Annotated in this window: 54 protein-coding genes (2 of these 54 only partly in view); 32 read left to right on the top strand and 22 right to left on the bottom strand. The window is 45.4% G+C overall.

All coding sequences use genetic code 11. The features are described from left to right. The 7 genes from AC4MRV_RS02870 to AC4MRV_RS02840 all read left to right on the top strand — a co-directional run. On the top strand, positions 1-1368 hold the 3' portion of the coding sequence (locus AC4MRV_RS02870; RefSeq protein ID WP_491185913.1) for a peptide ABC transporter substrate-binding protein. The gene continues 243 nt to the left of window position 1, outside the view; the window shows 1368 of its 1611 coding nt (coding positions 244-1611); the start codon falls outside the window, past its left edge; its stop codon occupies positions 1366-1368. Positions 1369-1445: 77 nt separating this feature from the next. Next, positions 1446-2366, top strand: coding sequence for an oligopeptide ABC transporter permease OppB (oppB, locus tag AC4MRV_RS02865; RefSeq protein ID WP_491185912.1), 921 nt, complete (start codon positions 1446-1448; stop codon positions 2364-2366). Between the two features lie 10 nt (positions 2367-2376). Continuing rightward, positions 2377-3306 carry an ABC transporter permease subunit gene (locus AC4MRV_RS02860; RefSeq protein WP_491185911.1) on the top strand — a complete coding sequence of 310 codons (930 nt, stop codon included), beginning with the start codon at positions 2377-2379 and terminating at the stop codon, positions 3304-3306. Between the two features lie 9 nt (positions 3307-3315). Then, complete coding sequence (locus AC4MRV_RS02855; protein WP_491185910.1) at positions 3316-4305, top strand: ABC transporter ATP-binding protein; 990 nt, start codon at positions 3316-3318, stop codon at positions 4303-4305. Positions 4306-4314: 9 nt separating this feature from the next. Beyond that, positions 4315-5313: an oligopeptide/dipeptide ABC transporter ATP-binding protein gene (locus AC4MRV_RS02850; RefSeq protein WP_491185909.1), complete on the top strand. Its 999-nt coding sequence runs from the start codon at positions 4315-4317 to the stop codon at positions 5311-5313. Continuing rightward, on the top strand, positions 5310-7097 hold the full coding sequence (locus tag AC4MRV_RS02845; protein WP_491185908.1) for an aminopeptidase P family protein: 1788 nt from the start codon (positions 5310-5312) through the stop codon (positions 7095-7097). Before AC4MRV_RS02850 ends, AC4MRV_RS02845 begins: the two co-directional genes overlap by 4 nt. A gap of 230 nt (positions 7098-7327) precedes the next feature. After that, complete coding sequence (locus AC4MRV_RS02840; protein WP_491185907.1) at positions 7328-7858, top strand: hypothetical protein; 531 nt, start codon at positions 7328-7330, stop codon at positions 7856-7858. A 92-nt stretch (positions 7859-7950) separates the two neighbouring features. Here the strand turns inward: AC4MRV_RS02840 and AC4MRV_RS02835 are convergent, their stop codons facing one another. The 5 genes from AC4MRV_RS02835 to AC4MRV_RS02815 all read right to left on the bottom strand — a co-directional run bounded on the left by AC4MRV_RS02835 (position 7951) and on the right by AC4MRV_RS02815 (position 15328). Then, complete coding sequence (locus AC4MRV_RS02835; protein WP_491185906.1) at positions 7951-10044, bottom strand: methyl-accepting chemotaxis protein; 2094 nt, start codon at positions 10042-10044, stop codon at positions 7951-7953. A gap of 976 nt (positions 10045-11020) precedes the next feature. Next, complete coding sequence (locus AC4MRV_RS02830; protein ID WP_491185905.1) at positions 11021-13564, bottom strand: collagenase; 2544 nt, start codon at positions 13562-13564, stop codon at positions 11021-11023. 323 nt (positions 13565-13887) lie between these two features. Further along, positions 13888-14346 (bottom strand): YaiI/YqxD family protein, encoded by a 459-nt coding sequence (locus AC4MRV_RS02825; RefSeq protein ID WP_491185904.1) that lies wholly within the window; start codon positions 14344-14346, stop codon positions 13888-13890. 33 nt (positions 14347-14379) lie between these two features. Beyond that, complete coding sequence (locus AC4MRV_RS02820) at positions 14380-14703, bottom strand: heavy metal-binding domain-containing protein (protein ID WP_008074390.1); 324 nt, start codon at positions 14701-14703, stop codon at positions 14380-14382. A 28-nt stretch (positions 14704-14731) separates the two neighbouring features. Further along, positions 14732-15328 (bottom strand): TetR/AcrR family transcriptional regulator, encoded by a 597-nt coding sequence (locus AC4MRV_RS02815; protein ID WP_491185903.1) that lies wholly within the window; start codon positions 15326-15328, stop codon positions 14732-14734. Between the two features lie 246 nt (positions 15329-15574). Between AC4MRV_RS02815 and AC4MRV_RS02810 the strand changes: the two genes are divergently transcribed. The 5 genes from AC4MRV_RS02810 (at position 15575) to AC4MRV_RS02790 (ending at position 20713) form a co-directional block, all read left to right on the top strand. After that, a complete protein-coding gene (locus AC4MRV_RS02810) occupies positions 15575-16441 on the top strand; it encodes a TonB-dependent receptor (RefSeq protein ID WP_491185902.1) in 867 nt (288 codons plus the stop codon). Between the two features lie 9 nt (positions 16442-16450). After that, positions 16451-17572 (top strand): BamA/TamA family outer membrane protein, encoded by a 1122-nt coding sequence (locus tag AC4MRV_RS02805; protein ID WP_491185901.1) that lies wholly within the window; start codon positions 16451-16453, stop codon positions 17570-17572. A gap of 11 nt (positions 17573-17583) precedes the next feature. After that, a complete protein-coding gene (locus AC4MRV_RS02800) occupies positions 17584-18672 on the top strand; it encodes a DUF4056 domain-containing protein (RefSeq protein WP_491185900.1) in 1089 nt (362 codons plus the stop codon). Between the two features lie 387 nt (positions 18673-19059). Next, entirely contained in the window at positions 19060-20364 is a 1305-nt protein-coding gene (locus AC4MRV_RS02795) for a dicarboxylate/amino acid:cation symporter (protein ID WP_491185899.1), read from the top strand. Between the two features lie 133 nt (positions 20365-20497). Continuing rightward, the gene (locus tag AC4MRV_RS02790; RefSeq protein ID WP_491185898.1) at positions 20498-20713 is read left to right on the top strand and encodes a TIGR02450 family Trp-rich protein; all 216 of its coding nucleotides are present in this window, start codon (positions 20498-20500) and stop codon (positions 20711-20713) included. A 44-nt stretch (positions 20714-20757) separates the two neighbouring features. Here AC4MRV_RS02790 and AC4MRV_RS02785 read toward each other — a convergent pair whose 3' ends face one another. The 4 genes from AC4MRV_RS02785 to AC4MRV_RS02770 all read right to left on the bottom strand — a co-directional run bounded on the left by AC4MRV_RS02785 (position 20758) and on the right by AC4MRV_RS02770 (position 26877). Next, positions 20758-21297, bottom strand: a complete 540-nt coding sequence (locus tag AC4MRV_RS02785; protein WP_491185897.1) for a phosphatase PAP2 family protein — start codon at positions 21295-21297, stop codon at positions 20758-20760. Positions 21298-21437: 140 nt separating this feature from the next. Further along, positions 21438-23603 carry a TonB-dependent siderophore receptor gene (locus AC4MRV_RS02780; protein ID WP_491185896.1) on the bottom strand — a complete coding sequence of 722 codons (2166 nt, stop codon included), beginning with the start codon at positions 23601-23603 and terminating at the stop codon, positions 21438-21440. A gap of 103 nt (positions 23604-23706) precedes the next feature. Beyond that, positions 23707-24627: a GyrI-like domain-containing protein gene (locus tag AC4MRV_RS02775; RefSeq protein WP_491185895.1), complete on the bottom strand. Its 921-nt coding sequence runs from the start codon at positions 24625-24627 to the stop codon at positions 23707-23709. Between the two features lie 231 nt (positions 24628-24858). After that, complete coding sequence (locus AC4MRV_RS02770) at positions 24859-26877, bottom strand: alkyl/aryl-sulfatase (RefSeq protein ID WP_491185894.1); 2019 nt, start codon at positions 26875-26877, stop codon at positions 24859-24861. Positions 26878-26997: 120 nt separating this feature from the next. Here AC4MRV_RS02770 and AC4MRV_RS02765 point away from each other — a divergent pair, with 120 nt between their 5' ends. Beyond that, complete coding sequence (locus tag AC4MRV_RS02765) at positions 26998-27900, top strand: LysR family transcriptional regulator (RefSeq protein WP_491185893.1); 903 nt, start codon at positions 26998-27000, stop codon at positions 27898-27900. 48 nt (positions 27901-27948) lie between these two features. Here AC4MRV_RS02765 and AC4MRV_RS02760 read toward each other — a convergent pair whose 3' ends face one another. Genes AC4MRV_RS02760 through AC4MRV_RS02750 form a run of 3 tightly spaced genes read right to left on the bottom strand, consistent with a single transcriptional unit; the run spans position 27949 to position 30287 of the window. Next, on the bottom strand, positions 27949-29073 hold the full coding sequence (locus tag AC4MRV_RS02760) for a M20 family metallopeptidase (RefSeq protein ID WP_491185892.1): 1125 nt from the start codon (positions 29071-29073) through the stop codon (positions 27949-27951). A 9-nt stretch (positions 29074-29082) separates the two neighbouring features. Further along, the gene (locus AC4MRV_RS02755) at positions 29083-29550 is read right to left on the bottom strand and encodes a YjiG family protein (protein ID WP_005469822.1); all 468 of its coding nucleotides are present in this window, start codon (positions 29548-29550) and stop codon (positions 29083-29085) included. After that, the gene (locus AC4MRV_RS02750; protein WP_491185891.1) at positions 29550-30287 is read right to left on the bottom strand and encodes a nucleoside recognition domain-containing protein; all 738 of its coding nucleotides are present in this window, start codon (positions 30285-30287) and stop codon (positions 29550-29552) included. The genes AC4MRV_RS02755 and AC4MRV_RS02750 overlap by 1 nt, the downstream gene beginning before the upstream one ends. Before the next feature lie 388 nt (positions 30288-30675). Here AC4MRV_RS02750 and nhaD point away from each other — a divergent pair, with 388 nt between their 5' ends. Beyond that, complete coding sequence (nhaD, locus tag AC4MRV_RS02745; protein WP_491185890.1) at positions 30676-32112, top strand: sodium:proton antiporter NhaD; 1437 nt, start codon at positions 30676-30678, stop codon at positions 32110-32112. Here nhaD and AC4MRV_RS02740 read toward each other — a convergent pair. Genes AC4MRV_RS02740 through AC4MRV_RS02730 form a run of 3 tightly spaced genes read right to left on the bottom strand, consistent with a single transcriptional unit; the run spans position 32109 to position 34352 of the window. Continuing rightward, positions 32109-32513 (bottom strand): hypothetical protein, encoded by a 405-nt coding sequence (locus AC4MRV_RS02740; RefSeq protein WP_491185889.1) that lies wholly within the window; start codon positions 32511-32513, stop codon positions 32109-32111. The genes nhaD and AC4MRV_RS02740 overlap by 4 nt on opposite strands. Before the next feature lie 4 nt (positions 32514-32517). Continuing rightward, positions 32518-32994, bottom strand: a complete 477-nt coding sequence (locus AC4MRV_RS02735) for a methylated-DNA--[protein]-cysteine S-methyltransferase (protein ID WP_491185888.1) — start codon at positions 32992-32994, stop codon at positions 32518-32520. Next, on the bottom strand, positions 32991-34352 hold the full coding sequence (locus tag AC4MRV_RS02730) for a DNA-3-methyladenine glycosylase 2 family protein (protein ID WP_491185887.1): 1362 nt from the start codon (positions 34350-34352) through the stop codon (positions 32991-32993). The genes AC4MRV_RS02735 and AC4MRV_RS02730 overlap by 4 nt, the downstream gene beginning before the upstream one ends. Positions 34353-34502: 150 nt before the next feature. Between AC4MRV_RS02730 and AC4MRV_RS02725 the strand changes: the two genes are divergently transcribed. Then, on the top strand, positions 34503-34706 hold the full coding sequence (locus AC4MRV_RS02725; RefSeq protein ID WP_491185886.1) for a hypothetical protein: 204 nt from the start codon (positions 34503-34505) through the stop codon (positions 34704-34706). On the opposite strand, the gene AC4MRV_RS02720 is transcribed toward AC4MRV_RS02725, so the two are convergent. Together AC4MRV_RS02720 and AC4MRV_RS02715 are read right to left on the bottom strand one after the other, a co-directional pair. Next, positions 34701-35963, bottom strand: coding sequence for a sensor histidine kinase (locus AC4MRV_RS02720; RefSeq protein ID WP_491185885.1), 1263 nt, complete (start codon positions 35961-35963; stop codon positions 34701-34703). The genes AC4MRV_RS02725 and AC4MRV_RS02720 overlap by 6 nt on opposite strands. Continuing rightward, positions 35960-36643: a response regulator transcription factor gene (locus tag AC4MRV_RS02715; RefSeq protein WP_491185884.1), complete on the bottom strand. Its 684-nt coding sequence runs from the start codon at positions 36641-36643 to the stop codon at positions 35960-35962. Before AC4MRV_RS02715 ends, AC4MRV_RS02720 begins: the two co-directional genes overlap by 4 nt. 163 nt (positions 36644-36806) lie before the next feature. On the opposite strand from AC4MRV_RS02715, the gene AC4MRV_RS02710 reads away from it, so the two are divergent. Together AC4MRV_RS02710 and AC4MRV_RS02705 are read left to right on the top strand one after the other, a co-directional pair. Beyond that, positions 36807-37577, top strand: a complete 771-nt coding sequence (locus AC4MRV_RS02710) for an efflux RND transporter periplasmic adaptor subunit (protein ID WP_491185883.1) — start codon at positions 36807-36809, stop codon at positions 37575-37577. Positions 37578-37593: 16 nt separating this feature from the next. Continuing rightward, positions 37594-40599, top strand: a complete 3006-nt coding sequence (locus AC4MRV_RS02705) for an efflux RND transporter permease subunit (RefSeq protein ID WP_491185882.1) — start codon at positions 37594-37596, stop codon at positions 40597-40599. Between the two features lie 115 nt (positions 40600-40714). Here AC4MRV_RS02705 and AC4MRV_RS02700 read toward each other — a convergent pair whose 3' ends face one another. Then, complete coding sequence (locus AC4MRV_RS02700; RefSeq protein WP_491185881.1) at positions 40715-41608, bottom strand: LysR family transcriptional regulator; 894 nt, start codon at positions 41606-41608, stop codon at positions 40715-40717. Positions 41609-41815: 207 nt separating this feature from the next. On the opposite strand from AC4MRV_RS02700, the gene AC4MRV_RS02695 reads away from it, so the two are divergent. Then, the gene (locus AC4MRV_RS02695; protein WP_491185880.1) at positions 41816-42172 is read left to right on the top strand and encodes a MaoP family protein; all 357 of its coding nucleotides are present in this window, start codon (positions 41816-41818) and stop codon (positions 42170-42172) included. A 52-nt stretch (positions 42173-42224) separates the two neighbouring features. Here AC4MRV_RS02695 and AC4MRV_RS02690 read toward each other — a convergent pair whose 3' ends face one another. The 4 genes from AC4MRV_RS02690 to AC4MRV_RS02675 all read right to left on the bottom strand — a co-directional run bounded on the left by AC4MRV_RS02690 (position 42225) and on the right by AC4MRV_RS02675 (position 45332). Further along, positions 42225-42476 carry a DUF3081 domain-containing protein gene (locus AC4MRV_RS02690; protein ID WP_491185879.1) on the bottom strand — a complete coding sequence of 84 codons (252 nt, stop codon included), beginning with the start codon at positions 42474-42476 and terminating at the stop codon, positions 42225-42227. 80 nt (positions 42477-42556) lie between these two features. Then, complete coding sequence (locus AC4MRV_RS02685; protein ID WP_491185878.1) at positions 42557-43807, bottom strand: NAD(P)/FAD-dependent oxidoreductase; 1251 nt, start codon at positions 43805-43807, stop codon at positions 42557-42559. Positions 43808-43829: 22 nt separating this feature from the next. Then, on the bottom strand, positions 43830-44897 hold the full coding sequence (locus AC4MRV_RS02680; RefSeq protein ID WP_491185877.1) for a methyltransferase: 1068 nt from the start codon (positions 44895-44897) through the stop codon (positions 43830-43832). 42 nt (positions 44898-44939) lie between these two features. Continuing rightward, a complete protein-coding gene (locus AC4MRV_RS02675; protein WP_491185876.1) occupies positions 44940-45332 on the bottom strand; it encodes a hypothetical protein in 393 nt (130 codons plus the stop codon). Positions 45333-45404: 72 nt separating this feature from the next. Here AC4MRV_RS02675 and AC4MRV_RS02670 point away from each other — a divergent pair, with 72 nt between their 5' ends. The 14 genes in view from AC4MRV_RS02670 to AC4MRV_RS02605 are tightly spaced (at most 18 nt apart) and all read left to right on the top strand, a layout consistent with a single transcriptional unit that may run on beyond the window. Next, positions 45405-46130 carry a beta-ketoacyl synthase chain length factor gene (locus AC4MRV_RS02670; protein WP_491185875.1) on the top strand — a complete coding sequence of 242 codons (726 nt, stop codon included), beginning with the start codon at positions 45405-45407 and terminating at the stop codon, positions 46128-46130. Then, positions 46130-46894 (top strand): lysophospholipid acyltransferase family protein, encoded by a 765-nt coding sequence (locus AC4MRV_RS02665; protein WP_491185874.1) that lies wholly within the window; start codon positions 46130-46132, stop codon positions 46892-46894. The genes AC4MRV_RS02670 and AC4MRV_RS02665 overlap by 1 nt, the downstream gene beginning before the upstream one ends. 16 nt (positions 46895-46910) lie before the next feature. Further along, positions 46911-47171 carry a phosphopantetheine-binding protein gene (locus AC4MRV_RS02660; protein WP_491185873.1) on the top strand — a complete coding sequence of 87 codons (261 nt, stop codon included), beginning with the start codon at positions 46911-46913 and terminating at the stop codon, positions 47169-47171. A gap of 17 nt (positions 47172-47188) precedes the next feature. After that, positions 47189-47446, top strand: a complete 258-nt coding sequence (locus AC4MRV_RS02655; RefSeq protein ID WP_491185872.1) for an acyl carrier protein — start codon at positions 47189-47191, stop codon at positions 47444-47446. Beyond that, entirely contained in the window at positions 47446-48006 is a 561-nt protein-coding gene (locus AC4MRV_RS02650) for a COG4648 family protein (protein ID WP_491185871.1), read from the top strand. Before AC4MRV_RS02655 ends, AC4MRV_RS02650 begins: the two co-directional genes overlap by 1 nt. Positions 48007-48009: 3 nt before the next feature. Continuing rightward, a complete protein-coding gene (locus AC4MRV_RS02645) occupies positions 48010-49377 on the top strand; it encodes an AMP-binding protein (protein ID WP_491185870.1) in 1368 nt (455 codons plus the stop codon). Positions 49378-49395: 18 nt separating this feature from the next. Then, positions 49396-49764, top strand: a complete 369-nt coding sequence (locus AC4MRV_RS02640) for an ApeI family dehydratase (RefSeq protein WP_491185869.1) — start codon at positions 49396-49398, stop codon at positions 49762-49764. Next, positions 49757-51460, top strand: a complete 1704-nt coding sequence (locus AC4MRV_RS02635; protein ID WP_491185868.1) for a glycosyltransferase family 2 protein — start codon at positions 49757-49759, stop codon at positions 51458-51460. The genes AC4MRV_RS02640 and AC4MRV_RS02635 overlap by 8 nt, the downstream gene beginning before the upstream one ends. Next, complete coding sequence (locus tag AC4MRV_RS02630; RefSeq protein WP_491185867.1) at positions 51441-52994, top strand: HAL/PAL/TAL family ammonia-lyase; 1554 nt, start codon at positions 51441-51443, stop codon at positions 52992-52994. The genes AC4MRV_RS02635 and AC4MRV_RS02630 overlap by 20 nt, the downstream gene beginning before the upstream one ends. Beyond that, positions 52994-53443, top strand: coding sequence for an acyl-CoA thioesterase (locus tag AC4MRV_RS02625; RefSeq protein ID WP_491185866.1), 450 nt, complete (start codon positions 52994-52996; stop codon positions 53441-53443). Before AC4MRV_RS02630 ends, AC4MRV_RS02625 begins: the two co-directional genes overlap by 1 nt. Further along, complete coding sequence (locus AC4MRV_RS02620) at positions 53440-54048, top strand: LolA family protein (RefSeq protein WP_491185865.1); 609 nt, start codon at positions 53440-53442, stop codon at positions 54046-54048. The genes AC4MRV_RS02625 and AC4MRV_RS02620 overlap by 4 nt, the downstream gene beginning before the upstream one ends. Beyond that, the gene (locus AC4MRV_RS02615; RefSeq protein ID WP_491185864.1) at positions 54020-56359 is read left to right on the top strand and encodes an MMPL family transporter; all 2340 of its coding nucleotides are present in this window, start codon (positions 54020-54022) and stop codon (positions 56357-56359) included. Before AC4MRV_RS02620 ends, AC4MRV_RS02615 begins: the two co-directional genes overlap by 29 nt. Continuing rightward, positions 56356-56979, top strand: coding sequence for a DUF3261 domain-containing protein (locus AC4MRV_RS02610; RefSeq protein WP_491185863.1), 624 nt, complete (start codon positions 56356-56358; stop codon positions 56977-56979). The genes AC4MRV_RS02615 and AC4MRV_RS02610 overlap by 4 nt, the downstream gene beginning before the upstream one ends. A 9-nt stretch (positions 56980-56988) precedes the next feature. Then, positions 56989-57671: the 5' portion of a beta-ketoacyl-[acyl-carrier-protein] synthase family protein gene (locus AC4MRV_RS02605; protein ID WP_491185862.1), read on the top strand. 505 nt of this gene lie beyond the right edge of the window; 683 of the gene's 1188 nt are visible here — the first part of the coding sequence; its start codon is at positions 56989-56991; the stop codon falls past the right edge of the window.

Below are 57671 nucleotides of genomic sequence, written 5' to 3'. Positions count from 1 at the left end.
GGCATTGCCAAAAGTTGGAGTGCGAACGACAACAATACGGTTTACACCTTTACACTACGTGAATCTCAATGGTCGAATGGCGATCCTCTAACCGCACACGACTTTGTATATAGCTGGCAGCGCCTGATTGATCCAGAAACCGCATCACCATACGCTTGGTTTGCAGCGATTCCTGGTATCAAGAACTCAAACAAAATCATGAAAGGTGAAGCTTCAGCAGATACCCTTGGAGTAAAAGCCATTGATGACTACACTTTTGAAGTCACTCTTGAAAAGCCAGTTCCATTTTTCATCAAACTACTTAGCCACCCAGTACTGGCTCCTGTACACCAAGGAACCATCGAAAAACATGGCAGTGCTTGGACGCAGCCGAAAAACATCGTGACCAACGGCGCATTTACCGTGTCTGACTGGAAGGTCAACGAGAAGATGGTCATGGTTAAAAATGACAAATACTGGGATGCTGACAACGTCGTCCTTAACAAGGTCACCTGGTTACCTATTGGCGATGCAAATGTAGCTCTAAACCGTTACTTGGCAGGCGAAATTGACCAAGCGCTTGCGATTCCTGCCGCTCAAAAATCAAAGCTGTTGAAAAAATTCCCAGAGCAAGTCGCTGATACTAGCGCTTCACTTGGTTCAACGTTCTACTACCTAAATACGGAAAAAGGACCAACTCAAGACCTTCGTGTTCGTCAAGCTCTGTCATACTCTATCGACCGAAATATCATCACTAAAGCGATTGTGAAAAATGGCGGTATTCCAATGTTTACTTTGGTCCCACCGCAAACCGATGGCTTTAAAACGCACACACCTGAATTTGCTAACTGGACGCAAGCGGAACGCAATGCCAAAGCGAAATCGCTGATTAAAGAAGCTGGCTTTAGTGATAGCAACCCACTCAAGCTCACGTTTACCGTACCAACCTTTTCTAACGATGTGAAAATGGCAACGGCGATGGCAGGTATGTGGAAAAGCGTGCTTGGCGTTCAAGTTGAGATCATTCAGCTAGAACCTAAAGTGTTCTATGCGCTAAAAGATCCAGGCAACATCAGTCGCGGAGGCTGGACAGCCGACTACAACGAAGCATCAACCTGGCTAGACATCTTTGTCTCAACAGGTGAGTACAATGATTCGAATTACAACAACGCTGATTATGACCGTTTGATGGCTGAATCTAAGAGCCTGAGCGACCCTTCAGCAGAGTACATCGCTGCAGAAAAACTTCTTATTGAAGATATGGCGATCATTCCAATGTACCGTAGTGGCAACGATAAATACTTGATTAAAGAGTATGTCGGTGGCTATGAGCGTACCAACCCAGAATCCTCTTATTACCGCAAGAATGTTTACGTGAGAGCCCATTAATTGGGACTGTTTGCCCGGACCTACGCGCTTCTGTGTCCCTGTAGGTTTCGGGCTTTTTTCTAAGGAAAGGATACGTCATGTTGTTGTATATTCTTCGCCGCTTGCTGATCGCTATTCCAACGCTTCTCTTCATTGCGTTGGTCTCATTTTGGTTAATGCACATCGCTCCTGGGGGCCCATTTGACATGGAACGCCCAATGCCAGAAGTGGTGAGAGCCAATATCGAAGCCAAGTTTCACCTAAATGAACCCTTCATTATTCAGTTTTTCATCTACATTGGTAACTTTATCCAAGGCGACCTGGGGCCTAGCTTCGTTTACCAAGACTTTACGGTAACTCAGTTGGTTGCTCAGTCGTGGCCTGTTTCAGCCGTTTTAGGTGTGATTTCATTTTCCATATCGGTACCGCTAGGCATGATCCTTGGCACCATCGCAGCGCTTAACCGAAATGGCAGATTAGACTACTTACTTATGTCACTCTCGATGACTGGCGTAGTGATTCCCGCCTTTGTATTGGCACCTGTTCTGGTAACAATCTTCTCTATCCACTTAGGACTACTTCCGGCAGGTGGTTGGGAAGGAGGAGAGCTGTCTTTCCTCGTTCTACCAGTACTCAGTTTGGCTATCGGCTCTGTCGCAAGTATTGCAAGGGTAATGCGCGGCGCAATGATTGAAACGCTGAATCAGCCATACATCCGCACTGCAAAAGCGAAAGGTTTATCCACCAGCTATATCCTATTTCATCATGCGCTGAGACCATCACTGATTCCGATTATCGCTATGTTAGGCCCGAGCTTTGTCGCGGTGATCACCGGGTCAGTCATCATCGATATCTTCTTTGGTACAGGCGGTATGGGCCAACACTTTGTCTCAGGCGCACTCAATCGCGATTACGGGCTAGTGATGGGAATCACTCTAATCGTGGCTGCGTTGACCATCTTCTTTAACTTGGTGGTCGACATTTTATACACCGTCATCGACCCACGCATTCGTATATAGGAGGTAACGAATGTTAACCAAACGCATAGACGCCAAAGAGCTGGCTGATCAAATGAGCTCTAATATCGAAGCCGTTGAGGGGCGCAGTTTATGGCAAGATGCTTGGACGCGCTTTCGCCAAAACCGTGCGGCGATGACCTCGGTATACGTATTAATGTTCATCGTATTGTGTATTACTTTCGGCCCTCACTTGGCAGCCTTTGGCCACGATGAAATCGACTGGAATGTGGTCGTAGACCCTTATGAGTTAGGCAAACCATCCATCAGCTCAGGGCACTACTTTGGTACCGACGATCTAGGACAAGACCTGTTTGCGCGCACTATGCAAGGTGGACGCCTGTCGATCATGGTTGGGTTTATGGGGGCGTTGGTTGCGGTACTTATTGGCACCGCTTGGGGCGCGCTCTCAGGCTACATGGGTGGGTTGGTCGACAGCACCATGATGAGAATTATCGAAGTACTCGACTCGGTCCCTTTTATGTTCCTAGTCATCCTATTTGTCACCCTATTTGGCAACAATATCTATCTGATCTTTGTCGTAATCGGCATGGTCTCTTGGCTGGGCATAGCGCGGGTCGTTCGCGGCGTTACCTTTAGCATAAAAAAACGTGAATTCATTGAAGCTGCCCATTCTATTGGTGTATCCCGCTTCACCATTGTTCGCCGTCACGTACTGCCGAATGTGTTGGGTATTGTTATGGTTTATTCCTCTTTGATGGTGCCGGGTTTTATCATGTTCGAATCATTCCTGAGTTTCCTTGGTTTGGGCGTTCAGCCACCAGACACCAGTTGGGGAATATTGATATCTGAAGGTGCTAAAACCATTGATGTCGCGTTATGGCAACTGATGTTCCCATCTCTGTTTCTGGTGACCACCCTATTCTGCTTTAACTTTATTGGCGACGGCTTGCGCGATGCGCTTGACCCCAAAGATCGCTAAGGAGCCACGATGAGTATCTTATCTATTGAGAACATGAATGTTCGATTTAAAACCCCAGATGGAATGGTTCAAGCAGTCAGTGATTTATCTTACTCCGTCAATAAAGGCGAAACGCTAGGCATTGTTGGCGAATCAGGCTCAGGCAAAAGCCAATCTGTTTTTGCTTTAATGGGCTTAACCGCTGATAACGGCGTGGTGACAGGTAAAGCAAATTTTCACGGTGAAAACTTGCTCACGATGTCCAAAAAGCAGTTAAACCACATTCGAGCTGAAAAAATAGGCATGATCTTCCAAGATCCCATGACGTCACTGAACCCGTTCATGAAAGTAGGTAAACAGCTAGCTGAAGTGTTAATGATTCATAAAGGCATGAGTCGTCAAGATGCAGAAACCGAAGCCATCGCGATGCTTGATGCCGTACGGATCCCTTCCGCCGCTACACGAATGAGTCAATACCCGCATGAAATGTCTGGCGGCATGCGTCAGCGAGTCATGATCGCCATGGCATTGTTGTGTAAACCAGAGCTGCTGATTGCCGACGAGCCCACAACTGCCCTTGATGTTACGGTTCAAGCGCAGATTTTATCTTTGCTGCGAGAGCTCCAGTCTGAGTTCAATACTGCCATTTTGTTGATCACACACGACATGGGCGTAGTGGCTGAAATGTGCGACCGAGTACTGGTGATGTACGGGGGACGAAAAATGGAGGAGTCCGACACTGACTCAATTTTTGATTCTCCTGCCCATCCCTATACGCAAGGTTTGCTCAAAGCAATTCCATCCATCAGTGAAGATATGGATCGTTTACCAACCATTCCTGGTAATCCGCCAAGTGCGTTGATTCACAATAAAGGCTGCCCATTCAAAGAGCGTTGTAGTCAATATCGACCAGAATGCAGCGCGGTTATGCCTCAGTTTAAATCGATTTCAGCATCACAAGGTTTGGCTTGTCATGTCACACCAATCAATACCGTGACACCAATTGTTCGCAGTGCCTAGGAGGAAGCCATGAAAAATAAAGAAATACTGCTTTCAGCGCGCGATTTAAAAGTGCATTTCCAAATCAATAAACACATATTGCCGAGCAAACGTAAAATCGTTAAAGCCGTCGATGGTATTGATCTCAATGTCTACCGGGGTGAAACCCTTGGCGTTGTTGGCGAGTCTGGCTGTGGAAAATCGACCTTAGCACGAGCACTTTTGCGCCTTATCGAACCCACTGACGGAGAACTGTATTGGAAAGGCGAGAACATGCGTGGCTTTGGTAAGTACGAGCTTGCCGCCCGTCGCCGAGAGTTTCAGATGGTTTTTCAAGATCCTTCAGCCTGCTTAAACCCTCGCTTAACCATCTCAGAGTGTATTGCAGAGCCATTACTCACTCACGAGCCACATCTTAGCCGAAAAGAAGTAGAGTCTCGCGTCATCGCAATGATGGATAAAGTCGGGCTCCTCGCAAGTCAGCGTAACCGTTATCCCCATGAGTTTTCAGGTGGACAGTGCCAACGTGTAGGCATAGCACGAGCGCTAATCTTAAAACCCGACTTAGTGGTGTGTGATGAACCCGTCAGTGCACTGGATGTTTCAATTCAAGCGCAAGTCATTAACCTGCTGGATGACTTAAAGCAAGAGATGGGATTAACACTGGTCATGATTGCGCATGATCTCAGTGTCGTCAGACACATCAGTGATCGTGTGATGGTGATGTACCTAGGAAAACCAATGGAAGTGGGTCGCTACGATAAAGTCTTTGATGACGCACAGCATCCATATACCAAAGCCCTGTTATCCGCAGTACCTATCGCTCACCCAACGCTGGCTAGAAATCGTGATATCCAGCTGCTACCAGGCGACTTACCATCACCAATCAATCCTCCAAGCGGCTGTGTTTTCCGCACTCGTTGCCCAAGCGCTACCGAGTTATGCGGTCAGCAAAAGCCAACACGTAGTGGTCAACCAGACCACCATATTTTCTGTACACATACTCTGCTAGGAAACCCGTCACTATGACTTTAACCACTGTTTCAGAGCGCTTAAGCGCCCTTAGAGAAGGCATGAAAGCACAAAAGTTTGATGCTTATATTGTCACCAACAATGATCCCCATACAAGTGAGTACTCTGCAGAATACTGGTTAGCTAGACAATGGATATCTGGCTTTACTGGTTCCGCTGGCGATGTTGTTATCACGCCAGATGGAGGTGGATTATGGACTGACGGCCGTTACTATATTCAAGGTGCAGAGCAGCTCGAAGGTTCCGGGTTAACGCTATTTAAAGCTAGGCTACCTGAAACACCGACGATCCCAGAATGGCTGGCTGAGACATTGCCTGAAAACGCCGTTGTCGGAGTGGATGGACGCAGCATCAGTAAATTATTCTTTGACCAGCTGAGCAAGGCTTTTGCTAAAAAATCGATCCAATTGGTCGTCGAACACGATTTAATTAGTCCAATTTGGCCAGACCGACCAAGTCGCCCAAAAGCGCGCTTATTTAACCACCCAATCGAAGTAGCCGGTCAAACAACCTCCGAAAAAATTGCCCAACTTCGTCGTTATTTAACTTCCCAAGAAGCCGACGCATTGCTTATCTCAACCCTAGACGACGTAATGTGGACACTGAATATTCGCGGTGGGGATACCGCTTATTGCCCAATTTCGGAAGGTTACTTATTGATTGAACAAACCAGTAGCCGCCTGTTTATCGATAGCGACAAACTCAACCCTGAAGTGGTTGCCGCGCTTTCTGAGCATCGCATCCATTTACATGATTACGAGCACCTTTGCACTGCGCTTAACTTGCTCGCAAGTGGCAGTAAAGTCGTTTATAGCGCTAAGTACTGCGACAGTTTATCTGTCAGCCAGATGAGAGCCGATCTCACCCTAGTCGATATGCCTTGTCCAGTCACCGACATGAAATCGCAGAAAAACGCGACTGAGCTAAAGAGCATGGAAGAGACGTTACGCAAAGATGGCGTAGCCATGGTTAAGTTCATGAAATGGCTTGATGATCAGGTACCAAGTGGCCAAGTCACCGAGCTCAATGCTGAACAAGCCTTAATGAGCTTTAGGAAGCAAATTGACGACTATGTTGGTGAGAGCTTTCGCACCATTGCAGGCTTTGCTGAGCATGGTGCAAAGATGCACTATGCTGCAGACAGTGAAAGTAGCTCTACCGTCAATGAGTCGAGTTTCTTCCTTGTCGATTCAGGTGGCCAATACCCAGGTGGCACCACAGATATTACCCGAACGTTCCACTTTGGTACGCCTACTGCTCGAGAGAGAACGGACTACACCTTGGTTCTAAAAGCCGTTATACGCTTAACGCAAACACGATTTATGCAAGGATCAACCGGCGCAAATCTAGATATCATGGCCCGTGGTGTACTTTGGCAACATGGCATCGATTATAAGTGCGGTACAGGTCATGGTGTGGGTATGTGTTTGAACGTACACGAAGGACCGCAAAATTTCTCACAAAACCCTGCAGAAGTAGCGCTAAAACCCGGTATGGTGATCACAAATGAACCGGGTGTCTATCGCGAAGGTGTTCATGGTGTTCGAATTGAGAACATAATGAAAGTGGTTGAACTGGAGCAAAACGAGTTTGGTAAATTCTATGGTTTTGAGACCATTACCCTCGCACCAATTGCAACTAATATGCTGGAAAAATCCATACTCGATAGCAGTGAAATTGAGTGGCTGAACCAATACCACCAGCGTTGTTGGGAACAACTGTCTTCCGATCTTAACGATGAAGAGCAAGCTTGGTTAAAACAAGCAACTCAAGCGGTATAGTCCAATAACTCAGGTACGCACAGTGCGTACCTGAGTTCTATAAGGTATACAAAATCGTATCCGCGTGAGAGAAAATCTCACAAATAAGATCATCTAAATTATCCAAAATTCATCTCACACTTCTCTACAGCCACTGAGGTTTTTACCCTCGCGCTAATTTATAAATATCCATCAAAATATTCACACCAACAATACCAATTAAAATCAGTCGCTCGCACAAGGATAAATTTATGAAACACTTAGCGTTAGTATTTGCCGCATCACTTACACTCATTGGGTGTTCTAGTAACGACATCAATAATGCAGTAAACGATGGAGTCAATGGCGCAATCAATGGTGTACTTGGCTCTGTGGGCGGTAGCAATGGCAGCGTTGTAAAGAACGGTAAAAGCTACAGCATAGAGAAAGAAACCATGTATACCACCGATGGTAAGCGCATGAAGAAAAACTACGGCTCAATCACGCTCACAAAGACTGAAAAGAATCCAAAGTCTAAGACACGCCTTTTCCTAGAAAGCTGCAGCCACCCACGCATTGGCTCGCTCAACTGCGAAGGTTACATCTATGAAGTCACCAATGAAGGCTGGTTGGTCGATCAAGCAATAGCGTTCAATACCGGTTACAAAAGTGATATTTCTATCGCTTCTGGTACTTACTACTTCAAAATAAAATCAAGCGGGACCGGTGACAGCTACTACGTGGCAAATGAAGTAACAATCACGCCATTTGTCACTAACTACGTATCGCTCAATCTAGAATAATCTAATCAAGCTGTATTAAAAAAAGCGCTAAAGTATCCTTTAGCGCTTTTTGTTTTCTCCGACGAGTTGCTTGGCTAATTTAAAACCTTCGCTTAGATTTTAAACTTACCTAACTCCACCTGTAAGTCCGCCGCTTTAGTAGACAGTTCACAGCTGATATCAACCGATGACGTCATGCTGTCCATCACTTCCATTGCGGTGTCATTAATGATCACAACATTGCGATTGATCTCTTCAGAAACCGAGCTTTGTTCCTCTGCAGCAGAAGCGATTTGATTGTTCATATCATTAATCACTTCAATGGCTTGATTAATCTCCACTAAAGCAAGGTGGGCAGCTTGAGTCTCTCCTTTAGTATCTTCAGCTTGCTGTTGGCTTTCTTGCATCAAAACAACGATAGCCTGAGTTTCTTGCTCTAATCGAGCCAGCATTGCGCGAATTTCTTCAGTGGAGCCTTGAGTTCTGGTTGCCAGGTTTCGCACTTCGTCAGCAACGACAGCAAACCCTCTACCCGCTTCGCCAGCACGTGCCGCCTCAATAGCCGCATTAAGAGCAAGTAAGTTAGTTTGCTCAGCGATACCGCCAATTTCGCTTAAAATGCCCTGAATCGCCGCGCTTGATGCCGCTAGGTTTTGCGTTTGGCTTTGGGCGTTGTTTACCTGAAGTGCCAAGGCATCAACCGCACTCGCCGCGTTATCCATTCGCTCCATACCATTGAGACTATTGCTTTGAACCTGATTTGCTGCCGTGGCCGCTTGCACCGCAGAATTGGCCACTTCTTGTGCCGTTGCGCTCATTTCATTGATTGCGGTCGCCAACGAATTCACTTCATTGACTTGAGCATTGAGCTGAGTTTTTGACTGCTCTGCTCTTGCTTGCCCTTCGTTGGCACTGTTGTCGACTTCATTTGCGGTCGTCATTACAACACGCAACATGTCCTGCATACGACCTAGGAAGGTATTAAACCAATGGGCCAGTTGAGCCGTTTCATCTTTACCTTTAACTTCAATTCGGTAGGTAAGATCACCTTCGCCTTGGGCTGCATCTTTAAAGCGCTCAACCAAGTTGGCTAAAACTTTTCCTAACGAGTTGGCGATAAGTGCCATCGCTAGAATGCCGATAATTGCAGCGATGATGCCCGCCCAGACACCTTTCTCCAAGGCCATCGAATTTTGATCAGAACTCCAACTCTCGTAATCCGCGACACTTTTCTTTAGCTTGCTAGTAGGAACAGATACCATAACAACCCACGGCGCATCCGTTGTATTGACAGAGGTAATGGCATATTCCTTATCGCCAATCGTCGTAATCCCGATATCACTGCGTTTCGCCTGAGATTGAATCTCTCCCCATTTAGACCACAGTTCTCCACCGACTCTTGCGCCAACGGAGTGCTCATCATTGGTATTGGCAAGTAACGCCCCTTTCCAAGATGCGATAATAATATTACCCTCACCATCAAACAGACTCTTTGCCAGCATCTCGCTTTGGCTTTGGAGTTCATAGAGAGCAAGATCAAAACCCAGGGAACCGATGATCTTGCCATTCAGTTTGATCGGTTGGCTAATCGTGGTGATGAGCTCTTCTTTGCCGCGAACTGGATACATGTACGGTTCCATAACGAATGTACGGCCAGTTTCAAATGGGACAAGGTGCCAATCGTCTTTGCGCTCGCCATTACTGTTTAGCTCGGTATTGCTAAAGCTTTCCATCGCGACGGCGTCAAATCCCTGATGGGTGTTAGGAGAAAAGAATGGCGCGAGATAGCCTTTGCTGTTAATTGCCTGGCTTGCTCCCGATTCTGATGCGAGGTCCCACGTTTTTTCTTCCCAAACCATATACCCGGCAAATACGGCTTCGTCTTGCGTTTCTAAAGCTGCGATAAATTGGTTTACGATGAGATCGGCGCCAGCTCCAGTTTCAGCACTCAGTTCAATGATTGATCGAGCTTGGTCGAGATTAGATAAGACAGGGTTTAGATTACTGGAAATGGTTTGTCCCTGATTCAACGCCGTCGATTTTAGATTGTCGATTGTGCTTTGTGTCAGCTGAGCTTTCACTCGCTCTGTGATTTGCTGATTGACATCACTAAACGCGTTGGTTGTCATCCCCATAGCGATGAGTAGGGTAAAGGCCATCGCCGCCCCTGCACTAACGGCTATCTGCGTACGTATACTGTTAAACATGAATGCCTCGAAATGGTCGCCTGTTGGCAAATATTACAAATAGAAATAGGCATTGAATTATATAGAAGAGAAGTGAACAGAATATGCCATCAAATGAATATCTTACTTAAAGATATGAATAAAAAGTGAACAGCAAATCTCAATGCCCCATCGACACTTTCTTATGATACACCATTCTTAAGGTGGAAACTGTATCAAAGATAGACAGCGCGGAAAGCGTGAATCCGTAACCCTTTGTATTTAAATAAATATTTTTTAATGGATATAAAGGTTGGTTGGATGAGCTCGGATTATGGCCGCAATTCGATAAGCCCCTTGATGCAAACGAATCACTTTTACGAAATGAGCTCGCAATCACAAAAAATTTATATTGTTCGGTTTGATCGCTTATAGATAAACCAGCCACAAAAAGTATTCTGTTTATCGAGTATGAACATGAGGGGCCATTCTTGCTCATCTATAGGTCAATAATCCATAAGTGAGCACTGTTTCAGAAACGTATTACATTGGGGAAATGATGTTTAGGCAAAATGACCTGAGCAGTCAGGAACAAGTTTGAAGAAAAATAATGGCCGATTGAGTGACAGATCATCAACCGACCATTGAGCATAGACTCGAAAACATAATTTCTCTAAACGTATGCCACGCAAGAGAAGTTACCAACGGTACAAAGTGATTTTGAACATTAGTCGCGCTTGCTTAAGTTTTGTGCACATAGCATTACCTACAGCCACAACCCTTAATAAGGCTAAGTATCAACAAGAAAATAATAGCAATAAATTAAGTGACTTACTGTAAGGCTATGTAAGGGAAAACATGTATCGACCATTCATGCGTACACACCTCTGCCGCGAATTTGTTGCGCGACGTTTAAGATTGAATTTACATTGTAAATTGGCGCTCTTTACCAATGTAGGATTCAAAAAACAAAAAAGCCCAGCAATCGCTGGGCTTTGAATAACTGCATAAACTCTAACTACTGACGACAACCAGCAGTATCAAAGTCAACCACAAGGGCTGCGTTTTCGAACTCGCCAGACACCTTGAGGTAACCCCAATAATTAGCCTGACCAACGATAGTAATGCATTCCCCATTGCCAGGGTTGGCAGACCAATCATGCAAGTTTGAACCATAGCTATTTGGCCAGCCGAAGTTACTGTACTCAAGCTTCAGATCACCAGTCCCGTTAGCCGAAGTGATCGACATAGTGCGGTATTCGTTAACAGCAGGAATTGCCAACCAAATAGGTGACTGACTTGCCAGACACACAGGTTCACCTGCGGTTAGCTGGCCACCGCTGACTTTAGGACGAACAGCACAATCTTGCGGGAGCAAGTTATTGCCACCATTCGACGCCTCAATAACGGTAATACGAGCATAGGTGCTTGCCGTTAATCCATCATTATCGGTCACCGTTAGGCGGATCGTGTAGTCACCCGCACTGCGGAATTGGTGCGTCGGATTGGCCTCGACACTTGTCGAGCCGTCGCCGAGCTCCCAGAAGTAACTGACAATTTGACCGTCTGAATCCGTGCTACGTGAGCTGCTGAGTGTAATTGTTTCATCAACTTTTGCCTCGCTTGCGACTACTATTGCTGCAGTTGGAGGAGTCAGTTCACCACCGCCTCCACCATTCACCAATTGTTGCTGCCATTGTTCAAATTCGGTTTGATATAAGCTCGCCCATTGGGTAATTGTCGCCTTATAAGCAGACCAATTACCTTGGCGAGTTTCTGCTAGCATCGCGTTCACATCATCCATGTGGCGTTCAAACATAAAGCGTACTGCTAGGTAACCCCATCGATAAATACGGTCAACATCAAACCCGTCGTAGGTTGTTTCAAAGATTTCCCCAAGCGTATAAGTCGACCCATCCATGATGGTTTCTAATGCGCGAGGATTGTTATCCTCATTTGCAACATACTCAGCGACACCTTCCGCCCACCACACGACTTTCTCCGTTGGGTGATTGAACCCGCCATACAAATCAAATCGACCATCTAGATAGTGAACGTATTCATGCTCTAAGTTCCAGACAAAGTGATCCGCATTCGCGTAAGAGGCTTCATAAGCTATGAAATTGGGAATATTGCCCGGAGTGCCTGGCTCACCTTCTAGGTACATACCGCCATTGTTGGTATCAATATCAAAAATAGGCCCCGCGTATTTCCCATAGTCATCATCGCTATCAAAGATGTTCACTTGTAACTGAATATTGTGATCATCAGGAACTGGTACTCGGCCTGTTTCTAGACGCTGATGGAAATAACCTTCTTCATATCCCATCTTGCCACATGCTGCACGGTGCTGATCGGCGGTCATATTTTGAGAAAGAATACGGATGCTGTCGCTACAGACGTAAGTTTGGGATAAAACCAGTGATTTGAGCTCTTGTTCAAAATTACAAATCCCGAATTCAGAACACTCAACATAATAGGAAGACGTATCTGCGGTCGCTAGCCAAACACTGTCTCCGTAACCATACATCTCGTATTGACTAAAGATCTGACGAACTTTGCTCGTGACCATAGATTCAATTGAAGTGCTCTTATATTGAGTGAAACGACCAAGCTCTCGACCTGCATTCGCGGTCATAAACTCATCATCTTGGCCGATAGATTGGCGATTTAAAGCAAAACGCGATAGCGCATCAACAAGACCTGACTGAGAACCAATTCGAGCTACAAACTCATCGTTCCACTGCCCCCCAAATAGAACCGTAAATACGCCGTTAACAGCATTACGCATATACCAGTTCTGAGCGTAGCTTCTGTCCCAACGGTTTAGCCACTCTGTCACCACGCCTAAATATTCATGCTGCAGGCCAGCACTATCCATGGTGGTAATCACCTCCCCCAGAACCTTACCGTGTGCATCACTGTTTTCATAAAAGCTGCCGCTGTTCACAAATGAATCAACTGCTTCTTTCACTGCTGGCTGAACCCAAGAAGCGAAATTGATGCTGTTGTCATAGAACTCAGCGTAATAGCCGGCACGAAGGTATAAAAATAGCGCTTCAAGATCATCGCTACCACCACCTCTATACGATCGAGATAACGAAGAGGTGTGCTTCGCGACTTGGTACATGTTGCTCGAACTGAATGCCGTTTTCTGGATGTCACTCGATGCTGAGAAAAGCTCATTAACACATTCAGCGCCTTGACCTGTGATTTGGCCAATCAAAGTAGAGCTACTGTTGGTGTTAAACGCATTTACATCACATGGCAATGTACCTGAACCTTCTGCGCCTCTCATCGCAGAAACACCGGCACTCATGGTGGTCAACGGATTAACCGCACTGCTGTCTTTCTTTGCCTCAGGCTTTGGCTTTTTAGGCAGGGATTTTTTTGGTGAGTATTGAGGCTTTTTGTTCTCAATACCATGTTGGACGGCGTGGTCATGATCATGATCGAAATGTACCGCTCGGTCGACCACTTGTGGAGTAGGTTCACTAACAGCGAAAGCGTGCATGCTAAATAGCGCGCCTACCACTGCGACTGTTATTTTTTTAAGTTCCATCTTAATAACTCTCGTTAAGTTCGTTGATGCGCTGTTCATCAGCGCTTCCAACTTAACTGCACAAAAATGCAGCAAGCACTTTCAATCTATGCCTTAAAAATCAAGAGTTAAACCGAGGATTTTTCCAGTCTCAAGAAATAATACTCAAAGTCCCAAAAGGTCAAACGTTACACTTTTGTTAATGAATTATTGTTGAATTGAGATCTTAATTACATTTTTTAGACAAGCATACGGTACTTGTTTTATAACCAACTATCGTAGTAACCCTGAAATATGGAACAAAAAAAAGGTCATGTAACATGACCTTTAATATTCTGAATAGCCTAACTTTGCGCTCGCTGCCATTGCACTAACCACTTATCTAAGTGATTGGCAAACTGCTGCCTATCGGCTTGACTGAGCGGGGCGGGGCCACCGGTCTGAATACCACTACTGCGCATGGTTTCCATGAAATCGCGAATATTGAGCCGAGATTTGATGTTTTCTTTAGTAAACATTTCGCCACGTGAACTCAATGCATGGCCACCTTTAGTAATCACCTCGTCCGCTAGGGGGATATCACTTGTGATCACTAAGTCACCAATTTGGCAACGTTTCACTATTTCATTGTCCGCAACATCAAAACCCGGTTGAACCTGAAGCATGGTTACTTTAGGAGAAGCTGGAGTGCGGATAAACTGGTTGGCGACCAAGGTCACCTCTACTCCGGTTCGCTCAGAAGCTCGGAATAGAATGTCTCTTACCACGACAGGACACGCATCCGCATCAACCCAAATTTTCATACTTCAGTTCCTAAATAAATAATTGCAGTGGTATTAGACCTTAAATTTCACCGCAGTACCACTGACACTCACCATCATCATACTGCCACCGCTACCAATCACTTCGTAATCGATATCGATACCAACAATACCATCTGCCCCCAGTGAACGCGCTTGTTCTTCCATTTCCTGAAAAGCAATTTCACGTGCTCGGCCCATTTCACGTTCATACGCTCCAGATCGACCACCTACTACATCGCGGATCGCACCAAACATATCTTTAAAGATGTTAGCTCCTAAGATTGCCTCACCGACGACCACGCCCAAATAGTGCTCGACTGGCTTCCCTTCGACGACCGATGTCGTTGTCTTAATCATCACGCTCTCCTTCATCAAAGCTTGGCTACTAACAGCGGTAACCTTCTAAAAACAGCTGCAAGATATCAGCAATAAGCTGTGTTCTGCGCTCGGTAGACGGAACTTCATGGTTCGCCACCAGTTGAGGCCACATAAAGTTTCCATTCATCAAACACATTAGCATATTGCTCATTTTGCTTGGGTCTTGCACTTTGAGTTTGCGATCTTGAATCGCATCAGCAAACCACTGTTCCAGCTTTTGGTCATGATTGTGCAGCTGATGAAGATACTTTTCCGCCAGTTCTGGCGCTCGAATGAACTCGCCGATCACCATTTTCGCCAGAGGCATGCCAAAGTCGAAATAGAGAAAGTCGAGCTTTTTGTTCAAATAGTCCGCCAATTGCTCTTCGATAGAGCGACTTGGGTTATAACTCAGCGTTAGTGCCGCATCTCGAGTATCTAGCGCACTTTTTACCGCGTCGAAAAAAAGCACTTCTTTGCTGGCAAAATGTCGATATAGAGTCCGCTTCGAAGTCCCCGCCCGTTCACAAACACGATCCATATTGGCCGCAGAAAAACCATATTCAATGAATTCACTTTGCGCGGCTTCAATTAGAGCAATTCGCTTCTTCTCAGACAGTTTCATGTACGGTTATTTCCCTCTTCAACACGTTGGGCGCGGATTATAAGCGACAACTATAAAAAGTATACTTAAAAGTTTACTTTTAAAAATTGAGGAGTATGATGCGCTCACTTTTTTAGAGTCTGTATCTTCTTTGACTCACATAGGAACGCTTAGAGGTTCTCTTAGCGGCTTGATTACTACGTAACTCCTCGCGCCAAGGCTTCAATCTGAAGCGCAGAGCTCTTGTTACACGCATTGATGTACACTATGAAACGCAGCTTTTTTCTCCTTACTGCTTGCAGCCTATTCTCTTCTTACGCTTGCTCTGACTCAATTTCTCTGCCGATTTGGAAAGAGCAAGCCCAAGCCCTAGGCTATGAACTGCCAAAACCAATTGGCTTCAACCTTAGCTATATGGGGATGCAACAAGGCATCAATGTCGACTCTATCGCACTCAATAATTTGAAAGTCGGTCAACCATTTCTCGATAAATTGATCGATAAGTACGCCGACATAGAAATGGAAGCGGAACCAGGAAAACAAGTGACCAATGTCGTTACTCTGCGCGCTGATGTTTGGCTATTCCCATTTCTAAATTTGTACGCTCTAGCAGGTAAGCTTGACGGTTACTCAGAAACAGACGTCAACGTATCAGTAGGGCTAAAAAACACATCCAAACCATTAATGACAACTAAAATTGATAGCTTTCAATTGGATCTTGACGGTTATACGTTTGGCGGAGGCTTAGTACTCGCCGGGGGGACAGGTAACTGGTTTAGCCTCGTTGATGCAAGCTTTACCCAAACCACATTAACCGTTGTTGATGGAACCATTGACGCCATTGTTGTCTCACCTCGTGTTGGTTATGACTTTCATCAAACAGGTTGGCCGCTACGCGTATGGGTGGGTGGCATGTACCAAAATGTGGAGCAGTACCTAACAGGATCGATTGCAGACCTTGGTGGCAGCTTTGCTGGCCTTGAAGGGCAGTTCGAAGTTAAACAGCACCTCACTTCCCCTTGGAATAGCCTCGCAGGTTTTCAATATCAGTTGAGTCCGAGTTGGTATGTGCTCGGCGAAGCTGGCTTTGGCGAACGACAAAGCTTTTTTGTCTCGCTGGATCGCCGCTTTTAAGGAGTGAGTATGAAAGTTAGTTTTGGACTAGTGATCACTAGCCTCCTTTTGACTCCTTCGGTCATGGCAACTGAAAAGAGCAGCGACTGGCTAGAAGATATTCTGACCAAACTAGGATCAAGTGAAAGCGTCGACCACAGTAAGCTTATCGATTGGGGTGTACTTCCGGGTCCATTTGTCAATCCAGAGCAAGGATTTGGCATTGGTATCGCTGCCGTCGGTTTATACACACCAAGTAACTGGCAAGCGAATGATCCATATTCCACGTTAACCGTTACATCGTATGGCTCAACCTCTGGATCCTATGGGGTTGGCGTAAACAACCGAACCTATTTGCAGCAAGATAAACTCCGCCTACTTGGCGAAGCGTGGATCAGCCACACTCCTGGTTATTACTGGGGGGTTGGGAAAGAAGCCGCAGAAAGTGACACAAACAAAACTCAGTATCAGGGCCAACGATTACTGCTCAACCCTAAAATAGCCTATGAGGTCGGAGACAACTTCTACGCCAAAGCTGGGGTTAAATGGCAATCTTTTAGCCAGATGGAAGACGTTGGCGACAACCCGCTTCCAAGCGCACTTGATGATTCAACAGCCAGTGGGGTAGTCATCGGGTTTGAATATGATACTCGTGACTTTGAGCCAAATCCGCAGTCGGGTGAGTTTATTGACGTCGAATGGATCGCGAACCGAGGCTCACTAGGCAGTGATCAAAGTTATGATCACGTGACCGTCAATGCTCGTCGCTACACGCAAATAGACGATGACACCATTATTGCGATGGAAGTTTATTCGCAATCAATACTCGGCGACGCACCTTGGTTTGATTATGCCCAACTGGGGGATGACGAGCGTATGCGCGGTTACTATCAGGGGCAATACCGTGATAAACATCAATTGTCGACCCAAGTAGAGCTACGCCACACACTATCCGGTCGTCATGGAATGGTCGCATGGCTCGGGGCAGGTAATGTCGCGCCAAGTTACCAAGCGTTATTTGATGAGAAATGGCTACCTACTGTAGGCATAGGTTATCGATTTGCGTTCAAGGCTAGGATTAACGTTCGTATTGATCTAGGGTTCGGAAAGCAAAGCACCGGTTTTTATTTCCAAGTAAACGAGGCATTTTAGAGGAGCCCGATTTGAAAAAGACAGCACTACTACTGTTAGCGTTACTGAGTGTTAACACCCAAGCTGATGAGCTGAAAGCACCTGTTGGTGTTAGGCCGTGCTGTGCGTTTGGCGTTGACCTTAAAGCACAGTTAGGAAAAGTACCTGTCCCTTTCTTCTCATTGGAAAACGTAGTTAACCGTGATGAGGTGGGTACCCATCACTATAATGATGGCAGTACGTCAGTTTCTGGTAGCCTTCTGGGGCTAGCTGATGAGACCAATGGCCTAGTCTTTACCCAACTGGGTGGCTTTATCGATACCGCGCACGTGCGTGATACCGCTGATTACACCTATTACCTGTTTAAACTCAATCAGCGCTACTTAGGTACGAACCACCAAATCGACCTGCCCGCAGAGCTGCGGTTACGCCGACTAAGCTGGCACCAACAATCCAAGCTTCTCACAGCCGAACAGAAAGTGCGTTACAGCGCCGAAGCAGCAGCGTTGACTGCATTTCGCTTAGCGCAGTGGCATGAGATTGCTCAGTGGTTTGGTATGGTTTCGGTTGGAGGTTTTGATGAACTCGCTTCCGCATTCTCATCAGAAGATCTTTATTCGAATATGCTCGGAGCCAAGTTGGCGAAGCAGATCTTAGTAAACCAACCAGACTTAACTGCTAAACAGTTTGGTGTGGCGATGGACAAAGCGGTAAGTCAGACGCTCATTGAACTGAAAGCAGTGTCTAAATCCATTAGTAAAGAAATAATTGAACAACTGGATGGCGTTTGGTGGGACAGCTCAAAAAGGCTACCAAACAAGTGGGCTGTTATCTACCGTGATTACCATCTTGGGCTAGAATTGACGCCTCACTATCCAGGATCAACGCACCCATTGAGCCTCACTAACAAATTCGTTGATAACCAATCAATAGAAGAGTGGTTAACACTAAGTTTAGTCGCCGCTGATGAGGAAGAGGCGTTTACTGCACTACCGCAGCAATACCGCGAAAATCCTCACTGGGGCAGTCAAGATTTTCAACCCCTTGCTGATTTTTCCAAGCGCATGGACAGCCAGGCAATGCGCGAGCTAAGGATTAAACCAAACCCCATTAATGATTGATTGGTACTTAGAGCAAGCTGAGTCATTGAGCTTGGCTTGCTGCAAACCACTACTCATAAACGACTGCACATCACAATAGACTGCATAACTCCTGACTATATATGCACTTTTTCATGTTAGCCACTGCAATATGCATCCACTTTCTCAAGTAATGAGAAGTAACAAAGTATTAATGAGCAGCATTTTGCATGTTAAAGATGATAACCAACAGGATATTCCGTTAATCATACTGGTTAAAAATTAGTTAAATAACACAAAATACCAGTGATTAAGATCACATCTATAAATCGATACCTCTTTTTTGCTTTCTGAATTATCAACTCGCCTGCTAACCTCCTGCACGCCTTGAAGTGAACTCAAGGTGCATAACTATAAGGAGTGTTCACTATGAATACCAAGAAACCGATGTCGCTGACTAGCCGCGTTATTCTAGGCATGGTCGCGGGTATCTTGACAGGATTTGCAATTCGCACCCTCTTTGCCGACAACGGATTTGTCGACACATATATCGTCAATGGACTGTTTGAAGTTGGTGGACAAATTTTCGTCGCCAGCTTAAAGATGCTTGTAGTCCCACTGGTGTTTGTTTCACTTGTTTGCGGTACAAGCTCGCTTAAAGATCTCTCTACACTTGGTCGCATGGGCGGCAAAACCCTCGCGTTTTACGTCACCACAACCGCTGTAGCGATTACGCTTGCCCTAACGATGGGTAACTTATTCCAGCCAGGAGCTGGTGCCGATCTTACGGCAGCAAGCTCATTCAAATCAGCGGAAGCGCCATCACTAGGTCAAGTGATCATCGATATGTTCCCGACCAACCCAATCAGTGCTATGGCCGAAGGTAAAACACTTCAAGTCATCGTATTTGCGGTTCTGTTTGGCATTGCCATCAGTGCTGCGGGTAAGCCAGGTGAGCGTATCGCAGGCTTCTTCTCTGACTTAAACGAAGTCATCATGAAGTTGGTCGCTATTTTGATGAACCTAGCGCCATTTGGTGTGTTCTTCCTGATGGCGAAGCTGTTTACCGGCCTTGGTCTAAGCGCAATCATCAACCTAGCTGAGTACTTCTTGGTTCTTGCGGGAACTTTAGTTCTACACGGCCTAGTCACTTACAGCGTGATGCTAAAAGGCTTCACTGGTCTTAGCCCAATCACCTTCTTGAAGAAGATGGAAGACGCGATTATGTTCGCTTTTTCTACTGCCTCTTCAAATGCGACCATTCCAGTTACCATGGAAACTGCGAAAAACCGCATGGGTGTAGAAAACCGCGTATCCTCTTTCACTGTACCATTGGGTGCAACGGTGAACATGGATGGCACAGCAATCATGCAAGGTGTAGCCACCGCATTTATCGCTCAAGCGTTTAACATCGACCTAACCATGGGTGATTACCTAATGGTTATTATGACTGCGACTCTAGCTTCGATTGGTACAGCGGGTGTGCCTGGTGTTGGTCTGGTTATGTTGGCAATGGTACTAAACCAAGTTGGCCTGCCACTTGAAGGTATCGCTCTTATCATGGGTGTTGACCGTCTACTGGATATGATTCGTACCGCGGTAAACATTACTGGTGACAGTGCCGTGACTGTGATTGTAGCTAAGTCTGAAGGTGCGCTTGATGAAGAGCGTTTCAACGACCCAATGGCTGGCGTTAAAGAAGAAGAAGTGCATCTTAAGCGTCAAGAAGCTTAACGCACATCTCTCCTCTCAATAAAGCAAAAACCAGCGGCAAGCACCGCTGGTTTTTTTGTATCTGAACCACGCCAAGCATTCATTCGTATCAAGGCTAGTTTTCTTAAATAAACCATATAACTAAAGGCCTTTCATGAATCGTATTAACCCGGCGAAGCTTCACAACAGTAAGTGGACAGCCATCAAGCCAGAACATAAAGAAAAACACTTTTTGGTTTCAGAGGTTGAGTTTGATGAAGAGGGAGCAGTGATTATCTGCACCCTTGAAGCAATCATGTCAAAAAACGAATACTCCATTGACTGGAGAGATTTGAAAAACAGTGAAAAGTGGCAACAAGGATGGCGGTAAGATCTCGGCCGTATCAAACTCCACTAGCTGCTCGTTCAATATCTCTACCAACTAAACGCGACATTTACTCCTGCTCCTTGACTGGTAGCCCAAGGAATCACCTGTACAGAACTATCGTAAGCTTCAGTGAAGAACCAACCCGTCGCAATTCCTAGCGCTGCACCTGCTGCTACATCACGCCAATAGTGTCTTTCTGCTTCTACTCGACCAACCCCAACTAGAGTTGCGATACCGTAAGCAGGCAGACCAACCTCCCATCCGTAGCGCAAGTGTAAGGTGGTGGCTGAAGCAAAAGCATTTGCCGTGTGGTTTGACGGGAAGCTCTTGTTGTCACTGCCATCAGGACGCTCTGCATCAATGGTATTCTTACCAATCAATCCAATCCCCGATGCAGTACCAATACTGAATCCCGCTTGCTTAAAGCCTTCCCAATCTCCCTTATAGAGAGGAACCGCAGCAGCCACACCAACGAGACCGTATGCACCAATATCACTGAATGTTTCCCAGTTATCTTTGCTGCTCGCTTGAACGTTGAATGTCAGAGCAAGGCTAGTAACCAAAATGCTTGCGTGTTTAAACTTCATGGGGGCTCCTATTAGTGTGGCGTTTCGCACCTTAACTCACCGCTGTGTTTATTGTCAAAATAGGAACGTAATAGTTTGTTTAAAAAAGAAAAGGCAGCGCTCTGGCTGCCTTTTTTCGCTGTCAAATCGGATGAGTGTCCCTAGAACTCGTAGTTAATATTTAGCTCTACACTGCGCTCTGCACCATACCAACAGTTATCGTTGTTGTAGCATGAGTAGTACTCTTCATCGAACACGTTGTTTGCGATGAGATTGACTGTCGCACCTGCTAATGAATCAGACGCATTCCCTAACTCATAGCCAACAGACATATCAAACAACGTATAGGAAGGAACGCTACCTGCGGAGTTATAAGCATCACGCTCCATTTTACCTACATAGCGAACACCACCGCCTAGACGAGTTCCAGCTAGTGCACCAGCGTAAAATTGGTAGTTCGCCCAAAGATTTGCGCTGTGGGTAGGCACATAAATCGGAGTGGTCCCTTCCAACTGCTCGTCTGCACCGGCTTGTGTCACTTCCATATCTAAGTAAGTATATGAAGCAGACAGATCTAAGCTGTCACTAGCGAACCAACGTCCTTCGATTTCGGCACCTTTTGAAACCACCTCACCGATTTGGATACGTTGCTGGAAATTGGTTGGATCGGCAGCCAGCACATCTGATTTCGTAATCTGGAAAAGTGAAGTAGTTAGGGAGCGGCTACCATCATCTGATTGGTATTTCACTCCTGCTTCAATTTGTTTACCCAACTCTGGATCGTACGGGTCTCCCGTTGCCGAGTTTGTTCCAGCAAGAGGCTCAAAGCTGGTTGCGTAACTAATAAATGGTGCGATGCCTGACCCAAATTCGTACAAAGCACCAACTCTAAATGAGAACTGCTTGTGATCAGCTTTGGTGCTATTGCCATTGTATTTACTGGTTGAACGATAGTGATCGTAACGGCCACCCGCAATAAGAACTAGGTTATCGTAACGGATCTGGTCTTGCAGATAGAAACCTAACTGGTCGACGGTAATTTCATCCACATTTTCGTATTCGTTACCCATATCGTTAGGGTTAACGTAATCATTTATTGGGTTGAACACATTGTTCCAGTACACCTTGTCAAAGACGGTATAAATGGATTCGCCGTCTAAATTTTGATAGTCGATGCCAAGCAGTAGATTATGAGTGACGCTGCCCGTATTGACCAAACCAGACAGCTGGTTGTCGATAGTAAAACCTTTGGATTCCTCTTCCGTGCTATAAGCAGTTAAGCGAATGTTTCCGGTACTTGGATCCCAATAGTTGTAGTCCCATACCGCCCCTGTATAAACCGCACCATGATAGGTGTTTTCTTGTAGTAAAGAAGCATTGAGGTAGCGCGCGTTTTGTAGAAAGCTCCAACTGTCGTTGAACTCATGATTAATCTTATAGCCAAGCATAAAGACTTCACGCTCGAAGGTACTCCAATCATCAGCACCGATGGATGTGGATGGCGATGTTGAGCCATTGGGATTATCCACAAACATGCCAGATGAAGGCAGTGCGGAGTTAATCCCCATCGATGGGTCTTTTTGGTAATAAAGATTAACGTTAATCCAAGTTCTGTCTGTCGCTTGCCAATCTAACGAAGGAGCAATTAAATAGCGCTCTTCTGTCGCACCATCGACTTGACTGTCTTTTTTGCGCGCTAACGCCAGTAGTCGGTATGAAACGTCACTCTCGCCAAGTTGACCCGTTGAATCCAATGAGACTTGCATCAAACGATGTGAGCCCGTGGCTAAGCCCACTTTGGTTGATTGCTCTTGCTGAGGTGACTTTGCCACCATATTGACCATGCCACCTGGCGACATTGCGCCATACAAGACAGATGTTGGCCCTTTGAACACTTCAACTTGCTGTATTGCAATTGGATCGATCTGCGGCTGAAGGTTCCAACCATTCAAGAGAGGGAGCACTAAACCGTCGTAGTAGCTCTGATTCGCTCTAAAGCCACGAATCATGAACGTATCGTACATGGTGACGACACCACCACGGGTCTCGGTGACCACACCAGGAGCATAACGCACGGCTTCACTCAACGACTGAACACCGCGTTGCTCCAACTGCTCGCCGTCAATAACCGTAATGCCTTGCGGCGTTTCCTCTGGTTTTAACGCGGTTTTGGTGGCGGTGTTGCGGTAAGCTTTACCTAATACATCAACGGTATCAAATACGGTCGTCTCTTCTGAATTTTGATCAGCTGCGATAACAGGCGCAGAAAGCGCACCGAAAAGCGCTAGTGTTAATGCAGAGCGCTGAAATTTAGTTGGAGTTGTCATGTGTCCCTCAAGTACCAATGCTTGTTTTGAGAATAAATCTCATTTGCATTTTACAAACTTGAAACACAGAAAGTTAACAATTTGGTGCAACCTGACCAAATCATTATTGATGTTCAATCGGTACCCAGTATTCCATAGCCGCCTCTTCCCCCATCAGCCGATAATTGGCGGGATATCGCTCAAGCTCATAACCGTCAATGCCTCGGTATTGAGATTGAGGTAGCCAATTGAGTAAGAACCATTGCAGAGTACTAGGTAATTCACTCACACATCCTTTGTGCTTTATAACAGCGTAAGTTTGACTAGGAACTTTTAACAGCTCCAGCTCCTTTTCCATCAAGACGGGAAGCTCAGGAAACTTAAACTGTTCATCCACCTCCGTTCCTGCCCAGTAAAAAATGTTGCTGCCATCAAAATGACTTTGCGTAACATCCACCACCCCCACAGCCGTATGCTGACCAAGAGTCTCAGCATGCTGTTCCAATTTTTGCCACAACGCAGGGACCTTAACGTGAAAATCCGGAGCCAGAGAAAACAGACCGTTTATTCGTTCATTGATTCCAAGTAGAGAAAACGCTTCTCTTGTTTCCACTCTGACCTCAATAAATCTATCCGCCGATTGCAATGCCTTGAAAGAAGCCGCTTCAAAAGGCTTACGAACCCCCGTTCTGCGCCCGAGCTTACGATACGCTCTGGGGCTAACTTGAAACATCTGCTTAAACGCACGACTAAAACTGATCTCCGAGCTAAAGCCTAAATCGAGGGCAATATCGATCACTCTCTCTGTCCCGTCGATCAAGCGTTCTGCCCCTTGACTGAGTTTCAACTCGCGTACATATGTGGCAACGGATAAGCCCGTTTGTTCTTGAAACACTCGCTGTAGTTGCCATCGAGACCAACAACTTTGTTTAGCAATAACATTCAACGACAAAGGTTGATCAAGGTGAGTATGGATATAACTCAACACGCGATTTATACGAGTAAAAGCGGTTGATGATGAACTGGAGCAGAAAGTACGAGCCATGAGTTACGTCATAAAGAATAATCTGGCTCGATAATATCAGAAATGAAAATGAGAATTAATATCTACTAAGTGTCATATGATTAATTGAATTTCAGAAAGTTGTTTGTCTATTCACGCGTAAGCCGAGCATTGTCTGCCGTGTATTCATCACCGCATAGAATACTTTAAAAAAGAAACCCCTAGCCTGTGAGACTAGGGGTTGGATAGCTAAAGTTTATTCTTGTGGCCAGATTACTTATTAGGCATTGGTAAGATTTCAAACATGCCATCAAAGTCATCCAGTGTGGCTGCCAGTTTCGTTACTAGGCTTGCATCACCCGTCAACTTAGCTTTACCGGATTTCACTAAAGCTTCTAAGTTTGTTTGGCCTAATACCATCGCCGTCATATCTGCTTTGCTGATCTCTAATGTGACATCAGTATTAGGTAGTTCATCCACCTCAATGTTGGCCATGTTGGCATTCGATACTTCACCAAAGTATGACTCATTCAAGTCTGGGTGATGAATACCGAAGCTGAAGTCTAGATCTGCCTGCTCTGCTTTCTCCGCATTCAATCTCACTGCTAAGAAGTCAAGGAACATACCCGTTGGTGTATTCGCGATAACATCTGGAGACGCCAACTTAATTGATGGTTGAATATCACCAGTACGCAGCTCTACAGCACCTTGTAGGTAAGAGTTACGCCAAGCCATGGTTTCTGATTGGTAACCTTGCTGCTCGAAGCTGTCCGCCAATGCAAAACGGTAGTTAATATTGCTTGGGTCACATTGCACTAAATCATTAAACAGTTGTGACGCTTCTTGGTATTCCCCTTTGGCAAAGTGCGTTTTACCCGCTTTGAACAGTGTCTCTGCGCCTGCCGCTTCTACATACACACATGACTTCTCTTTGGTTTGTAGAGGGTTAGTATTTACCGGGTTCATGTCATGGTAGCCCAGATATAGGTTCACAACAGCGCGAGCGTTATGGCTGTATGAACCATGGTACCCATTGGTATGCCATGTATCTTTTTGTGATTGAGGAACAATCTTCTCAATCTCGCGACCAACATCATGAATGGTCACACCGTGGTTAGCTAAGCGCATTGCTTGGTTATGAATGAAGCCATAGTTATCACGTTGCAGCGTCATGTAATCGGCAATTTCATTGGTCTTTGTTTTCGTATCATTCCATACAGGTGCAGAGTGCGCAGCATGGATGTTATCGACTAGACCACTATCAACATAACGCAGTTTTAGTTCTGTCAGGTACTTAGTCCAAACCAAGGCATCACGTACTTTTGCCCCGCGGAAAGTATAGATGTTGTGCATACCATCGTAAGTAAGCTCAGCCGTATTCAGTGAGCGGTACTCAGGAATGTAGAGCACTATCTCAGCAGGCGCTTCGGCACCTGGCATGTTAATCGCGTGGAAGTCTAAGCCGTCAATGGAAATAACTTTTTCACGCTCTTCAATTTCTTGAGTGGGTGCGACTAAGGTCACCTCACCGCGAGAAGTGCCAAGACCTAAGGCGTTATCCACGATACCTTGAGTGTTATTATCTAGCGTTGTGCCATATTGATAGTTAGCGCGACGCCCCATGGCCGCCCCTGCAATCACGTTTTCATCAGCTAGCTCTTTGATAAAGTCATTTGGAGCGTAAATAGGTGCGCCTTCGACGAAATCACCTGATTCAAAAATACCGCGTGAACCACCAAAATGATCAGCATGCATGTGAGAATAGATCATGCCGGTAATCTTGTGCTCACCGTTGATTTTAGGCAGATGCATTTTCGCAAATTCCCAAGAAGCCGCCGCAGCTTGCTTTGATAACAGTGGATCGTGGATAACGTATCCATTATCTGTGCGGTAAATTGTCATGTTAGACAAATCAGCACCGCGGATTTGGTAGACGCCATCGGTTACTTGATACAAGCCACCAGCCGCGTAGTTCAGCATGCCTTGACGCCAAATTGATGGGTTAACCGAAGCCGGAAGCTGATCAACGCCCATCTCAGCCATGTATTCAAAACGATTCTTAAGTTCGCCCGCTTCATGAGTTCCAAACTCTGCAATCAATCCTTTTTGCGTGCGCTCGAATGCGCTGACATCTTGCCAAGGCAGTTCTTTTGCCAACGTCGCATTCGCAAGCTTGGTGTGCTCTGTCGCAGCCTTACCTTGATAAGTGTCTAAGCTCGCATAGTCTGCCGACGCTGAGAATGAAACGATAAGTGCAAGTGAAATCGCTGAGGGTGCAAAACGGTGTGTCATAGGGAACCTCGTAGTCTCTCATTATTGGGTACAGGACTAATGTATTCGGTTGACACATCAAGATACATACATGAGACTTTATACAAAACATCGCGACTCGTTATGTATTAGGGAGAAACCGTGCACGATAACCAAATCGATCTGAATCTGTTCAAAGTTTTCCTTAGCGTTTACCAACATCGCTCGATTACGTTAGCCGCGGAAGTGCTGGGATTAACTCAGCCGGGTGTGAGTGGCGTTCTTAAGCGGTTACAACATCAATTAGGCGTGCAATTGTTTATTCGTTCTGGCCGAGGTATTGCACCCACACACCAAGCTCATGAATTAGCGCGGCAAATTGAACCCGCTTTAAGCCAAATCCATAATGCGATTGAAGGGATTGAAAGCTTTAGCACATCGAACTCTCGGCGCTTTGTGGTCTATACGACTGAACCAATGATGCTAATGCTCCTACCTAAAATCGAGGCTGATAGCACATTAGGTAATGTCGAAATCGAGCTTCACCCAACTTTGTCGAGTGAAGAGAAGCTCATCCATAACCTCAATCAGCAGAAGGCGGATCTAGCTATCGATTTCGCCAACTACTCAGCCCCTTCCTTCTTTTCTGAGTTTTTCTGTGATGATGAGATTTGCGTGATAGCCCGTAAAGGTCATCCCCGAATCAACGAAGCGCTATCGCTGGAACAGTTTTACGCTGAAAAACACGTCACATTAAAAATGAGACGTGAAGATGCTTACCTTGCCGATTACTTTACCGAAGAGTCGATTGGAGAGCGTAAAGTGGCCGCAGAATGCGATTCACTGGTCCAGCAGATGACAATGATTTCAAACAGTAACTGCTTAGCTGCAATGGTGAGAAGTATCGCTGACCAATTTGCCGAGCGACTGGATCTGCAGGTGCTTGAAGCACCATTTACCAGTATTCCGGTTAAATATCGTCTATTGGCACACAATCGAATGAAACATAGCCCAGCCAATATCTGGCTGCGTGACAAACTCAAATCATACTTTGTGGAAGAATAAAAAAGCCCCGATTAGTCGGGGCTTTACCATGTTGTCTCGGAAGATAACTTAACCTGCAATCTTCTCTATAACTCGCATTAGCAGTTTGATGCGCGGCTCAATCGATTCAAGTAACAGGTACTCTTGATCACTGTGGAATCCCGCTCCAATCGGACCTAACCCATCAAGCGTCGGCACTCCAAGAATAGCCGTGTTGTTTGCATCAGAGCCACCACCCACTTCCTTCCAGTTAATGTCGATGTTTAACTCTTGTGATGCCTGCTCAACCAAGCTCATTAACGCTTGAGTTTGCTCACTTGGCACCATGGACGGTTTGTACGCTTCACGCTCTAAAGTGATGCTAACACCAGAGTCAAAGGCGTTTTGACTGCGCGCGTTGAGCTCTGTATCCACATCATCGTATTCGTTGTTATTCCAGAAACGAACATCAACAATCGCTTCAGCATGCTCAGGCACAATGTTTGCGCCTGCTCCGCCAGAAACGATTCCCACATTCAAAGTCGTACCTGATTCAAAATTGGTCATCGCATTAATGGAGATTATCCAATTTGCCATTTCAGTAATGGCGCTATGACCTTTTTCTGGCTCATTACCCGCATGAGCAGCAATGCCATCAAAGGTAATTTTATAGCGAGCCATACCTTTACGAGCTTTGACCAAACCACCATCAGCACGCGCCGCTTCTGCCACCAAAACATGTTTTGCTTGCTTAGCCGTTGCTTGAATCCAATCAACTGAATCAAGTGAGCCAGTTTCTTCGTCTGGATTCATGCAGATACAAATTGACAACTTATCTAGCACGCTTTGATCAAGGTTTCGCATCGCGTACACAATGTTGAGCAAGCCAGATTTCATATCTGACACACCCGGGCCGTAAGCTTTTTCAGCATCACAAGTCATCGGACGCAGCTCAGCGGTTCCCACAGGGAAAACAGTATCCATATGACCAATCAGCATCACGTCGATATCGCTCTCGTCAGGTTTGTTACGAATTTCTAAACCTACGCCTGCTTTACCACAATCAACACGTTTTACATGCCAACCTGCTAGCTGGTGAAACTTGCTCTCGAACTGAGAGGCAACAAGCTCGATGCCGTCGACTGTGTATGTGCCGCAATCAACATTGATTAATGGGCGCAGCTCTTCGAGGTATTCATTCAACGAAAAATTCATTTTTCCTTCCTACACAAACAAGTTCATTACAAGCATTGCACCAAAAGCGTTGAGTACCGAAATGGCAATCATAACGGGAATGTAGCGGCCTTCTGTGCCAATCGGGCCCATAATACGGCCCATATACTGAACTTGAGAGCCCATCAAGTAGATAGCAGGAGCTAAGATTGCGATATGCGCACCATTTAAGATACCTTGGTCAAACAAGGTGATCACAACACCTACAGCACCACCCATCGACATCCAAGCACCGATAAGAACCGCAGCAGCTTCACCTGGCAAGCCAAATACAGCCATGATTGGCGCAAATACTGTGCCCATCATATCTAGAGCGCCAGTGATTTGCAGCGCTTTAATGATCACAAACGCCATAAGCACATTAGGAACAGTTGACGTAGTGGCGATCACCCAACCTTTCTTAGCGCCTTCAACGAAAATATCCGTCACCATAGGTTTTCTTGCTTTTACTTCGCTCATTATGCTGTCTCCTCTTTAAGGTTTTGTGCATCGTCTTTGTCTTGTTTACCCTCTTTGCCTTCAGTGATGTTGAGGTAAATACGGAATAGGTTAGCCCCCACAAATTTGAACACGAACATGATCGCCACAGCCAAACCAATAGACGAGGTAACAGCTAACGAGCCATCGGCTAGAGTTAACGTAAATAGCACGGCACCGGAAGAGAAAAAGTTAACAATGGTGGCACCAGCGGTGAACTGGAACATGGTAAACACGTCTGTTTCTCGCTTGGTTAAGCGTCCTTCATCTTTAAGCTGACGTGTCATTGCGGCACCTGCATCTGTACTTTGCAGTGAAGCAATCAAAGCAAGGCCAGAACTACCAGGAATACCCATCAATGGACGTAGTAGAGGGGTAAGGAGTTTACGAGCGGCATCCAGTGCACCGTAATGCTCAAGTACATTGATCACACCCAGTGCGAACATTACGGTTGGGATCAACGTCAAAGCGAAGATAAAGCCATCACGGGCACCACTACCGCCTTTACCGCGTAGTGATGTCGTCGCCGCTTCAACGCCTTCTGCCGTTTCTTTCACGTCGTAAGCGACCTTACCAAACGAGCCGTTTAAGGTCGTAAAATCTAAAACACCATACCAGTCATTTGACTTCATTAACCCTGAAAAGAAGACTACTGCGAACGCCAATGCGACGTAGCAGCCCCATGTGACTTTACGCTCTTTTTGATTGGAATCAGACATAATTCACCTATGTAATTTGTTATGTGGAACAGAACACATAGGATCTTGAATTAAATAGTATGCCGTTAGGATGATCCTTATCAATTAGTGAAACGAACTATTAATAAGTTTTTACTTGTTATTATATTTTGTGATTTAAAGCCAAAATGGCACATATTCCCAATCAAACAAATCAACATTGCATATCACATAGATTCATATTTTCTTCACCTGCCGTTAAAAAGTGGCGCAAATTCAAACAGATCAAACCTATCTCACAAACCCTTAACGAAAAGCCCATTAGACTATAAGGCCATTGCTTATACCCAAGTGACTTTTTGTTTGAACAAGAACAAGAACAAGAGGTTACTTGGGTATAACAACAATCATCTTTCAAAGGAGTGGAAGTATGAAACTGCAGTGGTCAGTCTTTATCGCTTTAACGCTGTCCCCCATTACCGCCTTTGCTGCCAACGCTTCAGGCGACATTTTGCCCTTAACTCAATCGACCATTGGCTATGCCGCGCTGCTCATCTTTGCTATCGCGTACACCTTAGTCATGCTGGAAGAGTACCTACAACTTCGCAAATCCAAACCTGTATTACTCGCAGCAGGTTTGATTTGGGCAATGATCGGCTACGTTTATTCGCAATACGATCAAATTGAGGTTGCCAAAGCCGCCCTAGAGCATAACTTGCTAGAATATGCCGAGCTGCTGCTCTTCTTGCTCGTCGCGATGACCTATATCAGCGCGATGGAAGAACGCAGATTATTTGATGCGCTCCAAGCTTGGATGGTGGGGAAAGGATTTAACTTCCGCGCCCTTTTTTGGTTAACCGGCATTCTCTCATTCTTTATTTCCCCTATTGCCGATAACCTAACCACAGCTCTGTTGATGTGTGCTGTGGTGATGAAAGTCGCAGGCGACAATACGCGATTTATTAACCTGGCTTGTATTAACATCGTTATTGCAGCCAACGCCGGTGGAGCCTTTAGTCCATTTGGTGATATTACTACCTTGATGGTATGGCAAGCAGGACACGTTTCATTTGCCGAATTTATGCCGCTTTTCCTACCCTCAGTGGTCAACTACGTGATTCCTGCGTTAATCATGTCTCTGTTTGTTCCGAATACTAAGCCTGACGTGGTCCACCAGCATGTCGAGTTAAAACGTGGCGCCCGCCGAATTGTCGGCCTGTTTATTCTGACCATCTCAACCGCTGTGGCTTTCCACGCTGTGCTTCATTTCCCACCAGTGATCGGCATGATGATGGGCCTTGCTTACTTGCAATTTTTTGGGTTCTTTTTACGCAGAACGCTCAAAGCTTCACTGCATAAAAAAGCAGCACTGGCGATCGCCAATCGCGATGACCATGCATTAAAACGCCTTGGCTCTGTGGTTCCATTTGATGTGTTTAGGCGTGTCTCTCATGCCGAATGGGACACCTTGCTTTTCTTCTACGGCGTAGTCATGTGTGTTGGCGGTTTAAGTCTATTAGGGTATTTAGGCATGATCTCAGAGGTGATGTACACCCAGTGGGATCCTGTATGGGCGAATGTGATGGTGGGCATTCTTTCAGCAATTGTTGATAACATTCCGGTCATGTTTGCCGTACTCACTATGGAGCCAACCATGTCGATGGGCAACTGGCTGTTAGTGACCTTGACTGCCGGGGTAGGTGGTAGCTTGCTTTCGATTGGGTCCGCAGCCGGCGTAGCTTTAATGGGAGCAGCACACGGAAAATACACCTTCTTTGGTCATCTTAAGTGGATGCCAGTTATCGCCCTTGGGTACTCAGCGAGCATTGTTGTTCATATGATGCTCAACACGCATCTGTTCAACTAATTCAGTTCCGAAGGCAAAGGCGCGAAATCGCGCTTTTGCCACGTACTGGCGAGTTGATATTTGGCGCACACACTGCATGTGAGCAATTCATTTTGACCATGAATCCGCATCACAATATCCTCGCGCTTCTCCTTTGAGCTATTGCGCATTGTGATGGTTAAGTAATTGTCTTTCACTTCAAACGGTTTGGTTGTATCCAGTTGTCCATCTCGAATAAAAGTCACCTTAGCGTCTGAAAACTCAAGCAGATCGCCGTTGTACTGATTTTCAAACACACCAATAAATTGATAGGTTTGCTTATTCAGCATACGTATTGCCTTCTCTTCGGAGCAGGCACCCAGTGTTGCAGTAATGCCTCCCCACAAGATTAACGCTGTAACCAGTCGACAACTCATTGCCATTCACTTACTCCGTGCTTTCTAATGCTAGCAATTTTGCTTTTCGCTCCACACCACCCGCATAGCCTGTCAGTTTACCGTTCTTACCAATCACACGGTGGCAGGGTACTATCACCGAAATCGGGTTCTTCCCATTCGCTAGTCCTACGGCGCGGACAGCCTTAGGGTTATCTATCGCATTGGCCAAATCTTGATAGCTCCAAGTCTCCCCATAGGGTATGGTGGTTAACGCTAACCAAACCTTTTGTTGGAAGTACGTTCCTTTTGCAGCAAGCGGCAGATTGAACCCAGTTCTTTCTCCTAAAAAATATTCACCTAACTGCTTGATTGCATTATTAAGTATAGGATCGGATTCAGAAAATTCTCCGAGCTGTTCTGGTTGAGTGGTTTGCGTCTCAAACCAAGCCCCCAGCAACCCTTCGTCATTCGCCTGTAAGGTCATCTGTCCCATCGGGGTTTCTATGATTGTATAGCGTGTGTTCATGCGTGACTCCAACAATGGAAAGTGGCGTAACTCCCCCAAGGAGTCACCGATTCTTTATTGATTAATGGGAAGTGCGGCTGCACTTTCTTAACCACCAAATCCCCGTCTAAAAAGCAATTGGGCTCTGAAGCTCCTCGTAAACGGGCATAATTCACGGTCCAAGGACCAATACCTTTAATCGACAACCACTCACCTAACGCTATATCAGGAGTATCTCGCATCACGTTGGCGAACCTTAGCAAAGTATCTTTACGGCTTTGTGGCATGCGAAGAAAGCTTAAATCGGTCTCAGAGACTTCGTGTGGCGTAGGAAAGTGATCGACACCATCAGGCTGTAACGTATGAGCAAGCAAGTTCAACTGACCAATTGCAGCTTTGATTGATACCTGCTGACCCAATATGGCTCGTACGCCGGCTTCCCAGCGATTCCACACTCCTGGTATCCGAATACCGGGATGAGATACAAAGTTGGAATCTAGCTGCTTTAAGTGCTCTTCGATACTTAATATGTCTGTATCTAAGTCAAACATACGGCGCAACTGGTTAACGAGCTTTTTCAATTGGCGAGTATCATCAAGACTAAACTCGACTCTCATTACGCCATCTTTAAGTTTAGAAATACGAAACCAACCTCTCGCGTCATCCAACCTAAATGAGCGTTCATAGCTGTTCTCAGACACTTTTTCCAAACCTTCTATTGCTCGTAAACGGTAGAAAGCCAACATATGCTGCCAGTCTAACGGGCCTTTATAAGCCAGATCGATATAGTTGGTTTCCCGACTCTCATGTTGCTGCTTTCTAATTTGGCTTGGCGTTAATTTCATAACTTGTTTAAAAGCATCATTGAAGCGCCTGACGCTGTTAAAACCACTAGCAAAAGCAATGTCGGTAACGGCCATCGAGCTAGAATGAAGCAGGTGCTTGGCAAACATCAGTTGATGGTAGAGTGCATATTGTTTTGGCGCCATACCTAGATGAGTTTGAAACAACTGCCTCAAGTAGCGATCACTAATCCCTAAGCGTATTGCTAGCTCTGCTAAACTACTCGTTTGTAACTCACCTTGTTCAATTAGCTGCAGCGCCCGATGCAAGGTTGCTTCTACCCCTTTCCAAGCCCAAGAGCTTGGCGCGCTATCTGGCCTACAACGCAAGCATGGTCGATACCCAGCTTGTAATGCCTGAGCTTTTTCAATGAAATACTCAACATTTTCTTCTTTCGGCAGATTTGCAGGACATATCGGTCGACAAAAGATTCCAGTACTTTTTACGCAAATATAGAATCGACCATCGAATCTGGCATCTCTCGCCATGCGTGCTCGTTGGCACTCCTTTGCGGTTAATTTCATCTGTCCATTCATGCCAACATCCCATGGCTCACTCGTTACTACGAACTAGTCTAATCTACTCTTCTTACAATACTAGCCATTTTCGGAACTGAATGAATTTGCGATCTGTTGAAACTCTTCTAAATTAAAAAATGCAGATGATAAATAATAAGGAAGTTGGCTATGAACCTGCACTCTTGCACGATTGTCCTTGGCGATGATCTCACTATGACGTGTGATAATGTTGAACAAACCTTAGGGATTATTGATGAACACGGCCCGTCGAATATTCATAGAATATTGATTGACGCTTCAGATGGCCAAAGGGTTCATTCGTATCATGACCTTAGTATCGAAGAGTCGATTGAAAGTTTAATGAGCTTATAGACGCCTCAGCTCTGCTAAGCAACCTCGTTCGTTGGGGTTGTTTTGCAAACTGAACTGCCAACCATAGCTGTTGCAGATTCGTTCAACAATCAAAAGACCTAGGCCGTGTTCTGATTCTGATGCGCCATGTAGTCCTTTACCTGTATCGAACACCTTAATCGTATCGCTCGATATGTTGATTTTAATCGCTCCAGATTCTGTAAATCGTATCGCATTCTCCACCAAGTTTTTGAGTACCATGTTCAAGGCTGTTATTGGTAAATTCATGGAGCATGGCCTGTCGACAGTCAAGGTTAAATTGACCTCTGAGGTTAATTGATCTTGATACTGCGATAGATTGATTTGCTCAGCATTCAATTCAAATACCTGCTGAGTCGTGACATTTTCCTGTTTTACAATATTCAGAAGCAACTCTATGGTATCTTGCATCCCCTTACCAGCTTTCAAGATCCGTTCACGTTGGCGTGTTTGAAACTTAGGATCGTCTTTCATTCCTTGTAGATTGGCAGCGCCTAGAACAACCGTAATTGGGGTTTTGAGCTCATGGCTAGCATACTTGGCAAATATCAGCTCTTGTCTTGCTAATCTTTCCTTCATTTTCTTGTAGCTGTTCAAGTGGTTCGTTAACTGGTTGATTTCATCAATCGCGTGTGATGAGGTTGTGAAATCCCCTTCTTTTTCAATGCGAAGTTGCTGACTTAAATCTGCAATCGGAGACATCAAGCTATCAAAAACACGTTTCAGTGAAGCTCTTAAAATAGCAATTAGAAAAATCATGAGTAGCATCGCAATGATCATCAATACATCCCAATTGTCATCACCGAAATCCATGGCTCTAGCATCAACTGTCAAGTAAAGCGGAACTTGCTGCCCTTGATACTCAAAGAGCTGATAGTAGACCAAAAAGCCATCGCTATCGTAAACACGAACGCGGGTCACTTCATCCTGAGGTAAAGGGTTTAACACGCTGATCTTTTCAGGAAGGACGCCAACATCATAGTAGGCAGTAACATGACGACTAACCGAAACTGAACTGACTTGTTCCAACTGGTAGTGGTAGATCGCTATATCCTTAAATGATACGAGATGGCTTTCTAGCTGGGTGTCTTCATTCCACACTAAACGTAAAGAAAATGCGAAGAAAACTAAAAACGACGTAGTGAGCGCAATAAATGAGAACGTCATTAATAAACGATGCTTCACATCGTCTATCGAGTTGCCGTGTGTTTTCTTTCGTGAGAAATAGTTGAAGATCATTTCGCTACCAACTTAAAACCGAATTTAGGAACCGTCACCAACATAGGAAACTCAAATGGCTTATCAAGCACATTACGTAGCAGATAAATATGGCTACGTAGCACATCTTTGTCAGGTACGTCTTCTCCCCACAATTGATGAATAAGCGCATCACGGGAAACGACATCACCTTGGGCTTTAACCAACATGAGTAAAATTTGATACATGGCGGGAGTAATGTCTAAGGCCTTTCCCTTGCGTACGATGGTATGCATCTTCTCATCAATGACTAAGTCACCAAATGCTAATTGGGTACGAGCGACTTGACCTTTAAAACGTTTGATCAAGGCACTTAAGCGAACTTCGAGTTCTGGAAACTGGAAGGGTTTCGTAACGAAGTCATCAATACCCGAATCAAAGCCCGACAATAAGTCTTGTTGTCCATTGAGTGCCGTCAGCATTAAAATCGGAGTGGTACAGCCCTGTTCTCGAAGCTCTTTCGCGGCTTGAAAACCGTCCTTTTTAGGCATCATTACATCCAGAATGATCGCATCAAACTCACTTTCCAACGCTAGATTCACACCAAGCTCACCATTGCTGGCAAAGTCCACCTCAGCACCTTTCACCTCTAGAAAATCTGCCAAGATACCTTGTAACTCTTCATTGTCTTCTACAACGAGAATACGACTGCCTTCAATCATGATTTACCTCTTCAAATTCGCTTATTCAATGCTCATGTAGCCAGTGTCGAATTTATGTCGAAATTAGTGTGGATGATCTTTTTTTTAATGTCGAATCTAATTCGACAAAAACTCGACATTGCCAAGAAGAGAATCTCCTATAAGAAATTACGAGGGAATCATCATGAACGCAAAGTTATCAACCTTGGCCATCGCAACGCTCCTTATCACAGCTCCTTCGCTTGCGGTTGAGCTCATTGGTCAAGCAGAAAGCAACAACAAACAGAGCATCGTCGCTGAGGTTAATGGTGTGATCAAAAGCGCTGTACTGGAGCCTGGTGACAACGTTGCAAGTAATACGCTGCTTGCTAGCATAAAAACTCAGAGCTTTGATTTTGAACTGGCCAAGAAGCAAGCCAATATTGAGTTGGCTCAAGCCGAGCTGAAATTGAAAAGCGCTACCTTTGAACGATTTCAAGAACTTGTGAACAAAAACAGTCTTTCCAAGAACGATCTGGATGTCGCTAAAGCGGATTACCTCAATGCAAAAGCAAACCTATCTTTAGCTCAAATTGAACTTCAAGAAGCCAAACAAAACTTAAGTGATACTCAAATTACCTCCAGCATCAACGGCTATGTTGTCAGCCGAAATACAGAAGTAGGCGCTTGGGTTAATCAAGGAGATCTACTCTATCAATTAGTTAACATTGATACGCTAACAATCACGTTATTGGCCAGTGAACACGATATTAAGTCACTGAAAGTAGGACAGCCGATACAACTGTGGCCAGAAACCCATCCAGAAAGAAAAGTGACATCCAACATTACTCGTATTGGCGTGGAAATGGATGCGAATACCCACGCTTATCCCATCGAAATTGACATCGAAAACCCTGACTACACCTTAAAACCAGGCATGTCATTCTATGGTTCTACCCATATTTCCAACCAATAGTAAAGGTCGGTAGCTCATGATTGCTTATTTTGCTACACGCAGCTTTTTGGCGCGTATTATTACCATAATGGTACTTCTACTTGGAGCGGGGGCGCTGACAACCCTTAAGCTGCAAGAATACCCAGATGTTGCCTTTGACACTGCAGAAATACAAACCTTTTACCCAGGTGCCACCGCTCAAGATGTTGAGCTCAATATCACCAACCCGATAGAGAAAGAGCTTCGCACCGTACAGGGGATCAGTTTCTTTTTCTCTGAGTCAACCGATGGTCATTCATTTATTGAACTCGAGATAAACCCTAGCGAAGACGCAAGTAGGGTGATGCGTGATATTCAACAAGCGGTTGATCGTGTTAGTGGTTTACCAAAAGATATTACTAACCCGCCAGTGGTTACTCAAAAACAAACCTCATCGTTTGAAGTTTTGACATTTGGTATCAGTCTTGCCGAAAGTAATACCGAGACGGCATCACTGCAAAGCTATGCTCGTCAATTGGAAAAGCGTTTGCTCAATGTTTCAGGTGTTAGCTCTATCTCAATGAGTGGTTACAACGAACGAGAGTTCTGGGTAGAAATTAATCCAGAGAAAGCCAGCCGTTATCAAATCACCATCAGCGATATCAGCACTGCAATTCAGCAACACAATCTTTCTCAGTCAGGAGGGATCGTTGAGTCTTGGGACAGTGAAAAGAAAATTGTCACTATGACTCAAGTGCAATCTGCAGATGATATTCAAAGCATTGTGATCAAAGCACTCAGCAACGGCACTATCGTTAAGGTCGCTGATGTGGCGAACGTTGTCGACACCTTTGCCAAAGCAACTCAAATGGGCGTGCTCAATGGACAAAATGCCATTCTATTTTCAATCACGAATAGTGGCAGCGCTGATATTGTTACGACAATAGACAATATCAAAAATCTAATTGGTGCCGAGCAAGAGCGCTATGCCGATCATTTCCAATTTGGGTATGGAATGAACCTTGCCAGTGACATGAGCGATAAGTTCTCAATCGTTTCGACTAACGGCGTTATCGGTCTTGCCCTAGTTTTGATTGTCCTGAGTATGATTTTAAAGCGTCAAGTTGCCTTTTGGGTTTCTGTTTCTATCCCTTTCTGTATCTTGGGTGTTTTGGCTGTATTGCCACTATTAGGGATGAACCTCGACAGTATTACGCTTGCTGCTCTTCTACTTGTTATCGGTATTATCGTTGATGACTCTGTCATTGTCGCAGAAAGTATCTACCAAGAAAGAGAGCGTGGAAAAACAGGCGTTGATGCGTCAATTGCTGGCACAAAAAACGTCATTAAGCCAATCATAGCGAGTCTTTCGACTACCGCTCTTGTCTTCATCCCAATGTTCTTTATCCCTGGAACCATGGGTAAAGCGGTGGCTGTTATCCCAATTACAGTGATTGCTGCACTTCTGTTCTCTTTAGCTGAATGTACATTGACACTACCTGCGCATTTATCTCGCGCATTGGAAACTCAGAAAAAGAATACCCAAGAAGACAAATTTAAAGCGGTCAGCCAGTGGTATCGCCAATACTTAACCTTGAGCCTTAGATTCAAGAAAAGTGTTATCGTCATTGCACTTGGAATCAGTACCCTTTCCGTGGGATTAATTTCTACACTCAAGATTGACATCTTTCCTTCGGAAGCTGCGAAGTACATCGAGATTTACACGGAAGCCAAACCGGGTACGCCTCTAGAGCTCATCCCAGCCGCACATACGTCACTGGAAGAAGCGATTCAATCACTACCAGAGAACGAACTCGTCAGTTATGAAATCGTCTACTCATCTCCTGTTAGCACTGGGGTTTTAACGCTAACCAGTTATGAACAACGAGATCGAACAGCGGCAGACATTATTAAAGAACTGAATACTCAACTAGAAGATAAGCAAAGTAATCTATTCGTCAAATTGTCCATTGATGCAGGCGGCCCACCACCTGGGGAACCCGTTGAAATCCGAGTACTTGGCGGCACAATGGCTGAACGTGAAGAGGCTGTCATTCTTGTCTCAGAGTGGCTAATCCAGCAGCAAGGTATTTCAGGCGTCACCAATAATGAGGCTTTAAAAGACCCTCAACTGAACATCGTTCCACAATATGACTGGTTAGCAAAATACAATTTGACCGTATCAGATCTTTCTTCGGCGTTACGTGTTGCCTTTGATGGAGACAGTGTTTCTTCCACTTGGCTAGGCGATCAAGAAGTTGATATTCGTGTAATTCTTGATGAGCAATACCGAGATATTGAGAAGCTTAAATCAACCAAAATCTACACAGCCGAAGGTAAGCAAGTTCCATTGAGCCGTTTAGCTACCGTAGAAACCATTGAAGCGCCACGTCTGATTAAACATTATAACGGAGAGCGAGAAGTCACTGTTACCGCACAAATCACCGATGATGAAGTCTCGCCCGTGACGCTATCAGAACAGCTAATTACGGCACTTGAAGGTCAATATGCACAAAGCGTCAAAATTGATGTTGGCGGAGAAGCCGAAAGCACCAATGAAACAATGAGTGGTTTTATGGTTGCCTTCCCTGCTGCGTTAATTGCCATCTATTTTGTTTTGGCGGTAATGTTTAACTCACTGTTACAGCCGCTACTAGTCATGGCCGTTATTCCGTTTGCCGTGATAGCTTCATTGATGGCTTTGGTCGTCCACATGCAAGCGCTGTCACTATTTGCTTTAATTGGTGTACTAGGGATGACAGGGGTGGTTGTCAACAACTCGTTGGTACTTATCAATCGCATCAATGAACTTAGAGTTGAAGGCATGGGGGCAATGGATGCGGTAGTTGAAGCCTCTGTGAGCCGCTTACGCCCAATTCTTCTGACCTCTATTACGACAGTGGCAGGCCTGCTTCCTCTGGCATACGGCTTAGGAGGAACAGATGTCTACATGGGACCAATGTCCTTAACGTTAGGCTATGGGTTACTGTTCTCACTGCCTATCGTACTTGTTGTGATTCCATCGCTATACGCCGTATGTTTTTGCCGTGATAAAGTCAAATAATCAGTATGATAGAAACATCACCTGTCAGAATTTCCACTGCCCTAAATTGCACACTAGAATTAATTCTGACAGGTGACCTCACACATAAAAAAACCTCGGCGAACCGAGGTTTTTTCTATTCTTCTGTCGGGAGCTCCGCCATTTGTTGAAGGCTGTAAGCGGTGACAGGGTCAATCGTTTTGACCAGCTCCTCAACCTGCTTAATCGCTTCAATCGATGTGCTGGCTTTGCGGTAGCTCAGATAGATGGGACGACACCAGTCCTCTACCCCTTTCACTTTGTACAATTGTCCACTCGCTAAGAATGGCTCGACCATCGAGGAAGGAAGGTAAGCACTCCCCCCTTTTTCTAAAATGAAATCTAACGCAATACGTGCGGTAGACGTACGCAGATAAGGCGCCGGAATCTTAGGGTGACGCTCTGAATGTTCAGAAGCAAACTTAGTCCCCCAGTCCACATACACGTACTTCTCTTGGAACACATGCTCCAAGTCATCTTCTTGTGTAGACACTAACGTCAGCACCACATCGGCGACTTTTTTACAGTTGAGCTCATCTGCTTTGATTTGGTCAAAGGCAAATGCCATATCTAACGTGCGCTCTTGCAAACTGCGATTTAACGCTTCACGGCCCATGATCTCAGCCATAAAGCCGTACCCGTCAAATTCATCCGTCACCAAACTCAAACAGTTTTGTAAGTAGGCATCCCACACGTTTGGGGTGCCACCCAAGGTTAATTGGAGCGCTTTTCCACTTTCGAGAGATAACTCTAGCTTCGCTTGCTGCAATGTATTGACCATCACTTCCGCATAGCCAATTAACCGCTCCCCAGCTGAGGTCAGTTTGATATTGTTTCTATCACGGATAAACAGCTGAGTATCAAAATAACTTTCAAGCTGTTTAATGCGAGCACTCACGGCGGCTTGAGTAATGTAAAGGTTCTCAGCGGCACGGCCGAAGTGGCGAACGTTAGCCAATTCCAAGAACGTTCTGAAGACTTTTACGTCCATCTAATTTCCTCTAGGTGTAATCTTCCAAGAGTAGCAAAAACTGAAAGATAACTTATCTCTCGTTCAACAAATTGTTACCTAAGTTTCATAAAACTGTTCAATAGTCACGATAAAAAGGTTTAGTTTTTCTTTTGTCATATTTACGCCTAACTTTCGCTCTGTACCGTTTAGGGTAATTCATCAATGTAGGTTATAGAGGCTACTATAATGTCTGACACTCAATTTCGTCACGGCAAAAAACGTTTTTACGACAACACTAAGTTTCCGAGAGGCTTTGCTAAGTCTGGTGATTTTACGCTTGCTGAAGAAGAAATTCTAACGCTTTATGGCGACACAATGCTAGGCCTAGAATCTGGTGAGATTGTGCCGGACAACTCGGAAGAAAAGCACTTTGTAAAGGTTCTGGAAAACCCAGGCAAAGCAAAAACCAAGCTTGAACGAGTTTGGCTAAAATACATTCAACTCGCTCGTGGTCGTAAACGTTTCCATACTTTGAACGGCCGCAATAAACCTGAAGCGACAGATGATTACTCTGAAGATTCAGCGTTAGTTGAAGAAGATTAAGAATGTGAAAGCCCCTAAATAAATGTTAGGGGCTTTTAGATGAATTTGTCCGCTACTTCGCTAATAAAGCAACTTTCTTTAAAAAACTGTCACGAAGATGCTCTTGGTCGTATTCAAGGTGATAGGTATTGTGAAAACCAACTTTTAACTCCACACCGTTACCTCTCATATAGACGTTGTAACCATCATAATCCGAAAACGCTTCGACACCTTCGTACATTTTACCATGTTCGGTTGGGGTGCCATTTTCCATGACCGTTTCATAAGCTTGCAAAATTTTGGTCGGATCCAGATCATTTTTCATAACTTGCTCTCCTCATCTGCTCCTTAAAGTATGAGCAGAGAGAGAACATTTAGCCACTTTCAGCCTTGAGCCATATCAAACTAAGCGCGACTTTGTGTCTCGCGAATCACTTCGGCTAACGTTTCCAAACGCTGCTGGCTGTTCTTCACGTAAGGGTTTTCCGTATCCCAGGCATAACCGGCCAAAATAGAGCTGATCATCGCTTTAATACGAGGATTCGGATCTTGATGGAAGATGACGTCTTGTAGAGTACCTTTGTACCACCCTTCCACATAGGTACGGAAAGTGTTCACGCCAACCATCAATGGCTCGGCATACTCTTTTTCCCAGTCAACCGATTCACCTTTGAGTTGTCTTACCACGCAATCAGCAGCCAATTGTGATGACTTCATCGCAATGGTCACGCCAGAAGAGAATACAGGGTCAAGGAACTCACCAGCATTGCCCAATAGCGCGTAATGAGGCGTTGCTAAATGCTTCACGTTAGCCGAGTAGCCACCCAGCTCACCCGCAGGGTTAGGGTATTCTGCGTTAGCCAGCAATTGTTCAAGCCCTGGTTCTTCATTGGTGATTTGCTTAAGCGCTTCAAGGTTATCGCTTGAGTAGTTTTCAAAAAACTCCGGCTCGCCGACAACACCTAACGAACACACGCCATTAGAAAACGGGATCAACCAATACCAAACGTCGTGGTTTTTAGGGTGGACAGAAATCAGAATCTTATCTCGGTCGTAATCTAATGACTGGCCATCAATGTGGTCGACAACATGAGTAAAAATGGCCTTTCGAGGAGGCAAACATGACGGCTCTTCCAGATCCAACATTTTGGGCAAAACTCGACCAAAACCGCTAGCATCCAGTACGTAGGCCGCATCGATTTGATAACTTTCCCCTGCGCTATTTTTGACTGTTAACAGAGAGCGTCCGCCAACAAATTCTAAATCAACCAATTCATGCTGATAACGAATTTCCACGCCTTGCAACTCCGCACTATCGGCCAGAACTTTATCGAAGTTGCCGCGTTGAACTTGATACGTAGTACCCGGGCCTACGGTAAACTTTTCGGTAAAGTTAAACTGGGTGTAAACGCCATTTCGCCTGAATGCCGCACCATCCTTAAACTGGAAACCATGATCTGCAACGGCCTGAGTCATACCAGCTTGTTCGACAACTTCCATACAAGCAGGTAGCAGGCTTTCCCCGATAGAGAAGCGCGGGAACAGCGCTTTCTCAATCACAATCACATCCACATTCTGCGCCTTTAACAGCGCAGAGACTGTCGAGCCTGATGGGCCCGCACCAACGACAACAACTTGAGTAGATTCTGTTTTCATAATTATTATTTTATCTGCGCATTTACTGCACTTTAAGTTTCAGTAACGTATGACCAAGACCGATATTATCAGTTCTTTCCTCGATCACTAGTCCAGCTTCCTCGATGATTTCTAGGAAATCATCACTGCGGTAAAAACGACTATTTCCGTTTGCCAAACAGGTGAAGTACAGAGATGTTGCGTTCAAACTGTAAGACGCTGCATCGTATTTCTGAGCATCCCAAAATAGCTCGAGAATATACACAGAATCATCAGGACGAAGCTGCTGTCTCACTTTTTTCAGGATACTTAAGATTTCCATTGGCGAGAAACAGTCTAGGAACTGGCTCATCCACCAAACATCCGCTTGCTCAGGTAGCTGCTGAGTTTTGTCTAACATGTTGGCAGGATATGGGTGCACACGCTCAGCAAAGCCATTTTGTTTAGCATTATCCATCGCCATTTCAAGCTGCTGCGGCAAATCAACAATCGTAATTTGCACATCTGGGTTGTGACCGCAGCACTGCATCGCCCATTTACCCGTGTTACCACCAATGTCGACAATTGTTTTAGGCTCTGATTTGAACACTTCCGCTAATAGGATAGGGAACGAGCGGTCTGAATAGAAATGATCAAACTTGAACCAGCTCTCTTTTGCTTTTTCAGGTAAGGTGGACAGACCTTGGTAGATGGTGTCCCAATCACCAAGCTCTTTCAAGCCCGCGGGTTTTCCCTCTGTAATTGACTCGGTAAGGTGCATCATCGCGGCGTAACAAACGTCCGCGGTGAAATCCATATTGGCTTGTGTCATACCATCATGAAGCAAAAAGAAACCTAGATTTGCGAGTGAATAATTAGGTTTTTCCCACATTACGATATGCGCGCTAATCGCCATGTCGAGCAAGACTTTCACACCATATTCAGAGACGCCCGTTTGCTCAGCAATGTCAGGGGCACTCAAACCTTCTTTCCCCGCTTTATCTAGTGCGGCTAATACACCTAAATCACGCAAGGTGCGTGCTGTGTGGAAAACAATCGGTGCAAAGGAAAGTTTTTGAGCTTCTGTCTTCGCTTCAAGAGCGTTAAATGGGTCATTTTTTTTATGTAACACGAAAAAAACCTAATTTAATAATTAATAAAGTAACGATATAAATTACTGCGCCGCTGCGATAACTGAGAGTTGACGCTTAATATCAACGTTTAAGTTATTCACCCAACGGTTATAGTTACGGTGAATTTTGCCATCATCCGCTTTTAAGTTTTCTGAGTTAAGATAAATAATTGAGTAAAACTTCTCGTTATATGGAATTTTGATCTCTGCATAATGGCTGCGAACGTGTATTTTCGCGTTCAACTCATTAGGTCCGACTTCTTCTACAACCCAACCACGGTTTGAAGCTGCTTGCATAATAGCCGACTTAACTTGTTTACTTTGAAGATTATACGCAACTGGAGTATCCTCGACGTTCATTACAGGTTGTACACGCCCACAACCAACAAGTAATAAAGCTAATAACGTAGCGCCAAGTAACTTTAATGGTGACATAGTGATGATTCCTTTATTTTCTGTGTAGTTCCGTAATAGTATTTCGTTGTAACACCGACAATTCAATATCTTATGCCAAATTCAGACTTAAATTTCTCATTTAATATCGATACATGGTTAGCCCACTCATATGGTTTAGCTCTTCCTGAAGAGTGGCAACAGTGGTCTCAAACCTTACAATGGCCCGTCGACGGTAAAGCACAGGTGAGCGCCATTCCTGCTATGATGCGCCGAAGAATGAGTAGTTTGAGTAAGCTGGCAGTCCAAACCAGCATCGAGTTACTTGAACAGCATGATGTTGATTATTTGGTTTTTGCGAGTCGTCATGGAGAGCTTGCCCGCAGTGCAAAACTGATCGAAGAAATCATCTCTGGCGAAGATGCCTCTCCTATGGCCTTTTCTCAATCTGTACACAACACCGCCGCAGGCCTGGCAACGATAGCAACGAAAAAACCTATTCCCCTTACCTCTATTGCTGCAAGTGACAATACTTTTCAAAGTGCCCTAATTGAAGCCTGGCTGTATCTAAATACGCACCCGAATAGCAAAGTGATGGTAATAGATTTTGATGAGCCTTTGCCTGAAGTGTACAGCCAATATGAAGAACAAGATTTTCAGGGCTACGCTCTAGGTTTGATTCTGAGCTCTGGAAATGCGATTTCTATCAGCAATCAACCCACAGATTCAGCAACAACGCCATCATTTCCGCAAGGCTTAGATTTTATTCGTCACTACATCTCTGACGCCCCGTCGTGGCACATTGATTCTCATAAACAAACATGGGTATGGCAACGATAGTGAATAAGCTCAATCAATACTGGCGCGTGATCGCAACGGGTTTTTGCTTCGCAGTCTTTGGCTTAGGAGGATTAAGCCTAAGCTTTGTTGCTAATCCTTATATACGCTTAACCAGCAAAAACCAAACAGAACGAGAGTATCGAGTTCAGGGAGCAATTCAGCGTAGCTTTGATATGTTCTGTCGCTTGATGAAGTTCACAGGCGCGATTGATTATAAAATTGTAGGCGCGGAAAAACTAAAAGCTGATCGCGACTGTATTATCGTCGCCAACCACCCTAGCTTAATAGACTATGTGTTGATCGCTTCTCAACTTGAGCGTTGCGATTGTTTGGTGAAATCCGCAATCTGGTCAAACCCATTTATGAAACACATCGTCAAGGCAGCGGGGTATATTCCAAACGAAACGCCTGACGACTTGCTCTCAATTTGTAACGAACGTTTCGATCGCGGAAATGTGCTACTGGTATTTCCTGAGGGTACGAGAACGACTCCAGGGGTAGAATCCAAGTTGCAGCGAGGGTCGGCTCAAATCGCTGTAAGAACAGAAACCGATTTGCGTCTAGTACATATTACGGTAACTCCGAGTTTTCTCACAAAAGAGAAAAAGTGGTATCAAGTCCCCCCAACCAAGCCCTTTTTCCTCGTTGAAGTTAAGGATAAAGTTGAGGTTAAGCCATTTATAGAGCAAACTACATCACCTAATATTGCAGCACGACGTTTGCAGCAGCATTTAAGTGAAGCCCTCTTTCCAGAAAACCAATAGTCACAAGCAGGTCCCAGTGGAAAAATTACACAACGAAATTAAACAACTTATTATTGATGCATTGAATCTTGAAGATCTCACAATCGAAGATATTGAGACTGACGCGCCGTTATTTGGTGACGGTTTAGGCCTGGATTCAATTGATGCGCTAGAACTGGGTTTAGCCATCAAAAAACAATACAATATTGTCATCGACGCTGATGATTCAAATACACGCGAACATTTTGCTTCGGTCAGCAATCTAGCAAAATATATTTCTTCGCAAGTTAGCGAATAATTCGTAGGTACTTTCTCATGACAGATGTAAACAAAGAACAAGTATTTAACCAAGTTAAAGATGCACTTGAAGAATTATTTGAGATTGAAGCTGCGGATATCGTGCCTGAAGCACACCTTTACCAAGATTTAGATTTAGACAGCATTGACGCTGTAGACCTAGTCGTACACCTGCAAAACGTTACAGGCAAAAAAATCAAACCAGCAGAGTTTAGCACTGTGCGCACAGTTGATGACGTAGTAAATGCGGTAACAGAGCTTCTTAAGGAAGCATAATGCGTCAATTGCTGACAGCTCTGTCCGCAGTTGTCTTACTCGCCTATCCATTCGCCGTATACTTCGGCATAGATAAATATGGCCTTTCCTTGGTGGGGATATTGCTTATCGCCGCCTTGGTTGTTCGTGTACTGACGGCTCAGCGCAGCCGAGTTAAAGAACTCAAACAAGTCGCACAGATAAGTGCTCTTACAGGTATCACATTAGTTAGTCTTGGTGTGCTCTTTAAACAGCATGGGTGGCTAACCTTTTATCCTGTCGTGGTTAACCTTTGCATGCTCATATTATTTGCGAGTAGTTTGAAACAACCACAAACATTGATCGAACGATTAGCCCGTTTACAAGAGCCCGATTTGCCTGCCAGTGGCGTTCGCTACACTCGCAGTGTTACTAAGGTATGGTGTGGTTTCTTTGTTATCAATGGGTTTGTCGCGCTTTATACCTGTTTCCAACCGTTAGAAGTATGGACACTCTATAATGGATTCATTAGCTACTTGCTCGCAGGTAGCTTGTTTGTAATCGAATGGATAGTACGCCAGTTTGTTCGTAGGAATTCCTAGTTAATGAGCCTTAATACAGCATCGTTTTCACCCATCAGTCATCTCTTTACTTGCTCTAGAAATAATGAGTGTGAAGTGGCTTTTGCCGATGACCGACGAATCACATGGCAAAGTTTCAAAAATGATGTCGCGTACAATGCAATCACTCTAAAGCGTCACTCAGCCACACAAGTAGCCCTGTGCTTTGGCGATAGCTATTTGTTTGCAGTTGGCTTTTTCGCTGCTTGCTTTGCAGGCAAATCGCTCGTTTTACCTGGAAATTACCAGCCTGAAGCGGTTCGAGAACTAAGTGAGCACTTCGAACTCTTGTTGCATGATGATGCTATAAATCCGTTTGAGCAAATTGATTGCAAAACCTTAGTGCGCGACTGTGATGAGCAAGATCTGAAATTTACCGCTCTCTCAACGGCTGAAATCATCCTCACGCTGTTTACTTCTGGCTCAAGCGGAAAACCCAAAGCGATAGTGAAGAGCCTCCACCAATTAGAGACTGAGATAGAGATCTTAGAATCACTATGGGGCGCGCAACTCACTGACTCACGCATTGAGAGTACTGTTTCTCATCAACATATCTATGGTTTGTTGTTCCGCCTTCTGTGGCCCCTATGCGCTGGACGTGCTTTTGCAACCAGAAACATAGAGTTCCCAGAACAGGTCATTCAGCATGCCAGTGCAAATACCACACTGATTAGTAGTCCTGCTCTTCTCAAGCGTCTGAATGAAGGGCACCAAACAGCCGCTATACGTGCAATGTTCTCGTCAGGTGGTCCTTTGCCTCACGCAGCTGCCCAGCACAGCCAAGCAATATTTGGCCAGCTGCCAATCGAAGTGTTTGGCAGTACTGAGACCGGTGGTATTGCCTATCGTAAGCAACAACTTGCATCCTCGCCATGGAAACTTTTTCCGGGCATCAGCGCCGAGTTAAATAGTGAGCAATGTCTTCGACTTAAATCCCCTCATATCGACGGCGACAATTGGTATCAAACCGCCGATGAATGCCACTTCCATGACGAGCTTCACTTCGAACTTCGCGGTCGAACAGATCGAGTGGTGAAAGTCGAAGAGAAAAGAATTTCACTCGTCGAGGTTGAAAAACGCCTTGATCAGCTGAACTGGATTAATGAAAGCGCTGTCATTACTATGATGCAAGGAAATCGTCTTGCACTATATGCTGTGATTGTCCTTACTGAAGAAGGTAAGAAAGAAATAACCTCATTAGGTAAGGGAAAGTTCTGGATCGCGTTACGCAAAGCACTGCGCGACTGGTTAGAGCCAATAGCAATTCCTAGAAAGTTTCGTGTGATGAACGAGATCCCACTGAACAGCCAAGGCAAACGACAAGTTGCCGAGATAGAAAAACAATTCCAATAAGCTAAGTTTGACCATTATATGGAAAAGAGAAAACCAACCATCACCCGAACAGAAGTTAAAGAGAATAACGCTGTCCTTGAATTTAAGGTCGATGCGGACATCTTGGACTTTCGTGGTCATTTTGCCCATTTTCCGCTCTTACCGGGAGTAAGCCAAATCGACTGGGCCCTTCACTATGCGATTGAGACCCTTCAAACTCCAAGCGTCTTCAAAGACATGGAGGTAATCAAATTCCAAGAACCAATTCGACCTGATATGAACGTGACTCTTGAACTCTCTTGGGATGAGTCCAAACAAAAGCTGACCTTCAAATATAGCTCTCTTCACGACGAACAAATCGTGACTCACTCATCTGGGAAAATGAAACTAGGTGAGAAAAGTGAGTAATTACCAACCCTGTTTCCTCATCCCTTGCTATAACCATGGCAGCACAATCGCTGCCGTGGTGTCATCACTAAAGCCTTTTGATTACCCTTTTATCATTGTTGATGACGGCAGTAACAGCGAAACAAAACACGCGTTAAATGAGTTAACTAGTCAAGACAATGTCACTTTGATTACTTTGGCAGAAAACCAAGGTAAAGGCGGCGCTGTGATGGCAGGGATCCGCCGAGCACATGAGCTTGATTACAGTCACGTGATTCAAATTGACGCTGATGGCCAGCATGATGTTGAAGCACTGCCAAAATTGATTGATGCTTCAAAGAGCCAGCCTAAACACCTCATTTCCGGCCAACCTATCTACGATGACAGCGTTCCCAAAGCTCGTTTATATGGCAGATACGCGACCCATATTTGGGTGTGGATCGAGACGCTTTCTTTCGCCATTAAAGACAGTATGTGTGGCTTTAGAGCTTATCCGGTCAACGCCACTATCGCTGTGCTTAACAAGTACGACATCGGTAGCCGGATGGATTTTGACATAGAAATCCTAGTGCGCATGTATTGGGAAGGCATGGAGATCGATTTTGTTGAGACTCGCGTGATTTACCCCGAGGGTGGGATATCCCACTTCGATGCTCTGTGGGACAACGTCAAAATCAGCTGGATGCACACGCGCTTGTTTTTTGGCATGCTGCCACGTATTCCAAAGCTTTTAGCAAGAAAGAGAACGAAAACTTCAAACGCTCACTGGTCGAAACGCCAAGAGCAAGGCACGATAATCGGTATCAAACTGATGCTGGCGATATACAGCCTGCTAGGTCGTAAAGCATTTAACGCGATTTTAAAATTGGTGATGCGTTACTACCACTACACAGGCAAAGAAGCCAAGCTCGCGTCTGAAATCTACCTAAAGCAGCTTAAAGCGTATACGCAGGAAAAAGGGATTGAGTTAACCCAGCCCCTTGATAGCTATCACCACCTGCTCTCTTTTGGTCACACTATGCTAGATAAGCTTGCCGCTTGGAAGGGCGATTTCAACGTTGATAATCTCACCATTCATGGTCAAGAGCGATTTAAGGATATGGCCGAGCGAAAACAAGGTGTGCTTATCTTGGGCTCACATCTTGGCAATATTGAGCTATGTAGGGCACTTGGCAGACGCCATAAAGATATCAAAATTAACGCTCTAGTCTTTACTGAACATGCCGAGCGCTTCAATACTGTGATGAAAGCGGTTAACCCAAACTCAGAGCTGAATCTAATTCAAGTCAGCTCTATGGGGCCGGATACCGCTATCCTTCTGCAGCAAAAAATAGAACAAGGCGAATGGGTAGTCATCGTGGGCGACCGTACTTCCACCAGCAAAGAAAGCCGCTCGGTATGGGCAGATTTTCTCGGTAAACCGGCACCTTTCCCACAAGGGCCATTCATGCTCGCTTCTGTGCTAAAAGCTCCTGTATATCTGCTGTTTGGCTTACGCGATGATACAAGTACAACTCCGCACTTTAACGTTTATTTCGAGCATTTCAGCGACAAGATCGTTCTCCCGCGCAAAGAGCGTCAGCAAGCATTAGAAGAAGTGGTTCAACGCTACGCTAATCGACTCGAACATCACACCCTGCAAGCTCCTCTGCAGTGGTATAATTTTTTCAATTTTTGGACTCTAAGTAATCAGCAAGATGACAACGCAAAACAATAACGCTATTACCTTCGGCGCCCAGGCACTCACCATTGAAGACGTGGTTGCTATTGCGCAAGGCTCAAATGCCCAACTCAACAACTCGGATGAATTTACCGCGAAGATTGATCGTGGCGTTGCTTTCCTTGAACGCCTACTCAAAGAAGAAGGAGTCATCTATGGTGTAACGACAGGTTACGGTGATTCATGTACTGTAGCAATTCCACCAGAATTGGTTGATGAACTGCCGCTCCACTTAACCCGTTTCCATGGCTGTGGCTTAGGCGAAGTCTTAACGCACGAACAAGCAAGAGCCGTATTAGCGACGCGCCTATGCTCTCTATCTCAAGGGGTGTCTGGCGTTACTCATGATTTGCTCAATCAAATCGTCACTTTGATTAACCAAGACATTGCACCTCGTATTCCTCAAGAAGGCTCTGTGGGCGCCAGCGGTGACTTAACTCCCCTATCATATTTAGCAGCGGCTTTGATTGGTGAACGTGACGTTTTATACAAAGGTGAAGTGCGCCCAACGGCTGACGTGTTCGCAGAGCTCGGGATCGCACCAATTCATCTGAAACCGAAGGAAGGTTTAGCACTGATGAACGGTACATCAGTAATGACCGCACTCGCTTGTTTAGCTTACAAACGCGCTGAATACCTTGCTCAGCTTTGCACCAAAATTACGGCTATGGTGTCAGTGGGTATGCATGGCAACGATTTCCATTTTGATGAAGCTCTGTTTGCGGTAAAGCCTCACCCAGGTCAGCAACAGGTAGCCGCCTGGTTACGTGATGACTTAAAAGCCGAGCGTCCACCGCGCAATAGTGATCGTCTGCAAGACCGTTATTCTCTGCGCTGCGCACCACATGTAATTGGTGTGGTTCAAGACTCATTACCTTGGCTGCGCTCAATGATTGAAAACGAATTGAACAGCGCCAACGACAACCCAATCATCGATGGTGATAACGAACGCGTATTACACGGTGGTCATTTCTATGGCGGCCATATCGCCATGGCAATGGACACCCTAAAAACGGGCATTGCTAACCTCGCCGATCTGCTTGATCGTCAAATGGCTCAGTTGATGGATTACAAATTCAACAACGGCTTGCCGTTCAACTTAACCGGTGCAGAAGGCGAACGTAAACCAATCAATCATGGCTTTAAAGCGGTTCAGATTGGTATTTCGGCTTGGACGGCCGAAGCCCTCAAGCACACTATGCCTGCGAGTGTTTTTTCGCGCTCAACCGAATGTCATAACCAAGATAAAGTCAGTATGGGCACCATTGCTGCACGAGATTGTTTGCGCGTTCTAGAGTTAACAGAACAGGTCGCGGCAGCTTCACTGCTCGCAAGTATCCAAGCGGTTGAAATCCGCCGCCGCCATAACGAGCTAGACGAACATCATATGAGTGATAACCTCAAGATGATCCGCGATGCTGTGCTGAGCGAATTCGAGTTTGTTGCAGAAGATCGCCCGCTTGAGCACGACTTACGTCACTTTATCGATCGCATCCAGCAACGCCACTGGTCACTTTATCCGGAGGCGTAATGGATCAAGAGATTCTATTTCCGCTCGAATCTGAGGTGACCATCGTCACCTCATTTCAAGATGCTGATCCTATGGGCGTTATCTATCACGGCAATTTCTTCCGTTTCTTTGAAGAAGCGCGCCGTGTGATGATGGATAAAATCGACTACAACTACCTAGCGATGAATGAGTCAGGCTATATGTGGCCGATCATCGATACGCGAGTTAAGTATGTTAAGGCTATCCCTTTCAACCATAAAATCCGTGTCCACGCTAAGCTAACCGAATGGGAAAACCGCTTACGCGTCGACTACGTCATTTATGACGCCCAAACGAATCAGAGAATGTGCAAAGCCCACACCACTCAAGTCGCCGTTTCCATCAAAGAGCAAGAAATGTGCTTTGCCTCTCCAAAAGTATTTATCGACAAAGTGGACCAGTGGCACAAAAGTGGGAGCTTAACATCATGAGAAAATGGCTATCGCTAGCGTTGATTGCGTTATCCCCGTTTGCTTTGGCGCAAGTAACGGATCTCAACTCCCTACAACAACAGCTTGCCCAAAGTGAAACGGTACGTGGCGACTTTACACAATCTCGTCATTTAGAGATGTTTGACCAGCCATTAAGTTCCCAGGGTACCTTTACCCTAAGCAAGTCCCATGGTTTACTCTGGCAACAAGAAACGCCTTTTCCGGTTCATCTCGTCTTAACCGAAGACAAACTGCGCCAAACTTTTGCAGGTCAAGATCCTCAAACGATTACCGCTCAAGAAAATCCTATGGCGTTCTATTTCAGTCATGTGTTTCTCGCCGTATTCCACGGTGACACCAAAGCATTAAAAGAGCAGTTCACGATCAGCTTTTCAACGCAAGAAGGAAGCTGGAATATCATACTGACTCCGATTAAGGCCCCGCTGAACGCGGTTTTTCAGCACATAACCTTAAAAGGTCGAGACGATATCGAGCACTTAGAGCTACAAGAACTCCGTGGGGACAAGACCGAAATTGCTTTTACTAACCAAACTTCAGAGCCACAAGGTCTGACTGATGCTGAACAAGCACAATTTAGTTTCTAATCACAAACTGAATCAGGGCAAGATTGCGCTGGTTTGGTTACTGATGGTGGCTGCTTTTTTTGCCTTACTCGGCAAACAGTGGTTTGCGTCAGAGCACTCTCCGATTGAAACCAATATTCTCAAGCTGCTGCCAAAAAACCAACAAAACCCAATTGCTGAGCAAGCTTTCGAAGCGGTATCAAGTAACATGAGCGACAAGGTTGTCTTTGTCCTCACTGCACCTAAAGATGAGTCTATTTTCACGGCGGCCAAGCAATTGGCTAATCAACTGCGTGCAACTGAGCTATTTAGCCAAGTCACAGGGGAACTCGCCCCAGAACAACAGCAAAAGTGGGCAAAATACTACTTCGAACATCGATTTCAGCAACTAACGTCCGAACAGCGCCAACGACTGAGTGAGCAGCCTCACCTTCAAGTCCAACAGGTGATTCAGTCTATCTACAATCCGTTTTCAGGGGTGACAGGGCAAGAGCTAGTAAACGATCCATTTTTGCTGTTTCGCGATTATCTGACCCAAGTTTCAAAGCAAAATTCAGCGTTCACTTTGCAGCAAGGATTCCTAACCACCGACTACCAAGGCCAGCGTTATGTACTCGTAACTGCAACACTTAACCAGTCACCGTATAGTTTGGCAGCACAGCAGGGTGTGTCCACGGTTGAAAGCATCGAGAAACAAATCACAACCGAATATCAAGCAACCATCTACCATACGGGCGTTTTGTTCTACGCTGAATTCGGTACTCAAAGTGCTAAATCTGAAATCAGCACCATTGGTTTATTTTCGCTTCTTGGGGTGATCGCATTATTTGCGCTAGTGTTTCGTAGCGTTACCCCTTTAGCACTTGCATTGCTGTCGATTTCCATCGGTTTATTGGCCGCATTAACGGTAACCACTTGGTTATTTGGTCGCGTGCATCTCTTTAGCTTGGTTTTTGGTGCAAGTTTGATTGGCGTTTCCATTGACTACGCCTTTCACTATTTGACTGAGCGACTCGCAGATGGAGGGAAATGGAACAGTCACAAAGGTTTGCAACATATTTTTGCCGCCATCACGATGGGTTTAGCGACCAGCTTAATCGGTTATCTTGGCATGCTTATCGCCCCTTTCCCAGGCTTACAGCAGTTAGCTCTGTTTTCATCCATAGGTCTTGTCGCTGCGTATATCACCGTTGTTGCTTGGTACCCAATATTGGCGGTTAAGCCAAGTCAATCACGTAGCTTACCGGGCAAAGCAATATGGCAATGGTGGTTAAACCTATGGTCCAAACCAACCTCTCGTTTTGCTCTGCCGCTAGTCTGCTTGGTAGCCGCAGCTTACCCACTTAGTCAAATGCGCTACGATGACGATATCCGTCAGCTTCAAGCCATGCCGGAAAACTTGAAACAGCAAGAAACCTTTATTAGCGAACTCAGCGGTTTGCAATCTTCTCAACAGATGCTGGTCGTTACCGCCGACGACGATGAAATGCTGATGCAAAAGCTGGAATCAATCACGCCTTCATTAGAGCTGTGGCAGCAACAAGGCGTGATTCAAGGCTATCAGAGTCTTAGCCAATACCTGAGTTCACAAACGAAACAGCAACAAGACTTCCAGGTAATTGAGCGACTCTATGCGACTCAAGGAGCGACACTAGCAGCAAGTTTAGGGTTAACATCAACACCTAGATTTGATGGCACGTATTCTCCTGTCACACTACAAGATTACTTATCTAATTTGGTCTCGGAGCCTGTCCGTTTTCTTTACGTAGGAGAAATAGACAATCAAGTTGCCAGCGTAGTCACTCTAAACGAACTGAATGACGTAGAAGCGGTAATGAGTTGGGCAGAAAAAGATGCCCACATCAGTTACCTTAACAAAGCGCAAGAGATCTCAGCACTGTTTGCCGACTACCGAATTAAGGTCATGGAATTGCTCGCCATCGCGATTAGCATCATCACCGCGCTACTCATCAAACGATATGGCGTGCACCACGCTATACGTATTGTTTTACCGTCTCTAATCGCATGTCTATCCGGCTTAGCCGCCGCGTCTGCCGTTGGCTCGACGCTGAATCTATTTAACCTGTTGGCGCTCATTCTTATCGTCGGCATTGGCATTGATTACACTTTGTTCTTTGCTGAGAAGGCTCGTAGTCAAAGCACTTTACTCGCAATTACATTATCAGCCCTCACCACCTTACTGTCGTTTGGTCTATTGGCTCTGAGCGATACTCATGCAATACACAGTTTTGGAATGACAGTGTTGAGCGGTATTTTTGTCGCATGGTTACTGTCACCACTTGCAATACAACCTACTAGGGAGAAGCAATGAGTATTCAATCTCAATTAAAAACACTCAGTGCTATTGCGTTAACTATCCTGCTATCTGGATGCGCGAGCAGCCCTGCATCTGCACCTCCGCAAGTTCAGTTAGCTGAAGATATTACGGTGGAGCTACCGTTGCCAGAGCAACTCGGCTACTCGTTAACAGCCAGCCAGTTGATAAACGCTACTTGGCGCACGAGCTCATCACAGCGCAGCGAGCAACTTCCAGTTCAGCTGCAAGTCGGCGAGGAAAAGCTAGTACTCGCTGGTTTCTCCTCATGGGGAACGCGCATTCTATCTCTTGATTATCAAGGGAAAACGATTACGACCGACGTACTCGCGGGACTAAACGGGGTACTTCCTCAACCAGAACAAGTACTATTTAATCTAATGATCACGCTCTGGCCGAGTTCCGCTTGGGAAGCCCCATTAAATAAGGTAAGGTGGCAACTTATTGACGACGGCAATTCGAGAGTCATCTTCGATAGCCAAGGGGAAAAAGTGATTGATATCCAATACAGCAGCGAGGATAAGCTTGCTGGTGATATTCGGTTCCATCAGTTATCTGACGACTACACCATTACAATAAAAACGCTGCAATACAGCAAGACGCCATTGACTCCATAGACAGCTAGCATGACAACAACCCCATCAACACATATATATATTCAAGATTGTGGCTTTCACTCTGCAATGGGTGATGACCATTCCACTATCCACCAATGTCTAGCAGGCCAACGAGCATCTAACATGGTACAAGACGATACCATACTCAATAGCCAGCGCTCGACTGTCGTTGGACGTGTTGTGAAATCACTGCCCAGCATTCCCGCTCCTCTTTGTGACTTCGACACACGTAACAATCGATTAGCCTTATCTGCTTTGCAGCAAATCGAACCCAGTGTACAGGATGCGATAGCGACATATGGCAACAGTCGTGTTGCCGTTATTGTGGGTACCAGTACCTCTGGGATATCCGACGGTGAAGAGGCCATTGACTATAAGCATAAACAAGGCGCGTTTCCGGATGAGTTCCACTACCGTAAACAAGAGTTAGGTAACAGCAGCGACTTTGTCGCCAAATACTTTGGGGTTACTGGCCCTTGTTACTCTATCTCAACAGCCTGCTCTTCGAGCGGTCGTGTTTTTATTAGCGCCAAGCGCTTGTTACAAAGTGGTCTCGTTGATGCCGTTATCGTGGGTGGTGTCGACACAGTTTGTCGACTCACGTTGAATGGTTTTAATGGATTGGAGGCACTGTCAGATAAGCTCTGCCGACCGTTCGATGGTCAACGCAATGGCATTAACATTGGTGAGTC

Source organism: Vibrio sp., assembly GCF_984391705.1.
Note: the sequence above shows the minus strand (reverse complement) of the source record. Positions and strands in the feature narration are given on the sequence as shown.

What these genes read in the sequence shown, in the direction of transcription:
- AC4MRV_RS02725 (WP_491185886.1), top strand. Translation starts at nt 34,503, where the DNA reads ATGAACCTGCACTCTTGCACGATTGTCCTTGGCGATGATCTCACTATG.
- AC4MRV_RS02860 (WP_491185911.1), top strand. Translation starts at nt 2,377, where the DNA reads ATGTTAACCAAACGCATAGACGCCAAAGAGCTGGCTGATCAAATGAGC.
- AC4MRV_RS02835 (WP_491185906.1), bottom strand. Translation starts at nt 10,044, where the DNA reads ATGTTTAACAGTATACGTACGCAGATAGCCGTTAGTGCAGGGGCGGCG.
- AC4MRV_RS02780 (WP_491185896.1), bottom strand. Translation starts at nt 23,603, where the DNA reads ATGACAACTCCAACTAAATTTCAGCGCTCTGCATTAACACTAGCGCTT.
- AC4MRV_RS02740 (WP_491185889.1), bottom strand. Translation starts at nt 32,513, where the DNA reads ATGGCAATGAGTTGTCGACTGGTTACAGCGTTAATCTTGTGGGGAGGC.
- AC4MRV_RS02700 (WP_491185881.1), bottom strand. Translation starts at nt 41,608, where the DNA reads ATGGACGTAAAAGTCTTCAGAACGTTCTTGGAATTGGCTAACGTTCGC.
- AC4MRV_RS02825 (WP_491185904.1), bottom strand. Translation starts at nt 14,346, where the DNA reads ATGAAAATTTGGGTTGATGCGGATGCGTGTCCTGTCGTGGTAAGAGAC.
- AC4MRV_RS02830 (WP_491185905.1), bottom strand. Translation starts at nt 13,564, where the DNA reads ATGGAACTTAAAAAAATAACAGTCGCAGTGGTAGGCGCGCTATTTAGC.
- AC4MRV_RS02795 (WP_491185899.1), top strand. Translation starts at nt 19,060, where the DNA reads ATGAATACCAAGAAACCGATGTCGCTGACTAGCCGCGTTATTCTAGGC.
- AC4MRV_RS02760 (WP_491185892.1), bottom strand. Translation starts at nt 29,073, where the DNA reads ATGAATTTTTCGTTGAATGAATACCTCGAAGAGCTGCGCCCATTAATC.
- AC4MRV_RS02805 (WP_491185901.1), top strand. Translation starts at nt 16,451, where the DNA reads ATGAAAGTTAGTTTTGGACTAGTGATCACTAGCCTCCTTTTGACTCCT.
- AC4MRV_RS02705 (WP_491185882.1), top strand. Translation starts at nt 37,594, where the DNA reads ATGATTGCTTATTTTGCTACACGCAGCTTTTTGGCGCGTATTATTACC.
- AC4MRV_RS02670 (WP_491185875.1), top strand. Translation starts at nt 45,405, where the DNA reads ATGCCAAATTCAGACTTAAATTTCTCATTTAATATCGATACATGGTTA.
- AC4MRV_RS02715 (WP_491185884.1), bottom strand. Translation starts at nt 36,643, where the DNA reads ATGATTGAAGGCAGTCGTATTCTCGTTGTAGAAGACAATGAAGAGTTA.
- oppB (WP_491185912.1), top strand. Translation starts at nt 1,446, where the DNA reads ATGTTGTTGTATATTCTTCGCCGCTTGCTGATCGCTATTCCAACGCTT.
- AC4MRV_RS02675 (WP_491185876.1), bottom strand. Translation starts at nt 45,332, where the DNA reads ATGTCACCATTAAAGTTACTTGGCGCTACGTTATTAGCTTTATTACTT.
- AC4MRV_RS02735 (WP_491185888.1), bottom strand. Translation starts at nt 32,994, where the DNA reads ATGAACACACGCTATACAATCATAGAAACCCCGATGGGACAGATGACC.
- AC4MRV_RS02655 (WP_491185872.1), top strand. Translation starts at nt 47,189, where the DNA reads ATGACAGATGTAAACAAAGAACAAGTATTTAACCAAGTTAAAGATGCA.
- AC4MRV_RS02650 (WP_491185871.1), top strand. Translation starts at nt 47,446, where the DNA reads ATGCGTCAATTGCTGACAGCTCTGTCCGCAGTTGTCTTACTCGCCTAT.
- AC4MRV_RS02775 (WP_491185895.1), bottom strand. Translation starts at nt 24,627, where the DNA reads ATGGCTCGTACTTTCTGCTCCAGTTCATCATCAACCGCTTTTACTCGT.
- nhaD (WP_491185890.1), top strand. Translation starts at nt 30,676, where the DNA reads ATGAAACTGCAGTGGTCAGTCTTTATCGCTTTAACGCTGTCCCCCATT.
- AC4MRV_RS02810 (WP_491185902.1), top strand. Translation starts at nt 15,575, where the DNA reads ATGAAACGCAGCTTTTTTCTCCTTACTGCTTGCAGCCTATTCTCTTCT.
- AC4MRV_RS02750 (WP_491185891.1), bottom strand. Translation starts at nt 30,287, where the DNA reads ATGTCTGATTCCAATCAAAAAGAGCGTAAAGTCACATGGGGCTGCTAC.
- AC4MRV_RS02710 (WP_491185883.1), top strand. Translation starts at nt 36,807, where the DNA reads ATGAACGCAAAGTTATCAACCTTGGCCATCGCAACGCTCCTTATCACA.
- AC4MRV_RS02815 (WP_491185903.1), bottom strand. Translation starts at nt 15,328, where the DNA reads ATGAAACTGTCTGAGAAGAAGCGAATTGCTCTAATTGAAGCCGCGCAA.
- AC4MRV_RS02770 (WP_491185894.1), bottom strand. Translation starts at nt 26,877, where the DNA reads ATGACACACCGTTTTGCACCCTCAGCGATTTCACTTGCACTTATCGTT.
- AC4MRV_RS02615 (WP_491185864.1), top strand. Translation starts at nt 54,020, where the DNA reads ATGCTGAACAAGCACAATTTAGTTTCTAATCACAAACTGAATCAGGGC.
- AC4MRV_RS02690 (WP_491185879.1), bottom strand. Translation starts at nt 42,476, where the DNA reads ATGAAAAATGATCTGGATCCGACCAAAATTTTGCAAGCTTATGAAACG.
- AC4MRV_RS02625 (WP_491185866.1), top strand. Translation starts at nt 52,994, where the DNA reads ATGGATCAAGAGATTCTATTTCCGCTCGAATCTGAGGTGACCATCGTC.
- AC4MRV_RS02840 (WP_491185907.1), top strand. Translation starts at nt 7,328, where the DNA reads ATGAAACACTTAGCGTTAGTATTTGCCGCATCACTTACACTCATTGGG.
- AC4MRV_RS02730 (WP_491185887.1), bottom strand. Translation starts at nt 34,352, where the DNA reads ATGAATGGACAGATGAAATTAACCGCAAAGGAGTGCCAACGAGCACGC.
- AC4MRV_RS02785 (WP_491185897.1), bottom strand. Translation starts at nt 21,297, where the DNA reads ATGAAGTTTAAACACGCAAGCATTTTGGTTACTAGCCTTGCTCTGACA.
- AC4MRV_RS02790 (WP_491185898.1), top strand. Translation starts at nt 20,498, where the DNA reads ATGAATCGTATTAACCCGGCGAAGCTTCACAACAGTAAGTGGACAGCC.
- AC4MRV_RS02685 (WP_491185878.1), bottom strand. Translation starts at nt 43,807, where the DNA reads ATGAAAACAGAATCTACTCAAGTTGTTGTCGTTGGTGCGGGCCCATCA.
- AC4MRV_RS02640 (WP_491185869.1), top strand. Translation starts at nt 49,396, where the DNA reads ATGGAAAAGAGAAAACCAACCATCACCCGAACAGAAGTTAAAGAGAAT.
- AC4MRV_RS02855 (WP_491185910.1), top strand. Translation starts at nt 3,316, where the DNA reads ATGAGTATCTTATCTATTGAGAACATGAATGTTCGATTTAAAACCCCA.
- AC4MRV_RS02620 (WP_491185865.1), top strand. Translation starts at nt 53,440, where the DNA reads ATGAGAAAATGGCTATCGCTAGCGTTGATTGCGTTATCCCCGTTTGCT.
- AC4MRV_RS02755 (WP_005469822.1), bottom strand. Translation starts at nt 29,550, where the DNA reads ATGAGCGAAGTAAAAGCAAGAAAACCTATGGTGACGGATATTTTCGTT.
- AC4MRV_RS02845 (WP_491185908.1), top strand. Translation starts at nt 5,310, where the DNA reads ATGACTTTAACCACTGTTTCAGAGCGCTTAAGCGCCCTTAGAGAAGGC.
- AC4MRV_RS02820 (WP_008074390.1), bottom strand. Translation starts at nt 14,703, where the DNA reads ATGATTAAGACAACGACATCGGTCGTCGAAGGGAAGCCAGTCGAGCAC.
- AC4MRV_RS02630 (WP_491185867.1), top strand. Translation starts at nt 51,441, where the DNA reads ATGACAACGCAAAACAATAACGCTATTACCTTCGGCGCCCAGGCACTC.
- AC4MRV_RS02610 (WP_491185863.1), top strand. Translation starts at nt 56,356, where the DNA reads ATGAGTATTCAATCTCAATTAAAAACACTCAGTGCTATTGCGTTAACT.
- AC4MRV_RS02850 (WP_491185909.1), top strand. Translation starts at nt 4,315, where the DNA reads ATGAAAAATAAAGAAATACTGCTTTCAGCGCGCGATTTAAAAGTGCAT.
- AC4MRV_RS02645 (WP_491185870.1), top strand. Translation starts at nt 48,010, where the DNA reads ATGAGCCTTAATACAGCATCGTTTTCACCCATCAGTCATCTCTTTACT.
- AC4MRV_RS02720 (WP_491185885.1), bottom strand. Translation starts at nt 35,963, where the DNA reads ATGATCTTCAACTATTTCTCACGAAAGAAAACACACGGCAACTCGATA.
- AC4MRV_RS02695 (WP_491185880.1), top strand. Translation starts at nt 41,816, where the DNA reads ATGTCTGACACTCAATTTCGTCACGGCAAAAAACGTTTTTACGACAAC.